Annotated in this window: 55 protein-coding genes (1 of these 55 cut by a window edge); 29 read left to right on the top strand and 26 right to left on the bottom strand. The window is 61.1% G+C overall.

Translation table 11 applies throughout. The features are described from left to right. Positions 1–168: 168 nt before the first annotated feature. The 4 genes from rpmH to yihA are packed head-to-tail and all read left to right on the top strand — an operon-like array spanning position 169 to position 3,313. Positions 169–306 (top strand): 50S ribosomal protein L34, encoded by a 138-nt coding sequence (gene rpmH, locus CRO46_RS14390; RefSeq protein WP_097108483.1) that lies wholly within the window; start codon positions 169–171, stop codon positions 304–306. A gap of 35 nt (positions 307–341) precedes the next feature. Further along, on the top strand, positions 342–764 hold the full coding sequence (gene rnpA, locus CRO46_RS14385; RefSeq protein ID WP_097108482.1) for a ribonuclease P protein component: 423 nt from the start codon (positions 342–344) through the stop codon (positions 762–764). Positions 765–788: 24 nt separating this feature from the next. Further along, positions 789–2,615, top strand: a complete 1,827-nt coding sequence (yidC, locus tag CRO46_RS14380) for a membrane protein insertase YidC (RefSeq protein ID WP_097108481.1) — start codon at positions 789–791, stop codon at positions 2,613–2,615. 20 nt (positions 2,616–2,635) lie between these two features. Then, on the top strand, positions 2,636–3,313 hold the full coding sequence (gene yihA, locus CRO46_RS14375; protein WP_179759073.1) for a ribosome biogenesis GTP-binding protein YihA/YsxC: 678 nt from the start codon (positions 2,636–2,638) through the stop codon (positions 3,311–3,313). Between the two features lie 64 nt (positions 3,314–3,377). Here yihA and msrB read toward each other — a convergent pair whose 3' ends face one another. The 4 genes from msrB to CRO46_RS14355 form a co-directional block, all read right to left on the bottom strand. Further along, a complete protein-coding gene (gene msrB, locus CRO46_RS14370) occupies positions 3,378–3,884 on the bottom strand; it encodes a peptide-methionine (R)-S-oxide reductase MsrB (protein WP_425479281.1) in 507 nt (168 codons plus the stop codon). A 195-nt stretch (positions 3,885–4,079) separates the two neighbouring features. Beyond that, positions 4,080–4,646: a fasciclin domain-containing protein gene (locus CRO46_RS14365; protein WP_097108480.1), complete on the bottom strand. Its 567-nt coding sequence runs from the start codon at positions 4,644–4,646 to the stop codon at positions 4,080–4,082. Between the two features lie 124 nt (positions 4,647–4,770). After that, positions 4,771–5,472 (bottom strand): anti-sigma factor, encoded by a 702-nt coding sequence (locus CRO46_RS14360; protein ID WP_097108479.1) that lies wholly within the window; start codon positions 5,470–5,472, stop codon positions 4,771–4,773. Next, on the bottom strand, positions 5,469–6,008 hold the full coding sequence (locus tag CRO46_RS14355; RefSeq protein WP_097108478.1) for a sigma-70 family RNA polymerase sigma factor: 540 nt from the start codon (positions 6,006–6,008) through the stop codon (positions 5,469–5,471). Before CRO46_RS14355 ends, CRO46_RS14360 begins: the two co-directional genes overlap by 4 nt. Before the next feature lie 176 nt (positions 6,009–6,184). Here CRO46_RS14355 and argB point away from each other — a divergent pair, with 176 nt between their 5' ends. Next, positions 6,185–7,081 carry an acetylglutamate kinase gene (gene argB, locus CRO46_RS14350; protein ID WP_097108477.1) on the top strand — a complete coding sequence of 299 codons (897 nt, stop codon included), beginning with the start codon at positions 6,185–6,187 and terminating at the stop codon, positions 7,079–7,081. A gap of 39 nt (positions 7,082–7,120) precedes the next feature. Here argB and CRO46_RS14345 read toward each other — a convergent pair whose 3' ends face one another. Then, positions 7,121–8,443, bottom strand: a complete 1,323-nt coding sequence (locus CRO46_RS14345) for an alpha/beta hydrolase (RefSeq protein ID WP_425479280.1) — start codon at positions 8,441–8,443, stop codon at positions 7,121–7,123. 69 nt (positions 8,444–8,512) lie between these two features. Next, positions 8,513–9,415: a DMT family transporter gene (locus tag CRO46_RS14340; protein WP_097108475.1), complete on the bottom strand. Its 903-nt coding sequence runs from the start codon at positions 9,413–9,415 to the stop codon at positions 8,513–8,515. A 502-nt stretch (positions 9,416–9,917) separates the two neighbouring features. Between CRO46_RS14340 and CRO46_RS14335 the strand changes: the two genes are divergently transcribed. Beyond that, positions 9,918–10,625, top strand: a complete 708-nt coding sequence (locus tag CRO46_RS14335; RefSeq protein WP_097108474.1) for a pyrimidine 5'-nucleotidase — start codon at positions 9,918–9,920, stop codon at positions 10,623–10,625. Between the two features lie 141 nt (positions 10,626–10,766). Further along, a complete protein-coding gene (locus CRO46_RS14330; protein WP_097108473.1) occupies positions 10,767–11,381 on the top strand; it encodes an EF-hand domain-containing protein in 615 nt (204 codons plus the stop codon). Between the two features lie 56 nt (positions 11,382–11,437). Here the strand turns inward: CRO46_RS14330 and CRO46_RS14325 are convergent, their stop codons facing one another. Next, entirely contained in the window at positions 11,438–12,292 is an 855-nt protein-coding gene (locus tag CRO46_RS14325) for an LOG family protein (RefSeq protein ID WP_097108472.1), read from the bottom strand. A 147-nt stretch (positions 12,293–12,439) separates the two neighbouring features. On the opposite strand from CRO46_RS14325, the gene dapD reads away from it, so the two are divergent. The 4 genes from dapD to CRO46_RS14305 all read left to right on the top strand — a co-directional run bounded on the left by dapD (position 12,440) and on the right by CRO46_RS14305 (position 15,556). Beyond that, a complete protein-coding gene (gene dapD, locus CRO46_RS14320; RefSeq protein WP_097108471.1) occupies positions 12,440–13,294 on the top strand; it encodes a 2,3,4,5-tetrahydropyridine-2,6-dicarboxylate N-succinyltransferase in 855 nt (284 codons plus the stop codon). A 6-nt stretch (positions 13,295–13,300) separates the two neighbouring features. Continuing rightward, positions 13,301–13,681, top strand: coding sequence for a DUF805 domain-containing protein (locus CRO46_RS14315; protein WP_097108470.1), 381 nt, complete (start codon positions 13,301–13,303; stop codon positions 13,679–13,681). A 61-nt stretch (positions 13,682–13,742) separates the two neighbouring features. After that, positions 13,743–14,951 (top strand): succinyl-diaminopimelate desuccinylase, encoded by a 1,209-nt coding sequence (gene dapE / locus CRO46_RS14310; RefSeq protein ID WP_097108469.1) that lies wholly within the window; start codon positions 13,743–13,745, stop codon positions 14,949–14,951. Between the two features lie 2 nt (positions 14,952–14,953). Further along, positions 14,954–15,556: a hypothetical protein gene (locus tag CRO46_RS14305; RefSeq protein WP_097108468.1), complete on the top strand. Its 603-nt coding sequence runs from the start codon at positions 14,954–14,956 to the stop codon at positions 15,554–15,556. Positions 15,557–15,671: 115 nt separating this feature from the next. Here the strand turns inward: CRO46_RS14305 and CRO46_RS14300 are convergent, their stop codons facing one another. From CRO46_RS14300 to def, 6 genes are all read right to left on the bottom strand, one after another. Beyond that, positions 15,672–16,145, bottom strand: a complete 474-nt coding sequence (locus CRO46_RS14300; RefSeq protein ID WP_097108467.1) for a chemotaxis protein CheW — start codon at positions 16,143–16,145, stop codon at positions 15,672–15,674. Further along, entirely contained in the window at positions 16,145–18,643 is a 2,499-nt protein-coding gene (locus CRO46_RS14295; RefSeq protein ID WP_244577903.1) for a methyl-accepting chemotaxis protein, read from the bottom strand. Before CRO46_RS14295 ends, CRO46_RS14300 begins: the two co-directional genes overlap by 1 nt. 231 nt (positions 18,644–18,874) lie before the next feature. Then, the gene (locus CRO46_RS14290; RefSeq protein WP_097108466.1) at positions 18,875–22,984 is read right to left on the bottom strand and encodes a PAS domain-containing protein; all 4,110 of its coding nucleotides are present in this window, start codon (positions 22,982–22,984) and stop codon (positions 18,875–18,877) included. A gap of 285 nt (positions 22,985–23,269) precedes the next feature. Further along, positions 23,270–24,034 (bottom strand): tRNA pseudouridine(38-40) synthase TruA, encoded by a 765-nt coding sequence (truA, locus tag CRO46_RS14285; RefSeq protein WP_097108465.1) that lies wholly within the window; start codon positions 24,032–24,034, stop codon positions 23,270–23,272. After that, on the bottom strand, positions 24,034–24,972 hold the full coding sequence (fmt, locus tag CRO46_RS14280; protein ID WP_097108464.1) for a methionyl-tRNA formyltransferase: 939 nt from the start codon (positions 24,970–24,972) through the stop codon (positions 24,034–24,036). Before fmt ends, truA begins: the two co-directional genes overlap by 1 nt. 65 nt (positions 24,973–25,037) lie before the next feature. After that, on the bottom strand, positions 25,038–25,556 hold the full coding sequence (gene def / locus CRO46_RS14275; RefSeq protein WP_097108463.1) for a peptide deformylase: 519 nt from the start codon (positions 25,554–25,556) through the stop codon (positions 25,038–25,040). Between the two features lie 112 nt (positions 25,557–25,668). On the opposite strand from def, the gene CRO46_RS14270 reads away from it, so the two are divergent. Continuing rightward, entirely contained in the window at positions 25,669–26,955 is a 1,287-nt protein-coding gene (locus CRO46_RS14270) for a DNA recombination protein RmuC (RefSeq protein WP_097108462.1), read from the top strand. A gap of 100 nt (positions 26,956–27,055) precedes the next feature. Then, positions 27,056–27,964 (top strand): ribokinase, encoded by a 909-nt coding sequence (locus CRO46_RS14265; RefSeq protein ID WP_097108461.1) that lies wholly within the window; start codon positions 27,056–27,058, stop codon positions 27,962–27,964. On the opposite strand, the gene CRO46_RS14260 is transcribed toward CRO46_RS14265, so the two are convergent. Further along, the gene (locus CRO46_RS14260; RefSeq protein ID WP_097108460.1) at positions 27,961–28,899 is read right to left on the bottom strand and encodes a nucleoside hydrolase; all 939 of its coding nucleotides are present in this window, start codon (positions 28,897–28,899) and stop codon (positions 27,961–27,963) included. The two genes, CRO46_RS14265 and CRO46_RS14260, sit on opposite strands and share 4 nt — an antisense overlap. 162 nt (positions 28,900–29,061) lie before the next feature. On the opposite strand from CRO46_RS14260, the gene CRO46_RS14255 reads away from it, so the two are divergent. Then, entirely contained in the window at positions 29,062–29,496 is a 435-nt protein-coding gene (locus CRO46_RS14255; protein ID WP_097108459.1) for an Hsp20 family protein, read from the top strand. A 55-nt stretch (positions 29,497–29,551) separates the two neighbouring features. Further along, positions 29,552–29,809 carry a BQ00720 family protein gene (locus tag CRO46_RS14250; RefSeq protein ID WP_097108458.1) on the top strand — a complete coding sequence of 86 codons (258 nt, stop codon included), beginning with the start codon at positions 29,552–29,554 and terminating at the stop codon, positions 29,807–29,809. A gap of 172 nt (positions 29,810–29,981) precedes the next feature. On the opposite strand, the gene ptsN is transcribed toward CRO46_RS14250, so the two are convergent. From ptsN to lptC, 6 genes are all read right to left on the bottom strand, one after another. Continuing rightward, positions 29,982–30,449, bottom strand: coding sequence for a PTS IIA-like nitrogen regulatory protein PtsN (ptsN, locus tag CRO46_RS14245; RefSeq protein WP_097108687.1), 468 nt, complete (start codon positions 30,447–30,449; stop codon positions 29,982–29,984). Positions 30,450–30,574: 125 nt separating this feature from the next. Beyond that, positions 30,575–31,147, bottom strand: a complete 573-nt coding sequence (hpf, locus tag CRO46_RS14240; protein ID WP_097108457.1) for a ribosome hibernation-promoting factor, HPF/YfiA family — start codon at positions 31,145–31,147, stop codon at positions 30,575–30,577. A gap of 247 nt (positions 31,148–31,394) precedes the next feature. Next, the gene (gene rpoN / locus CRO46_RS14235) at positions 31,395–32,933 is read right to left on the bottom strand and encodes an RNA polymerase factor sigma-54 (RefSeq protein WP_097108456.1); all 1,539 of its coding nucleotides are present in this window, start codon (positions 32,931–32,933) and stop codon (positions 31,395–31,397) included. Between the two features lie 239 nt (positions 32,934–33,172). Then, positions 33,173–33,955, bottom strand: coding sequence for an LPS export ABC transporter ATP-binding protein (gene lptB, locus CRO46_RS14230; protein WP_244577919.1), 783 nt, complete (start codon positions 33,953–33,955; stop codon positions 33,173–33,175). Positions 33,956–33,975: 20 nt separating this feature from the next. Beyond that, entirely contained in the window at positions 33,976–34,530 is a 555-nt protein-coding gene (locus tag CRO46_RS14225; RefSeq protein WP_097108454.1) for an LptA/OstA family protein, read from the bottom strand. A gap of 1 nt (position 34,531) precedes the next feature. Beyond that, positions 34,532–35,212, bottom strand: coding sequence for an LPS export ABC transporter periplasmic protein LptC (gene lptC, locus CRO46_RS14220; RefSeq protein ID WP_097108453.1), 681 nt, complete (start codon positions 35,210–35,212; stop codon positions 34,532–34,534). Positions 35,213–35,458: 246 nt separating this feature from the next. Here lptC and sppA point away from each other — a divergent pair, with 246 nt between their 5' ends. The 3 genes from sppA (at position 35,459) to CRO46_RS14205 (ending at position 37,303) form a co-directional block, all read left to right on the top strand. Further along, positions 35,459–36,442, top strand: a complete 984-nt coding sequence (gene sppA / locus CRO46_RS14215) for a signal peptide peptidase SppA (RefSeq protein WP_097108452.1) — start codon at positions 35,459–35,461, stop codon at positions 36,440–36,442. Next, positions 36,439–36,729 (top strand): integration host factor subunit beta, encoded by a 291-nt coding sequence (locus CRO46_RS14210; RefSeq protein ID WP_097108451.1) that lies wholly within the window; start codon positions 36,439–36,441, stop codon positions 36,727–36,729. The genes sppA and CRO46_RS14210 overlap by 4 nt, the downstream gene beginning before the upstream one ends. A 223-nt stretch (positions 36,730–36,952) precedes the next feature. After that, positions 36,953–37,303: a LapA family protein gene (locus CRO46_RS14205; protein WP_097108450.1), complete on the top strand. Its 351-nt coding sequence runs from the start codon at positions 36,953–36,955 to the stop codon at positions 37,301–37,303. 108 nt (positions 37,304–37,411) lie between these two features. Here the strand turns inward: CRO46_RS14205 and CRO46_RS14200 are convergent, their stop codons facing one another. Then, a complete protein-coding gene (locus CRO46_RS14200; RefSeq protein ID WP_097108449.1) occupies positions 37,412–38,110 on the bottom strand; it encodes a cation efflux transmembrane domain-containing protein in 699 nt (232 codons plus the stop codon). Between the two features lie 73 nt (positions 38,111–38,183). Between CRO46_RS14200 and CRO46_RS14195 the strand changes: the two genes are divergently transcribed. Then, positions 38,184–38,594 carry a MerR family transcriptional regulator gene (locus CRO46_RS14195; RefSeq protein ID WP_097108448.1) on the top strand — a complete coding sequence of 137 codons (411 nt, stop codon included), beginning with the start codon at positions 38,184–38,186 and terminating at the stop codon, positions 38,592–38,594. A gap of 28 nt (positions 38,595–38,622) precedes the next feature. Here the strand turns inward: CRO46_RS14195 and CRO46_RS14190 are convergent, their stop codons facing one another. Then, positions 38,623–39,078 carry an SRPBCC family protein gene (locus CRO46_RS14190; RefSeq protein ID WP_097108447.1) on the bottom strand — a complete coding sequence of 152 codons (456 nt, stop codon included), beginning with the start codon at positions 39,076–39,078 and terminating at the stop codon, positions 38,623–38,625. A gap of 155 nt (positions 39,079–39,233) precedes the next feature. Between CRO46_RS14190 and CRO46_RS14185 the strand changes: the two genes are divergently transcribed. From CRO46_RS14185 to olsB, 6 genes are all read left to right on the top strand, one after another. Next, a complete protein-coding gene (locus tag CRO46_RS14185) occupies positions 39,234–40,445 on the top strand; it encodes a class I SAM-dependent methyltransferase (RefSeq protein WP_179759072.1) in 1,212 nt (403 codons plus the stop codon). Continuing rightward, a complete protein-coding gene (locus CRO46_RS14180) occupies positions 40,442–41,308 on the top strand; it encodes a TrmH family RNA methyltransferase (RefSeq protein ID WP_097108685.1) in 867 nt (288 codons plus the stop codon). Before CRO46_RS14185 ends, CRO46_RS14180 begins: the two co-directional genes overlap by 4 nt. Continuing rightward, on the top strand, positions 41,305–41,814 hold the full coding sequence (gene lspA / locus CRO46_RS14175; RefSeq protein WP_097108446.1) for a signal peptidase II: 510 nt from the start codon (positions 41,305–41,307) through the stop codon (positions 41,812–41,814). Before CRO46_RS14180 ends, lspA begins: the two co-directional genes overlap by 4 nt. A gap of 72 nt (positions 41,815–41,886) precedes the next feature. Continuing rightward, complete coding sequence (gene acuI, locus CRO46_RS14170; RefSeq protein WP_097108445.1) at positions 41,887–42,891, top strand: acrylyl-CoA reductase (NADPH); 1,005 nt, start codon at positions 41,887–41,889, stop codon at positions 42,889–42,891. 200 nt (positions 42,892–43,091) lie between these two features. Beyond that, the gene (locus tag CRO46_RS14165; protein WP_179759071.1) at positions 43,092–45,278 is read left to right on the top strand and encodes a PAS domain-containing hybrid sensor histidine kinase/response regulator; all 2,187 of its coding nucleotides are present in this window, start codon (positions 43,092–43,094) and stop codon (positions 45,276–45,278) included. Between the two features lie 210 nt (positions 45,279–45,488). Next, a complete protein-coding gene (gene olsB, locus CRO46_RS14160) occupies positions 45,489–46,358 on the top strand; it encodes a l-ornithine N(alpha)-acyltransferase (protein ID WP_097108443.1) in 870 nt (289 codons plus the stop codon). Positions 46,359–46,542: 184 nt separating this feature from the next. On the opposite strand, the gene CRO46_RS14155 is transcribed toward olsB, so the two are convergent. After that, entirely contained in the window at positions 46,543–47,817 is a 1,275-nt protein-coding gene (locus tag CRO46_RS14155; protein WP_097108442.1) for an O-antigen ligase family protein, read from the bottom strand. Positions 47,818–48,218: 401 nt separating this feature from the next. Between CRO46_RS14155 and CRO46_RS14150 the strand changes: the two genes are divergently transcribed. Further along, on the top strand, positions 48,219–48,959 hold the full coding sequence (locus CRO46_RS14150) for a TylF/MycF/NovP-related O-methyltransferase (RefSeq protein ID WP_179759070.1): 741 nt from the start codon (positions 48,219–48,221) through the stop codon (positions 48,957–48,959). 110 nt (positions 48,960–49,069) lie between these two features. Here the strand turns inward: CRO46_RS14150 and CRO46_RS14145 are convergent, their stop codons facing one another. Next, on the bottom strand, positions 49,070–51,355 hold the full coding sequence (locus CRO46_RS14145) for an NADP-dependent malic enzyme (protein WP_097108440.1): 2,286 nt from the start codon (positions 51,353–51,355) through the stop codon (positions 49,070–49,072). 158 nt (positions 51,356–51,513) lie between these two features. Between CRO46_RS14145 and mutS the strand changes: the two genes are divergently transcribed. The 3 genes from mutS (at position 51,514) to CRO46_RS14130 (ending at position 55,950) form a co-directional block, all read left to right on the top strand. Beyond that, entirely contained in the window at positions 51,514–54,264 is a 2,751-nt protein-coding gene (gene mutS / locus CRO46_RS14140; protein ID WP_244577902.1) for a DNA mismatch repair protein MutS, read from the top strand. A 77-nt stretch (positions 54,265–54,341) separates the two neighbouring features. Continuing rightward, positions 54,342–54,917, top strand: a complete 576-nt coding sequence (locus tag CRO46_RS14135) for an AAA family ATPase (protein WP_097108439.1) — start codon at positions 54,342–54,344, stop codon at positions 54,915–54,917. Between the two features lie 40 nt (positions 54,918–54,957). Further along, positions 54,958–55,950 (top strand): adenosine kinase, encoded by a 993-nt coding sequence (locus tag CRO46_RS14130; protein WP_097108438.1) that lies wholly within the window; start codon positions 54,958–54,960, stop codon positions 55,948–55,950. 29 nt (positions 55,951–55,979) lie between these two features. On the opposite strand, the gene CRO46_RS14125 is transcribed toward CRO46_RS14130, so the two are convergent. Both CRO46_RS14125 and grpE read right to left on the bottom strand, forming a co-directional pair. After that, entirely contained in the window at positions 55,980–56,615 is a 636-nt protein-coding gene (locus CRO46_RS14125) for a trimeric intracellular cation channel family protein (protein WP_097108437.1), read from the bottom strand. Between the two features lie 28 nt (positions 56,616–56,643). Then, a protein-coding gene (gene grpE / locus CRO46_RS14120; protein WP_097108436.1) for a nucleotide exchange factor GrpE crosses the window boundary here: on the bottom strand, positions 56,644–56,936 show its 3' end. 361 nt of this gene lie beyond the right edge of the window; the window shows 293 of its 654 coding nt (coding positions 362–654); the start codon falls outside the window, past its right edge; its stop codon occupies positions 56,644–56,646.

Here is a 56,936-nt window from a genome sequence, read left to right as displayed (position 1 = left end):
ATGGTGGGCACAGGCGAAACCGGTGCAGCTCATTGACTTTTGCCCGGGATCGCGCCTATAAGCCGCTCGTCCGTGGAAGCTTCCGGTTTCCGGGAGCGTGTTTCGGCGGACTGAACACCCTAAACCAAGATGTTCCAAGAAGGGCCGCACACCGCGGTATTAAAATAAATGACAAAGCGTACTTACCAACCATCCAAGCTTGTTCGCAAGCGCCGTCACGGCTTCCGTGCACGTATGGCTACCAAGGGCGGCCGCAAGGTCATCCAGGCTCGCCGCGCCCGCGGGCGCAATCGTCTGTCGGCTTAATCGCTGGCGCCGGGCCCGCGAAGGACTACGATCGCGTGGCGCAGGACGATACCATCAGGAAACCCGGGCGGCTTAAAAACCGGCCGGATTTTCTCGCCGTGCAAAAGGGCAAGCGCCTGCGCGGACCATATTTTCTCCTGGAAACCCTCGACCGGGGCGACTCCGACCAAGCCCCGCGCATCGGCTTCACGGTGACCAAGAAGCAGGGCAATTCGGTGGAACGCAACCGGATGCGCCGACGCCTCAGGGAGGCGGTGCGTCACATGGCGGGGGTTCCATTCAAGCCCGGACATGACTATGTGGTGGTCGCGCGCAGGGATACCCTGAGCGCGCCTTTTGACGGACTGGTCACCGCGCTCACCGAGCGGGTAAACGACTCCGCCAGATCGAAACGACCCCAGCACGCGCGCGCCGACAAAGCCGTGCGCTCCGGACAACACCAGAAAACCAGGCCATAGCTGCCTGAACATCAGGATTGATTGATGGAAAACAATCGCAATTATTTCGTCGCAATTCTCCTGTCGGTGCTTGTCCTCGTGGCCTGGCAATTCCTCTATGTTACTCCGAAGATCGAACGTGAGCGCGTGGCCGCCGAAGCACTGCAGGCCGAGCAAGCGGCCCAGGCACCTGCAACTTCAGCCGGAAACACGACAACACCCGGTCTCAGCGCAGAGGCACCCGGCGGCGACGTTGCCATCCCCGGTTCGACAACACAGGCCGCCGGCCTTTCGCGCGAAGAGGCTGTCGCCCAGACCGGCCGCATCGCAATCGACACACCGTCGCTTTCCGGCTCGATCAACCTCTCCGGCGCACGCATTGATGATCTGCTGCTCAAGGAGTACCACCAGACCATCGACCCCACGAGCCCGAACATCACGCTGTTCAGCCCGGCGGCGATGGCTGACGGCTATTTTGCCGAGGTCGGCTTCATCGCCGATGCCCAGTCCGGCCCGGCGCCCGGACCCAACACCGTATGGACCGCTGCGGAGGGACAGACCCTGACCGAATCCTCCCCGGTCACCCTGACTTACGACAATGGCGAAGGCCTCGTCTTCACCCGCGTCATTTCAGTCGATGAGCATTATCTCTTCAGTTTCGAGGACACGATCGCCAACTCCGGCGAGGCCGCCGCTTCTGTTGCCGGCTACGGCCGCGTGACCCGTTTCTTCAAGCCGCAGACCGAGGGCATCTATGTTCTGCATGAGGGCCTGGTCGGCGTCATCGGCGAAGATGGGCTGCAGGAAATCGATTACTCCGATGTCGAGGACACGCCGATCATCGCCCACGGCAAGGCAACTGCCGGCTGGATGGGAATCACCGACAAGTACTGGGCCGCAGCGCTCGTCCCGCCGCAGGGTGCAGGCTTTGAAACCCGCTTTGCCCATTTCACCGACGGCCGCGCGCGCTACCAGTCGGACTTCAAGACCGATACGATGGCGATCGCCCCCGGCGGCAGCGTGACCTCGAAAACGCTGGTGTTTGCCGGCGCCAAGGAAGTCCCGGTGATCGAGGGGTATCAGTCGCAGTTCGATATCCTCAATTTCGACCTGATGATCGACTGGGGCTGGTTCTATTTCATCACCAAGCCGATGTTCTGGCTGATCGACTATCTGTACAAGCTGTTCGGCAATTTCGGCGTTGCAATCCTGGCGACCACCGTTGTGGTGAAGCTGATCTTCTTCCCGCTGGCGAACAAGTCCTATGTTTCCATGGCCAACATGAAGAAGGTGCAGCCGAAGCTCGAAGAGCTCAAGGCCAAGCACGGCGACGACAAGATGGCTCTGCAGCAGGGCATGATGGAGCTGTACAAGAAGGAAAAGATCAATCCGGTGGCCGGCTGCTGGCCGGTGCTGCTTCAGATCCCCGTGTTCTTCGCGCTCTACAAGGTGCTCTACATCACCATCGAAATGCGGCATGCGCCGTTCTTCGGCTGGATCCGCGACCTTTCGGCGCCGGATCCGTCCTCCATCTGGAACCTTTTCGGCCTGTTGCCGTGGGAGCCTGCACTCTACCTGCCGGCAATCATGCTGCTCGGAGTATGGCCGATCATCATGGGGATTACCATGTTCATCCAGATGCGCATGAACCCGACACCTCCGGATCCCACCCAGGCAATGATCTTCACCTGGATGCCGGTCATGTTCACATTCATGCTGTCGACGTTCCCGGCAGGCCTTGTGATCTACTGGGCGTGGAACAACACGCTTTCGGTGCTGCAGCAGGGCGTGATCATGAAGCGCCAGGGTGCCAAGATCGAGCTGTGGGACAATCTCAGGGCAATGTTCAAACCCAAGAACAAGACCACCTGAAGCGCGCGGAGGCCGGAGCGATGACCCAACTGTCCGCAGATCCGGCGATGCAAGCCGCCAAGGAGCTCTCCGCAACGCTGTTCGGCAAGCCGTGGGTGTTTATCCGCGGCGTGCCGTCGCTCAAGTTCCTGCCGCCGGAAGGCCCTCCCGAGATTGCCTTCGCCGGCCGCTCCAATGTCGGCAAGTCCTCGTTGATCAATGCGCTTGTCGGCGTCAACGGCTTGGCCCGGACATCGAACACGCCGGGCCGGACGCAGGAGCTCAACTATTTCGTACCGTCCGGCTACTCCGGCGAAGAAGGCGATTTGCCGCCGATGGCACTGGTCGACATGCCGGGCTACGGCTATGCGAAGGCGCCGAAGGATCAGGTCGACCTCTGGACCAAGCTGGTGTTTGACTACATGCGCGGCCGGTCGACGCTGAAGCGCGTCTACCTGCTGGTCGACAGCCGGCACGGGTTGAAGAAGAATGACGAAGCCGTGATGGATCTGCTCGACAAGGCCGCCATGTCCTACCAGGTGGTGCTGACCAAGACCGACAAGATCAAGGAAGCCGGTGTACCGCGGCTGATGTCGGAAACCGTTGCTGCCTTGAAGCGCCGGCCTGCAGCTTATCCGGAAATCATCGCCACATCGTCCGAAAAAAGCTCCGGCATCGCGGACCTGCGCACCGCGATTGCACTGGCGATCACGCTGTAACAAACAAGCCGCGCGTTTGGTCAAACGCACGGCTCTCATTTACATCAAGGCTGCTGGACGGTCTTCAGGCGGCTTCTGCGGGCTTGAAGCTCAAGGCGAAGCCGTTGATGCAATGGCGCTTGCCGGTGGGCGGTGGGCCGTCATCAAAAATATGGCCGAAATGGCCGCCGCAGCGGCGGCAATGCACTTCCGTCCGGACGGAGAACAGCGAGCGGTCTTCCTTGGTCCGCACAGCGTTCTCCTCGGCCTTCCAGAAACTCGGCCAGCCGGTGCCGCTGTCATATTTGGTTTCCGAGGAATAGACCGGCAGGTCGCAGCCGGCACAATGGAACATCCCCTTGCGCTTTTCATAGTTGAGAGCGCTGGTGAACGCCCGTTCCGTGGCTTCCTCACGCAGGATGGCAAATTGCTCGGGTGTGAGCTTCGCCTTCCACTCCGCCTCGCTGAGCATCACCTCGAATTCGCCTTCGGTGGCCTTTGCGGGGCTCCAGCGGCCGAACAGCGACAGGGCAACCCCGGCAACTCCGGCCGTCAACAGCACGCGGCGTGTCATCTCTGTTCTGGTTGTCATCGTGTTTCTCCTTTTAGTGATGCAAAGCTAGGCCATCAGGTGGCCACGCGCCAAGCACATGTCTTCACTTGCCCGTGAGTAGCCTCCCGCCCATGGAAGGGCGGGAAGCTCCCGGTTGGGAACACCGCATTCCTGATGCAGCGACCGCAACGTGCCCGGGCTTTTGGATCAGCCCCGGAAGGCTTTCAGCCAGCTTCAGCCCTTGGGCAGTAGCACCTTGTCGATGACGTGAATGACGCCATTGGACTGATCGACATCGGCCACGGTGACAGTGGCGACGCCACCGGTTTCGTCCTCGATCATGATCTTGTCGCCCTCATAGGTGACGTTGAGCATGCAGCCGCCCACGGTCTTGACCGGGTGTGTGCCGCCGTCATCATCGACCATCTTCATGATGGCGTCGGACATCGCATCAGCGGCAACCACGTGGCAGGTCAGCACCTTCGTCAGCTGGTCCTTGTTCTCGGGCTTGAGCAGCGTGTCGACGGTGCCGTCCGGCAGGGCGGCAAAGGCGTCATTGGTCGGCGCGAAAACGGTGAACGGGCCTTCACCCATCAGGGTGTCGACGAGATCCGCGGCCTTGACGGCAGCAACCAGCGTGGTGTGATCGGCCGAGTTGACGGCGTTTTCGACAATGTTCTTGTCGGGGAACATTTCGGCGCCACCGACCATCTTGTTGCCACCATGGCTGGCGGCGTGGGACAGGCTTACGCCCGCGAGAAGAACGGCGGTGGCGGCAATGGAGCGAAGAGTATTTTTCATAGTTCAGCCTCTTTATCGTTTGCAGGCCGGAGTATCCGGGCCTTTGCTCAACCTGCCGCATCTCTTGTGCGGCGGTTGAAGAGGAAGACGGAAGCTGCTCGATTATAGTTTCAGGCGGACCACATTATTTTTTCGACAGTGAGCCCGACAGCACCACGGGGCCTGTTGCCGTACCGGTAGGAGAACCACCCAGCGGCTCGACGCTGACAGCCAGAAGCGCGCCATCGGAGATCTGCTGAACCAGGGGCTGATCAAGAACCAGACGGCCACCATCGGAAGGCACAAGCCCGAGCGATACCGGTGCCCCCTCGCCCGGCACCAGCCACAATTCAAGCGATTTTCCGTCATCGGGCGAAAACGCAGCTGGCGTGATGGTAAAGGCACCTTCGGCCGGGTCGAGCGCTGCGATCAGGCCAACAGAACTGCCTGGCGCGCCAAGTTCGGCGACCAGTGCCGGGGCAGAACCGGGGGCTTGCTGCTCGATTAGATTGCCGGAATAAATCCCGACAGCCGCCGCCGCTGCCAGCGATGCAAAGGCCAGCCCGCGCCAGAACACCAGTGAGCCCCAAAGGCCACCGGCTGGTTTCGCCGCCTCGGCAAACAGCCGGGCATCAACCCGCGCCTTGATGCCCTGCGGCGGTGTCTGCGGCTGATAGGCCTCATCGAGATGCGCCAGGTCTGTCTGCCAGGATTGGACGAGCGCCGCGAAACCGCTGTCGCGCGCCATCCGTTCCTCAACCTTGCGACGCTCGGCGATCGGCAGCACACCAAGCACGTATTCACCGGCAAGCGCGTTGTCCTCGGGTCTATGCGTACCGGTACTCATCGGCTCATGCACTCTCTCAGTTTGATCAGGCTGCGGCGCAGCCAGGTTCGCATTGTGTTGAGCGGCACCGCATGTTGCTCGGCCAGCTCCTGGTAACTCAGTCCCTCCACATAGGCAGCCACCACAGCGGTAGCCCTGTCAGGGTCCAGTTCTGACAGACAGCTGTCGATTCGGCGGCTTTCGCCACTCAGAACAGCCCTGGCTTCCGGATCCGGAGCCGCGTCGGCAACTTCGGGCGCCTCATCATACTCCAACGTCGCAGGCTGGCGCGCCCTGATCAGATCAATCGCCTGATTGCGAGCAATGGTAGTCAGCCACGCCATGGCGGATGCCTGTCCGACACGAAAACTGCCTGCGCGCCGCCAGATCCGGACATAGACCTCCTGAAGGGCATCCTCTGCTTGCGCCCTGTCCTTGAGAATACGGAGAGTGACGCCGAAAAGTTTCGCACTGGTTTGCGAATAGAGCGACGAAAACGCCGCCCGGTCGCCCAGGGCGGTGCGCGCGATCAATCCAGAGAGTTCATCTTGGCTCATGTTGGAGTAGGTGCCCCGCTTGTCGGACCCGTCATTATCAGCTTTGCGGCTCCACCGCACCTATTACGGCAAAATGCGGCGATTGGATGCCACAATGATTGAAGCCGCGATCGATTGCGGATACACAGCGGCGGATCTTTTGCTCTTGTGCTCATGCGAACCGGGACGCCACGCCGATGTCTGACACTCCTAATGACGATGCTGCAACCCAGGCTCGCCTTCTCGCGGAAGCGCTGCCATTCATGCAGCGCTACGAACACAAGACCGTGGTGGTCAAGTATGGTGGCCACGCCATGGGCAACGCCGCACTTGGCAAAGCCTTCGCCCAGGACATAGCGCTGCTCAAACAATCCGGCGTCAACCCGATCGTGGTCCATGGCGGCGGCCCCCAGATTGCGGCCATGCTCAGCAAGATGGGCATTGAGTCCCGCTTCGAAGGCGGGCTGCGCGTTACCGATGCCAAGACGGTCGAAATCGTCGAAATGGTACTGGCCGGGTCGATCAACAAGGAAATCGTCGCGCTGATCAACGCCGAAGGAGAGTGGGCCATTGGCCTCTGTGGCAAGGACGGCAACATGGTCTATGCCGAGAAGGCCCACAAGACCGTGACCGACCCAGATTCCAACATCGAGCGGGTTCTCGACCTTGGCTTCGTCGGCGAACCAGTCGAAGTCGACCGCACGCTGCTGGACCTGCTGGCCAAGTCCGAGATGATCCCGGTACTGGCGCCGGTGGCGCCTGGCCGCGACGGCCATACCTACAACATCAACGCCGATACTTTCGCCGGCGCGATTGCCGGAGCCGTCGAAGCCTCACGGCTGCTGTTCCTCACCGACGTGCCGGGAGTCCTGGACAAGAACGGCAAGCTGATCGACGAGCTTACCGTCACCGAGGCCCGCGCACTGATAGCCGACGGTACGATTTCCGGCGGCATGATTCCGAAGGTTGAGACCTGCATCGAGGCCATCGAGCGCGGCGTCAAGGGCGTGGTCATCCTCAACGGCAAGACCGCGCATGCGGTGCTGCTGGAGCTGTTCACGGCGCATGGCGCGGGAACCTTGCTGGTTCCGTAGACCCGTCGACAAGGACACGCGTTCGCGATCAGCAACTGCTCAATCTGGCGCTGCACCGGGTGTCCGGGTGGTGCCGGAAACCTCTTTGGGCAGGTTCGGTTTCAGCCCCGTTGCGGCGATCCCCTGCCCGAAACGTCTGGACTGGGCGGTGAAGGCATCGCGCGAATTCGGGTCAATGATGGCAATCGGCGCGGTGATCGCCATGCCGGCAGCCGAGCCGACCGTGTCGGTCAGGGTCAGCGCCGAGGCGCCCAGTTCGGTGCCCAGGCCAATGTCCTGGTCGGTGACCGACTGCCCGGCGATCAGCCGCTGTCCGAGCAGCCTTACCACCTCCGGACTTTCGGCAAACTTGGAATGGTTGAGCGTGTCGCCGACTTGAAGCGCCGACAGATCCAGCACGGTGATGCCAGCGTTTTCCAGGTCTTCGCGATAGATCGGATTGCTGATGTCGATCTGTCCCAGCCTGTCGACATTGCCCGAAATACGGCGAGAAAGGGTCAGCGCCCGGTCATCCTTTGACACGAAGATCGTGAACTTCGGACGCTCCGGCCCCATGTCGACAATCTGCTGCCGGAAGACATCGACGTCCAGATCAGGTGACGCCAGGATGACATCGGTGATCTTCGGGGCGATTTTCCCGTTGCGGATCGCCATCTGACGCAGAGATTCGACTGTCAGCCAGGTCCCCATCGAGTGGGCAAGGATGGTGATTTCCCTGATCTCCGGCACCGCCACTGCGCCGGTCAGCAATGTCTCAAGCGCGGAGCGGGAGTAGTTGGTGCTTTCCTTGTCGTAGCCATAATCGAACACCGACCCACGGGACGGCCAGGTGAACAACACCGGCGTGGCATCGGTCTTGCTGTCATGGGCGATCTGGGCAAAACGGTAGACCGCGCTTTCGTATCGCGTGTTAAAGCCGTGAACGAAGAGGAGAACACGCCCGGACTGCGACCTGTTCTGATCGTACCAGGCCTCGACCTCGCCCACCGAAGCGAATGGAGTGGCCGAGAGGGTGGCAAAATCCCTGGAAGGATCAGGCGGCATGCGCTTGGGCCACTGCACCTCACCGATCTTGCGGTTTTTGTCAGGCGGGATCGAAACCACCAGCTCGTTGAAGTCGATCTGGGCTCCGCGCTCGCCGGAATAGAGCAGGCCCGGGTTGTCGGATGGTGCGCGCGTGGTGGCGACAAGAATTGAGGTTTCCGTTGCATCCGGCTCTGTCTGCGCCACGGGGATGAGCACACCTTCCGGCGGGCTTGCACAGGAAGCAAGCACAAGACCGAGTGCAAGCATTCCAGCCATCAACCGACCGCGAAAAGCGGGCACTGGCGACGGGATGAAGGGCTCGGGAGACGCGGGCATGAAAGCTCCGATTCGAACTGATTTGGCCTCAGGCGCACCTGTTCGCGCGCCTTTCATTCCTGCTGTCAGTTAGACGAGCAGCAGGACAAGTATACCAGCAACAATGAATATGCAGCCGAATATTTCGACCTTGTTGACATGTTCCCGGAACACCAGCACCGAGGAAGCGAAGGTAAAGATCATCTCCACCTGGGCCAGGGCCTTGACGGCAGCGGCGGTTTGCAGGGTCATGGCCATGAACCAGCCGAAGGACGCGGTCGCACCGACCAGGCCGACCAATGCCGAAATTTTCCACGCCGCACGGACACGGGAAAGCTCCCCCGGCGCCCGCAACCACATCCAGAAAAGCAGGATCAGGGACTGCAGCACGATGGCGGCCAGCAGCGTGACGGCCGCCTGCATCATGAAATTTGGCCCGTCCAGCGACAAAGAGGCGCCGCGATAGCCGACAGCTGCGATACCAAAGAAGGTGCCCGACGCCAGCCCCAGAGCCGAGGTGCGGGAAAACACCGAGCGTAACAGCGCCGGAGCACCGGAGGCCGAACGTGCAACGGAGATCAGCACCACCCCGACAAGCGTGATTGCAATGGCCGCGAGGGTGCCCGCGTTGAGACGGTCGCCCAGGAAGATGAGTCCGAACAGGGCGGCCTGTGCCGGTTCGGTGCGGGAATAGGCGGTGCCGACGGTGAAGTTGCGATGGCTGAACATCTGGATCAGCAAAGCCTGGCCGCCGATCTGTGCCAGGGCGGCGAGCGTGACCCAACCGGCAAAGCCGGAATTGGGCCGAGGCACGGGATAGCCCATTCCGAAGGCCAGCAGGCCGACGAAGACAAGGGCGAAGGGCACACCGAACCCGAAACGGACGAAGGTTGCGCCCGTGGTGCCCATCACTCCCTTGAGGTGTTTTTGCAGAACCGAGCGGATATTCTGCAGAAAAGCAGCGGCAATGGTTATAAGAACCCAGGTTTCCATCTTGGCGTCGTGTATCCTGTCGGATGAAAATGCATTGTCGCCGCCTCCAAAACGTTAAAGGCGGCCCTTCTATTCAAATGGCAGGATCTACCAGCCAGATGCGCGGAGTGACAGTCTCCACCAGAGGATTTATGGTCGAAACCGTTATGGACGCCACGTAGCCGACAGGTTCGCAACCATTCAGATCGCCCATGCATCTCCGTCGTCATGCGGACGATATGACTGCCAGGATGTGGATATGACGCAAGTGCGTGTCCATCAGACAAATGACCTGATTTGTGAACGCGACAGGGTTATCGATTCGGCGCTATCGTACCGGCTGGACTCGGACGCGTTGCTCCACCGCCAATGTGGTCGCCCAGCGCTGTTGTCGGCAGCGACCCTATCGCACGGATATTTTGACAGCGACGATACAGGGCAGGTAAATCAGCGGTTTACAATTGCCGCCGGTGCACCAGATTGAGCCGCAGCGCCAAATACCCGAAAGAGGAACGAGCTTTTCATGTCTCCTAAATCGGCCCTGCCGGATCCCTCAGCCTTCGCCCACGTGACCGAGTGGGTGTTCGACCTCGACAATACGCTCTACCCACGCCACACAGATCTGTTCTCGCAGATCGACAAGAAAATGACGGCTTATGTGCGGGAACTGCTCGATCTTGACCACGACGCTGCCCGTGGCATTCAGAAAAAATATTACCGCGAGCACGGCACCACGCTGCAGGGCCTGATGCTGCATCACGGCATCGATCCGAACGACTTTCTCGAGAAAGTCCACGACATCGACTACTCCTGGGTAAAGCCGGATCCCGCGCTTTCAGACGCGATCAAGGCGCTGCCGGGGCGCAAGTTCATCTTCACCAACGGCGACACGCCTCATGCCGAGCGGACCGCGCGGGCACTTGGAGTTCTCGATCATTTCGACGACATCTTCGATATCGTCGCGGCCGATCTCAAGCCCAAGCCGGCACCTGAGACCTATGACCGTTTTCTGGCCAAGCACGGTGTCCACAAGGAAAAGGCAGCGATGTTCGAGGACCTGCCGCGCAACCTTCTGGCGCCGCATGCGCTGGGCATGCGTACGGTTCTGATCGTTCCCAACAATCTCGACGTGGTGCTCGACGAGGTGTGGGAGCACGAGGGCAAGGACGGCGGCCATATCGATCATGTGACGGACGATCTGGCGGCTTTCCTGACCCGGATCGTTTCCTGACCCTCAAGCTTGCGGCGGGGAGACGTTCAGAACCGGACCTTGCCAAAGTTTAATCTACATTACAGGGGTTTAAGTGGTGACCGGGGGGCGAAGGGTTCACATTTGGGATGCACGACACGCTTCCCACCAAAGGAACACAAGATGAAAAAGACAATTCTTGCTACTCTCGCCGCCGCCCTGATCGCATCCACCGCCGCGCCGGCCTTTTCCGCACAGGACAAAGGTGATGGCCCGCGGCATGGTCCGCGGCATGGCGCCCCCCGCATCGAACGCATGATGGAGCGCTTTGACGCCGACCGCGACGGTGCAGTGCAGCTCGAGGAAATCTCCGCACACCATCTCGCCATTTTCGAAAGCGTTGACACCGACAAGTCCGGCTCGCTCAGCACGGAAGAGCTCGAAGCGTATGGCGACATGCGCAAGCAAGAGCGGAAGGAAATGCGCGAACAGCGCCGCGCCGAACGCAAGGCCATGAAGGACGCCGCCAAGGAAGGCGGCAACATGATGGACAAGCGCGCCGAACGCGATGGCACGAAGGGCGACCGCGACAGGCAGATGGCCGGGAAGCATGACGGCAAGGGCCACCACGGAATGCGCGTCGGGCGCCTTGACGCTGACAGGAACGGCGAGATCAGCCGCGAGGAGTTCACCGCGCTCGATACCAAGATGTTCGCGCGTTTCGACCGCAATGGCGACCAGAAGATCGACATCACCGATTTCTACCGTGACGCCAAGACCAGCGCCGACGCCAACTAATACTTCAGATCAGTTGAATCTAGAGCCTTGGCCGGGACTTTCCCGGCCAGGGTTTTCTATGCCAACGGGGCGATCTCGTAGTGTTTGGCGATGATTGACCAGGCCTCGTCCGCCGTTTCGACGAAGTTGAGAAGGTCAAGATCTCCGGGCGAGATCGTTCCGAAATCGGCCAGGGCCTGAAAATCGACAATCGAATTCCAGAATTCCGACCCGAACAGGATCACCGGCACATGATCCATGCGTTGGGTTTGAATCAGGGTGAGCGTTTCAAACAGCTCGTCCATGGTTCCAAAGCCGCCCGGGAAGATGGTAATCGCCTTGGCGCGCATCAGAAAATGCATCTTGCGAATGGCAAAATAGTGGAAGTTCAAGCTGAACTCCGGCGTGACATACTCATTGGGCGCCTGTTCGTGCGGCAACACCACATTCAACCCGATCGAGGCCGCACCGACATCATGGGCGCCACGGTTGCCGGCTTCCATTACCCCCGGACCGCCACCGGTGCAGACGACATACTCCTGGCCATTGGCCGCCAGCGAGTGGGTTGAACACAGCCGGGCAAAGGAGCGGGCTTCCTCATAATAGCGCGAGGCGGCGGTGAGGTTCCTGGCCTGGGTCTCGGTCTTCGCCGCCCATGGTTCCTTCCCAGGCTCGGGAATGCGGGCGCCGCCGAACATCACCACTGTGGAGCGGATGCCCGCTTCCATCAGGATCATTTCAGGCTTGAGCAGCTCCAGTTGCAGGCGGACCGGCCGCAACTCCTCGCGGCACAGGAAATCCTCGTCCGCATAAGCCAACCTGTAGGCGGGCGACGTGCTCTGCGGGGTCCTGGGCTGACGGTCTGCCCGCAGCTTGTCCTCGCGGCTGTCGGCGAGTGGATCCCAGGCCTCATTGGTTAGTTTGGCATTCATCTGCAAGTTCCCGTTTGGCGTCGCCGAGGAGACCGGAATTGACCACGCGCCCTGCCTCCCTTAGGAGAGTGGCAACGGCGCTGGCGGTCCGGCTTGATACGGCCATAGCCACCCACACTAGACGTTGAACCTTAAGGAATCGCCACGATGAAACATGATTTGGCCGCTCTCGCCAGCACGATCGAAACTGCCTTTGACAACCGCGACACCGTCTCGACGTCAACCCGCGGAGAGGTACGTGAGGCGGTGGAAACCGCGCTCAATCTGCTGGATCTGGGACAGGCCCGGGTTGCCGAGCGGGGCGATGACGGCCAGTGGACCGTCAATCAGTGGCTCAAGAAAGCGGTGCTGCTGTCGTTCCGCCTCAACCCGATGGAAGTCATCAAGGGTGGCCCCGGCGATGCGGTCTGGTGGGACAAGGTGCCATCGAAGTTCGAAGGCTGGAGCGCCAATGAATTCGAACGCGCCGGTTTCCGCGCGGTTCCCGGCTCCATCGTCCGGCGCGGCTCGTTTATCGGCAAGAATGTTGTGCTGATGCCATCCTTCATCAATCTCGGCGCCTACGTGGACGAAGGCACGATGGTTGACGGCTGGGCCACGGTCGGCTCTTGCGCCCAGATCGGCAAGAACGTGCATCTTTCAGGCGGCGTCGGCATTGGCGGCGTGCTCGAGCCACTGCAGGCAGGCCCCACCATCATTGAGGACAACTGTTTCATCGGCGCGCGCTCCGAAGTGGTCGAAGGCTGCATCATCCGCGAAGGTTCGGTGCTCGGTATGGGCGTCTATATCGGCAAGTCGACAAAGATCGTCAATCGCATGACCGGCGAGATCAGCTATGGCGAAGTTCCACCCTATTCGGTGGTTGTCGCAGGCTCGATGCCGGGCTCGGGCACCATGGGCAACGGCGCAGCTGCGCCAAACCTCTATTGCGCCGTCATCGTCAAGACCGTCGATGCGCAGACCCGGTCGAAGACCGGCATCAACGAACTTCTCAGGGACTGATACCCGATGGCGCGGCGGCCCGGTTCCGGCATGCGCTGGCTTCTGTTCAGCGTCTCGGGCCGGCTGTCGCGCCGCACCTACGCGTGGGCCCTGCTGTTCTGGTCTGTGGTGATGGCGATCCCGGTTTCCGCCGCCGTAAGCGCGGAACCTGACAGCAGTGAGATCGCAATGGCAGGCCTCGGCTTTATTCTGTGTTTCATTCCCGCAGCCTGGTCGACAGCGGTGATGAGCATAAAGCGACTGCATGATGCCGGCCTACCCGGCATTCTGGTTGCCGTTCTGGTGATCCCCGCCGCGTCCTTTTTCATGCTGCTTCTGATCCTGCTTTGGCCGTCGGTCAAAGGCCCCAACCGGCACGGCCCGGCACCGGATCATCCCGGCTACTGATTGGCTTTTTCAGCCGCCGTACCCAGTCGACAGTGCCGGGGCAATGTTCTAATCACGAAGCATGAAACTTACCGATCCGACACAGACCCTCGCTGCCCTGATCCGATGCCCTTCCGTCACGCCCGCGGAAGGCGGCGCGCTGACCACGCTGGCTTCCATGCTCAGCGAACTCGGTTTTACGAATGACCGGGTGACGTTTTCCGACACCGACACGCCAGATGTGGAAAATCTCTACTCCCGGCTGGGGAACAGCGGACCACACCTGATGTTTGCCGGTCATACCGACGTGGTGCCGGTCGGCGACGAGGGTGCCTGGACGCGAGATCCGTTTGGCGCAGACGTCGTCAATGGCGAGATGTATGGCCGCGGAGCTGTCGACATGAAGGGCGGCATTGCCTGCTTCGTCTCTGCGCTGGCACGGGTGATCGAACGCTCCGGCGCGCCGAAAGGCTCTGTGTCGCTGCTGATCACCGGCGACGAGGAAGGCCCTTCGATCAACGGCACCGAGAAGCTGCTCGCCTATCAGAAAGCCAAGGGCGAGACCTGGGATGCGGCCGTGGTAGGCGAACCGACCAATCCCGACCAAATGGGGGACATGATCAAGATCGGCCGGCGTGGTTCGCTTTCTGGCACACTGAGAGTGGATGGCGTGCAGGGCCATGTCGCCTATCCGCATCTTGCCGATAACCCGCTGCGCGGCATGGTCAAGCTGGTGGAACCACTGCTTGACCCACCACTCGATGTCGGCAATGAGCGCTTTCCGCCCTCCAATCTGGAAGTCACCAGTATCGATACCGGAAACACGGCAACCAATGTGATTCCGGCGCGGGCAACGGCCCGGTTCAACATTCGTTTCAACGACCAGTGGACTGCCGAAAGCCTTGCCGAGGAACTGCGGGCGCGGCTTGAACGGGCGTCGAGAGACCTGGGAATGCGGCCTGGACGCGAGCCAGTGCGCTACAGCGTCGAATTTGATGCGCGCTCTTCACCCTCATTCCTGACCCGGGACGATGCCCTGATCGAGGCACTGTCGGTAGCGGTCAAACAGGCGACCGGCCGGATACCGGCGCTGTCGACAACCGGCGGCACCTCCGATGCACGCTTCATCAAGAATTACTGCCCGGTGGTCGAGTTCGGGCTGGTCGGCAAGACCATGCACATGGTCGACGAGCGCGTTGCGCTCAGCGACCTGGAAAGCCTGACCTTGGTGTATGAGACGTTCATTGAAGGCTGGTTCGAACGCCAGTCTGCCAGCGCCGGGACTCGTTGAGATTGGCCGCCGACTTCATCCCGACCCGCGTTGAGGCCGGCCGTTCGCTCGCCGGACTGTTATACATGATCCTGGGAAACCGGGACGGTCTGCGCCTGCTCGACAGTTCGCCCGACGGTTTCTGGCGCTCGTTTGGCGCGTTTGCCTGGGCCTGGCCGGTGCAATGCTTCCTGTGGACCGGGATCTGGCGCGCCTCACCCGAACTCAGGCCTGAAACGGCTGCCGAGGTATTCAGATTCTTTGCCGTTTCCAGCGTCTTCGACGTCGTTGCCTGGGTGTTGCCCGCGCTGCTGTTGTTGCCCGTGTGCCAGGTGTTCGGCCTCCCCGGCAAGTTCACGCGGCTGGTGGTCGCCAACAACTGGTTCGGCCTGCTCTCGGCCTATATCGGATTTTTCCCAGCATCATTGCGCTATCTGACCCCGGTATCAGATGCTGCCAGCGCCTTCATTTCACTTGCCGTCTATGCAGCGGTGATCTGGCTCTATTTCCGGGTGGTCCGCATCTGCCTGGAAGGCGATGTGATGGTCAGCGTCTTTATCACGCTGCTGATGGTAATCAGCGGGCTCACAGTATCAGAACTGGCCTACGGTTCGCTGAGCAACTGAGTTCGACCGCTCTCAAATCGCGTTTTCGGCGTGCCTAATGAATGCTGTAAGCCACCCCTCGCCGCTCCCATGAGTGGGCGGGGGATGGCTCGAAGTGCCGCGATTGCCGAGAGTATCAGGCTGCCATTTCATCGGCAGTCGAAAACAGCGCATCGAGGTCGAGGTAGCAAATCATCTGCTCGTCGACCGGGATGATGGCCTTGGTCAGGGCGCGTTCGGCCGCGGGGAGCACATCCGGCGCCGGCTGCAGATCAGCGTTCTTGACGGTGATCATGTCTGAGACATTTTCCACCAGCAGACCGACCAGCTTGCCAGCAATGTTGGTAACGATGATTGCCGAACGTTCGGTCGGCTTGATCGCCGGCAGTCCGAGACGGATTGCCATGTCGATGACCGGGATCACCGATCCGCGCAGGTTGATCACGCCCAGAACGTGGCGCGGCGAGTGCGGCAGGGTGGTCGATGGCGCCCAGCCGCGGATTTCGCGAACCGACATGATATTGACGCAGAAGACCTGCTTGCCAAGATGGAACGAAATAATCTCAAGATAGCCGCTGGTGGCAACATTGTTGTTCGCGGTTTCCTGCATCAGAATTCCTCCCAGTCGTCCTGAGACGCTGCAGTTGGGTTGTTGGACTTGCCGCCGCCGAATGCGCGGGCAACAGTGTTTAACATGTTCCTTGCCGGAGACTGGACCGGCCGGGAATTGGTTGTGGATTCGCTGATGGCGTTTGCCACTGGCCTTGAGCGGACAGCCGGTTTCGGCGCGGCGGATGCTGGGGTGTGCTTGGCCGGGCCGGGCATCGCTGCCTGGGTCGACACAGCGACCGGTCGGCTGCCGCCGGTCAGGGTGAACTGGCGCACCAGCCCCTCAAGCGACGCAGCGCCACTGGTAAGCCTGTGCGTGACGGCCGTGGTTTCCTCGACCATCGCCGCGTTCTGCTGTGTCACCTGGTCCATCTGATTGACCGCAGAGTTGATCTCGGTGAGGCCGTTGGCCTGTTCCCGGGCGGCGGTCGCAATCGAGTTGATCTGATCGTTGATGGCAGTGACGTGCTCGGCGATCATGCTGAGTGCTTCGCCAGTTTCGCGCACCAATGTGACGCCGGACTTAACCTCTTCACCAGACTTGTTGATCAGGCCCTTGATGTCCTTGGCCGCAGTTGCAGAGCGCTGCGCCAGTTCCCGGACCTCCTGCGCCACGACGGCAAAGCCTTTCCCGGCTTCTCCCGCACGGGCGGCCTCGACGCCGGCGTTGAGCGCCAACAGATTGGTCTGGAAGGCAATCTCATCGATCACATTGATGATCTTCGAGATCTCGCCGGAGGCTTCCTCGATCCGGCCCATGGCATTGATGGCCTGGCTGACCACCTTGCTTGATGTGTCCGTCGACTGCTTGGCTTCAGCCACCTTGCTGGTAGCTTCGTCAGCACGCTCGGACGAGTTCTTCACGGTGGCGGTGATCTGGTCAAGTGCAGCGGATGTCTGCTCGAGCGAAGCCGCCTGCTGCTCGGTGCGGCGCGACAGGTCATCGGCAGCTGCGCGCAACTCCCCGGTATCGCCGTTGATGCCGTGTATGTTTTCGGTGACATCGCTGAGCGTTTCGTTGAGCTTTTCAACCGAGGCATTGAAGTCGAGACGAAGCCGGTCAAGACTGTCGATGAATGGTGTTTCGAGCCTGATGGTGAGATCACCTTCGGAAAGCTTGTGCAAACCGCCAGCCAGCGAATCCACGGCCTCTTGCATCAACCGGGTTTGCTCGGCCTCGGCCGTTTCGCGTTCCTGGCGCCTCTTTTCTGTCTGGGACCGATTTTCGTCGGCCGCGCGCTCGAGCTCCACCTTCTCAATGGCAGCATTGCGGAAGACCGCGACCGAGCGGACCATTTCGCCAATCTCGTCCTTGCGGTTTTCGCCGGCGAGTTCGATCGACGTGTCGCCCTCGGCAAGGCGACGCATGTTGGCCACCAGCGCTTCGATTGGCTTGGTCAGTGAACGCGAGAACCAGATGCTGACCGCAAGGGCACCGAGCAGCAACAGCAGGGCGACGCCGAGAATGGCATTGCGCATCATCACCATGCTGGCGCCTGCTTCACTCTTGTCGATCAATGCGGCAACGGTCCAGTCGGCGCCGTCGAACTTGACCCCGGTCATGGCGACGCTGGAGTCCATGTTGCGGTAACCCTCAAGACTGCCGACGACGACGGCGCTGCCCTGTGCATTGCGCTGAACATCGCTATCGACCTGGACGGCCAGCATGTCGTTTTCCGGCGTGCGGATCGAATCGCTGATCAGGTAACCGTTCGAGTTGAGCAGTACGGTCTCACCGGTTTGGCCCAGACCGGCGGTGTTGGACATGATCTCGGCGATCTTGCCGCTGGGAACGCGGATGATGATGACGCCGACCATGCCCATCTGCGAGTTCAGGGCGTGACCCATGAAGGCCGCAGGCTGCCCATTGATAGGGGCATAGGGCTCGTAATCGGCAAACACGGTGCGGTCGGTGATATTGTCCCCGACAATGCCTTGAAACACCTTCCCAAGACCCGTCCCCTTCATGGCATCGGATCTGAGATTGCTGGCGTAGTCGTCATACTTGTTGACCGAGTACATGACATTGCCGGACATATCGACCAGGTAGAAATCCTCCCAGCCGCGGCTGCTTGCCATCTCGCGCAGCTGGCCGTGATAGCGTTCATGGCTCTGGTCGTAGGAGCTGATCTTGGCCGCATCTGGCTTCTGCGCGGTGTCGTATTTCTGGCGCTCGCCAGCGGGGAACGGATTTTCCGAGATGTAACGCCGCTTCAGTTCCTCACTGACATCGGCGCCGAGGAAACCCCAATCGTACTTGAAGCCTTCCAGCGCGATGCGCATCAGGTTGTTCTGCGACGTGGCGGTAAGATCCTGCTGCAGGTTGGCGAGAAAGGTCTCAAGCTGATTGCGCCGTCCGTCGACAACGGCTTCAAGCTTCTCAACAATCTTTTCGTTTACCGCGCTGGATCCGATCTGCAGGCTGACAATGCTCGAAGCACCGATGGACATGATCGTCAACAAGGCAGCCGCCATGGGCAATTTGCGAGAAATGAGCATCGAGAATCCCGAATGTTAGCTTGTAGAAAGACATGTCTCGCTTGGTACGAGACCTCCAGAGCGGCATCATGCGGTCCGCGCGAACGCGGATACTGGCCATTCAAGCTTTCGGCGGTTTGCGTTACCTTTCTGTTAAAAATCGACAGCTAACAAGTAATAAATCCCGAAACAGCCGGTCCTGCGACCCACCAGAAGCCCTGCAAAGAGCTGCAGCACCATGGCCAAGTGCCGCTACGCCGCCTGGTTGCGCAACGGTTCAGGTTTGTGGAGATGAAATCCCTGGCCAAAATCCACGCCTATCTCCTTCAGCTTTGCCATCACCTCGTCGTCACCGACATATTCAGCAATGGTCTGGATGCCAAGAACCCTCGCCACCTCGACGAAGCAGCGCACCGTGGCATCGTTGAGCGGGTCATCGATCAGATCGCGGATAAACTGGCCGTCGATCTTTAGATAGTCGACCGGGAAGCGCTTGAGATACCCGAACGAGGAGGCTCCTGCGCCGAAATCGTCGAGGGCGACCCGAACACTCTTTTCCCGCACCTTTTCAATGAACGAGCTGGCGTCAGCCAGATTGGTGATCGCTGCCGTTTCGGTGATCTCGAAGCACAATCTCGTGCAGATGTCCTCTCCTGCCTGTTCGAGCACTTCCAGGGCATGAAGGTGGAACGAGCGGTCCCCGACTGACTGGCCAGAGAGGTTCAGGCTGATGGTGGCTATATCGCTGTCGCGGGTGCTTTCGGCAATCCATTCGACGGCGCGGGAGAGCACCCATCGGTCAATGCGCGAGGCAAGATTGAAGCGTTCGGCTGATGGCAGGAACGCCGACGGGGAAATCAGGCTTCCGTCCTCATGCTTCATACGGATCAGGAGTTCGGCATGACGGCCGCTGGCCGCACCGTCGAAAGGCCGGATGTCCTGAACAAAAAGCACGAACCGGTCCTCGTCGAGCGCCTGTTCGATCCTGGATGCCCAGCGCATTTCACCTGACCTGGTGGCCAAGGCCTCGTCGCTGTCGACCCAGACCTGAACCCGGTTGCGGCCCGCTTCCTTGGCCACGTAACAGGAGCTGTCGGCAGCCTGCAGGATGGAGGCCACACTCGGCATGCTGCCATCGACCGGGACAAGCCCGATGCTGGTGCCAACGCGAAACCGCTTGTCACCATGGACAAAGCGGAAATCGCTCATCCGGTCGCACATGTTCTGTGCGATCCTTGTCGCGTTCTCGATTGAACAGCGCTGCAGAATGACGGCGAACTCATCGCCACCGAGACGGGCGAGCGTGTCGCCCGAGCGGATCGTCTCGCAGAGCAGTTTGCTGACCTGTTTGAGCAGAACGTCGCCCACGGCGTGGCCGCAGGAATCGTTGACGATCTTGAACTGGTCGAGATCGATGTAGAGCAAAGCATTGGGCGTCTCTTCCACCACCGACTTTTCAAACACCGAAGCCAGGCGCCGATCAAACTCGACCCGATTGATCAAGCCTGTCAGCGGATCATGAGTAGCCCGGTGACGCATCTCGCGCGACAGACGGCGCTGCTCGCTGACGTCGTGGAAGACGAGGACGGCGCCAAGCGTTTCGCCATCGGAACTGCGGATCGGCGCAGCCGAATCCTCGATGCTGAACTCACGGCCATCGCGGGAAAGCAGCATGGTGTCATGATCGAGACCAACAACCTCGACCTTGTCGAGACAGGCCGCGATGGGATCGGGCGCTGTCTGCCGGGTTTCCTCATGCACGATGTTAAAGACGGCGTGGCTCGGCTTGCCTTCAGCCTCACTGATGCTCCAGCCCGTCATTCGTTCTGCAACAGGGTTGAGCCATTGCACAATTCCACGGGCGTCCGTGGTCATCACCGCATCGCCGATGGAGTGCAGCGTGACGCGCAGCAACTCGTGCTGCTCCTCGAGTTCCAGTGCCATTGTGCGGACCCTTGTGACGTCCCATGCTGCGCCGACGATCTTCAATGCCCGGCCGGGCTCGTTGGACGTTACATTGGCTGAAACACGGATATAATGGATCGAGTTGTCAGGATGGATGATCCTGTATTCCTCTTCCAGCGGCGCCACACCGACAATGGCCCGTTTGACCGCCTGCTCCATGCGGTCAAGGTCTTCTGGATGGACATGCCGGCGCCAGATCTCGGCGACCGGCTCGGTATGGCTCTCGTTCACACCGAACAGCCGGTACATCCAGGAGTCCCAGACTGCTTCGTTCCTGACCAGATCGACTTCCCAGATACCGATGCCACCGCTGTCGGTGGCCAGCGTGATCCTTTCGGCCAACTCGAGTTGTTTCTCCTCGGCCTGCTTCTGGCTGGTGATGTCGATGTGGGTCCCGATCATCCGCGTTGGCTTGCCTTCCGCATCCCGCGCGATCACCCTGCCGCGGTCAAGTATCCAGACCCAGCTGCCGTTCTTGTGGCGCATCCGGATCTGCTCTTCGAAAAACGGAGTTTTGCCGGCGATGTGGGCAAGGTCCGCGCCTTTCACGCGCTCCCTGTCGTCCGGATGCAATAGATCCAGCCAGCGCTCCAGGCCATCGCCCATTTCTGTTCGGGTATACCCCAGAAGCTGGCACCACATTTCGGAATAGTGCGTCGTTCGGTTGACAAGGTCCGCATCCCAGATGCCGATACGACCATTTTCGGTCGCTACGGCCTGCCGTTCGCTCAGAACCTCCAGCGCGAGGCGTTGTTCCACCTGTTCAGTAATGTCCTGAAAGGCTCCGGCGAGGCGCACGGGAACACCGTTGTCAAACTCCGTGGAGCCTGTCGTGCGAACCCAGATACGGATCCCGTCGGCCCTGTTGAATGGCACTTCGATATCCCAGCCCTCGCCGGTTTCGATGCTCTTCTCAACAGCGGCCTGAACGACGGATCTCGCCTCCGGCGCATAGAAATTCAACGCCTCCTCGAGGACAGGCGTATAGCCGGGCTCGAGTCCGTGGATGCGGCAGGTTTCATCTGACCAGATGATCTCGCCGGTCACGAGATCCATCTCCCATCCACCAATGCCGGCCAAACGCCCTGTCTTGTCGAGAAAGATCTGGCTCTTGCGCAGATCATCCTGCTGCAGCTTCCGCTCGTTGATGTCCTGACGGGTCCCGAACATCCATTCGGGCTTGCCGTCCGGAGTCCTGGTGATCACCTTGCCCCGATCGAGCACCCAGACCCAATGGCCGGACTTGTGGCGCATCCGCGCCTCGAACCGGTAGGTCTCGGTCTCGCCATCAAAATGGCGCTTCAGGGCTTTTCTGGAGCCTTCAAGGTCATCCGGCTCGGTGTGTTTCAACCATGTCTCGATCGAGATAGGTTTCAACTCATCGAGCGTATAGCCGATTATTTCCGCCCAGCGTTCATTGTATCGGGTTTCGCCAGTCTGGACATTCCACTCCCAGGTGCCAGCTCCGGTGCCTTCCAGGATATTTTGAAGCCGCTGACGTTCTTCGTTCAGGCCCTGCTTGGCAGCCACGCTTTCGCTGATGTCACGAATGATATCCGTGCGGGCAATCACCTCGCCATCCTTCGAGTAGACCGGACCAGTGGAGATCGAGACGGGAATGACTCTGCCATCCCGCGTCCGCCTGAACGTCTCGCGAAAGTCGGCTTCTCGTCCTTCGGGAAACGTTCCTGCAAAGGATTCAGTCTGTTCTGAATCCAGCGGCAGGATCATGCTGACGGGTCTGCCCACCGCTTCTTCTGCGGTGTAACCGAACATTTCTTCCGCTGCAGCATTCCAGAGTTCGATGATGCCGTCAGTCCCCACGGTGACAATCGCATCAAGGCTGTTTTCGACGATCGATGCCGCTCGCGACTGGGTCAGGCGCAGTTGCTGTTCCTCGTCAAGCGCGAGCCTGGCCTCAAGCGCACGGGTCGCCGCGTAACCGAGGTGACCGAGAATTTCGCGCTGCTCCGGTGTCAGCTTGTGGGGTGCATGACCAATAACGCACAACGTGCCAACATTCTCCCCGCAGGAAAGAGTAAGCGGAACGCCGGCGTAAAACCGGAAATCCGGCTTGCCGGTCACCAGCGGATTGTCCGCAAAGCGTGGATCGGCGGTTGCGTCTTCGACTTCCATGATGCCTTCGCCGTAGATGGCATGCGCGCAGAACGAAATATCGCGCGGCGTTTCAGTCGCGCCAGGCAAACCAAAATTGGCCTTGAACCATTGCCGGTCCTGCTCAACAAGCGTGATCAGCGAAACCGGGGTCCCGCAGACAAGCGCCGCTGCGTTGACCAGGGCCTCAAACTCGCGCTCGGGTGCAGTGTCGAGAACATGAAGGTCACGCAACGCCTTGAGCCGGGTGGCCTCCCCAAGAGGCAGGTCCTGTTTGTTCACTGTCTCTGCCCCTGAATCGGTTGCGTGTTAGGGAAGCGGATCTAACCGGCTTATGCCTATTCCCGTTTGCTTGCCCGAGACTTCACAGCGACAGCGTCGTCGATTCAACCCGGCATGTTGCAAACTTGGCTACATAGCTTGACAAATCTCTAATGCAGCAGCTGAATTGTTGAGTTTCATCGGAGAAACACCGTAATTTGCCCGGTTTCAGGCACGGTTTCGGCCAGGTTGGCACACGCTCCGGAGCGGCAAGGCCTGCCCAAGACAAGGCAGGCATCCGCCCCTTCAACCCACGGTCTCGGGATAATCAACTGCCCGGAAGTAGAGCCCTTCAGGAGCGGCCACCGGGCCACAGGCCTTGCGGTTTCTGGCAGCCAGGGCTGCCGCAACGTCCGCGGCCGTCCACTTGCCCTCACCGACCAGCCGCAGGGTGCCTGCGAATGAGCGTATCTGGTTGTGCAGGAAACTGCGTGCAGAAGCGTGGATTTCGATCAGTCCGGCTTGGGCGCCGGCCACGACGTCGAGCCGGTCGAGACTGCGCACAGGTGATTTGGCCTGACACTGGACCGAGCGGAAGGTGGTGAAATCATGGCGCCCGACGAGCACCTGCGCCGCCTCGTGCATGGCAGCGATGTCGAGCGGCTTGACCGACCACATCGCCCGGTTCTTTTCGATCACCAGCGGCGCACGGCGGCAGATGATCCGGTAGACATAGTGGCGCTTGATTGCCGAGAAACGGGCATCGAATTCATCGTCAACCTGGCGCGCGGCGATGATCGCCACCCGCTCGCCCGCAATCTGCAAGTGGGCGTTGACCGCGTTCCGCACGGTCTCGTCAGGCCAGGCCTTCTCAAGATCGACATGGGCGACCTGCCCCCAGGCATGGACACCCGCATCCGTACGCCCGGCGGCTCGGATTCTGACAGTCTCGCCACAAAAACCCCGGATTGCGGTTTCGATGGCCTGCTGGATCGACGGATGGTCATCCTGGTGCTGCCAGCCGGCATAGCCGGTGCCGTCATACTCGATGTCGAGACGATAGCGCGGCATCAACCGATCACCGTGCCTGCGGCGACAGTGGTTCCACGCAGGAAATCCTCGGCCTTGAGGGGCTTGCTGCCGGCCTTCTGCAACGTCAGCAACCTGATCGCCCCCTCGCCCGTGGCAATGGTCAGCCGATCATCCAGCACAGTCCCCGGCGCCTGTGTCGCCGCGTCAATCTCTGCCACCTCGGTCGCCAGCAGCTTGACGCGCTCCGCACGGCCGCCAGTGTCAAGCTCGAACCAGGCACCAGGTGACGGCGCAAGACCGCGGACATGGTCGTGCACCTGCTGCGCGGGCCAGGTGAAATCCACCCGGGTTTCGGCCTTGCTGATCTTGGCCGCGTAGGTCACGCCTTCATCCGATTGCGCCGTTACCGGGAGCCGCCCATCTTCGAGGCGCGCCATGGCTTCGACCATCAGCTTTGCGGTGACATCCGCAAGCTCGTCGTGCAATTCGCCGGTGGTCATGGCAGGTGTGATCTCGACGGTTTCGGTCATCGCCACCGGGCCGGTGTCGAGGCCTTCGTCCATCTGCATGATCATGACGCCGGTCCTGGTGTCGCCTGACATGATGGCGCGCTGAATGGGTGCTGCGCCACGCCAGCGCGGCAGCAGCGATGCGTGACCGTTCCAGGCACCGAGCCGCGGCGCGTCGAGAATGGCTCTGGGCAGGATCAGCCCATAGGCGACAACAACCGCGGCGTCGGCATGCAGCGCACCGAAAGCCGTCTGCTCGTCTTCACTCTTCAGGCTTTTGGGAGTGAACACGGGAATGCCGAGCGCGTCGGCCGAGCGGTGAACCGGTGAGGGCAAGACTTCCAAGCCGCGACGACCGGCCGGACGCGGCGGCTGCGAGTAGACTGCAACAATCTCATGCCCCGCCGCATGCAGCGCTTCCAGCGTCGGCGCCGCGTAAGCGGGTGTTCCCATAAAGATGATGCGCATAGTCGATCCTCATACGGGTTGGCGGCAGCCTGTCAGCCGGGTGGCGGCAATGGTGATGTGTCAGATCAGGCGGTCACGCGGGCCTTTGCCAGCTTTGTGAACTTGCGCACCACCATGTCGCGCTTGAGCTTGGAGATATGGTCGATGAACAGCACGCCATTGAGATGGTCGATCTCGTGCTGCAGGCAGGTGGCGAGCAGGCCGTCGGCCTCTGTCACCTGCTCCTTGCCCTCGCGATCCAGGTGCTTGACGGTGATCGTCGCCGGCCGCTCGACCTGGGCGTAATAGTCCGGGATCGAGAGACATCCTTCTTCGTAGAGACTGGTCTCGTCACCGGTCGCCACCAGTTCCGGGTTGATGAACACCTGCGGAGTTGGCTCTTCGTCCTTGCCGGCGACGTCGATGACCAAAAGTCGCCGCGGCACGCCGACCTGAATCGCGGCCAGGCCGATACCGGGCGCGTCATACATGGTTTCGAGCATATCATCGATAAAGCTCTGGATTTCCGAATCGACGCGCTCCACCGCAACACTTTGCTGGCGGAGAACGGGGTCGGGCAGATAGATAATCGGCTTGATGGTCATAGCGGTGAAATAGTCACTGATCCGCGTGCCGTCAATCAGCGCTGTTAACCAGCCGGCGGCTATGTTCCCGTTTTGATCTGACAAAAGCCGCAGAATCAGTTAGGCCTTGGCAATGCAAACCGGTACAGCCCTGTTTTCCTCTCCCTTGTTCGAGCTCAACGGCCACATAATCACAGTGGGGCAAAGCCTGTTGGCTTTGTTTGCGGTGCTGGTGCTGTGCACCCTCTGGCTGGCGTTCAGCCTGATGCGCCTGACACGTATACGGGCGCAGGCGGATACCGACGCCATGACCAGGGCGGCCCAGGCCGAGAAACGGCTTGCCGAGATTCTCAAGACGCAAGCGGAAATGCAGGGCCGCATGGGCGCGATGGCAGAGCTGTTCGGTGCACGCCAGGCCGAACTCAACCAGGCGATCGGCCAGCGCATCGACGGGATGACCCAGCGTCTCGGCACCTCGATCACCGAGCAGACCAAATCGACCCACGAGAACCTGTCGAAACTGCAGGAACGGCTAGCGGCGATCGACACGGCGCAAAACAACATCCAGTCGCTTGCGCGCGACGTGGTCGGTCTGCAGGCGATCCTGTCGAACAAGCAGACTCGTGGGGCTTTCGGACAGTCGCGGATGGAAACCATCATCCAGGACGGCCTGCCGTTTGGCGCCTTCAGCTTCCAGCCGACGCTGACCAACGGCATGCGGCCAGATTGCACCATCGCCATGCCCAACGGCGCACCGGATCTGGTGGTCGACGCAAAGTTCCCGCTTGAAGCCTGGAACGCGATGCGCGCCGCAGAGGCAGAGGAAAGCGGTGAGCAGTCTGCGTTGCAGGCACAGCAGCGCTTCCGCCGGGATATCGAAGTCCATATCCGCGATATCTCGGACAAGTACCTGATCCCGGGCGAGACCCAGGATACGGCGTTCCTGTTCGTGCCGTCGGAATCGATCTTTGCCGAGATCCACGAAAATTTTGAAGCCATCGTCCAAAAGGCGCAGCGCTCACGCGTGGTCATCGTCTCGCCATCGCTGCTGATGCTGTCGATCCAGGTGATCCAGGCGCTGCTCAAGGACGCCCGCATGCGCGAACAGGCGCATCTGATCCAGGGCGAGGTCATCCGGCTGATGGAGGACCTTTCCCGGCTCGATGACCGGACGCGCAAGCTGCAGGCGCATTTTTCGATGGCGCAGAAGGATGTCGACCTTATCCTGACCTCCTCGGACAAGCTGACCAAGCGCGGCGCCAAGATCGAGGCCCTGGAATTCGCTCAGCTGGCTGATGATGCCAAGACAGCTGACAAGAAGGGGCAGTCGGCGGAACCCGCCCCTGGGTACGATCAACCAGGGACATTCGAACCGCGGTCCTCCACGCTCAAGCTGAGCGTCGTCGACGACGGCAACTGACCCCTTTTCTAAGCCCCGATAACCTGACAAAAAGCTGCCCATACGAAAAAGCGCAGCCCGGTAACCGAACGGCCTGATGCGAGCAGCAAGGGAGAAAACCATGATCACCGTCATCGGATCCGTCAACATGGACCTGATTGCCACAACGCCGCGGCTGCCCGAACCGGGCGAGACCGTCAGCGGGACGGATTTCACCACGGCGCAGGGCGGCAAGGGCGCCAACCAGGCACTGGCAGCACAGCGCGCGGGCGCAGCGGTGACGATGTGCGGCGCGGTGGGCGACGATGCTTTTGCGGCCGACGCCCTGGCGCTGCTCGATGGCGCAGGCGCCAGCCTTGCAACCGTGCGCCATGTCGATGGCCCGACCGGGATCGCCGTGATTCTCGTGGGCGGCGACGGCGAGAACATGATCGTGGTGGTCCCCGGCGCCAACGGGAAGGTGACTGCAGCTGACGCTGAACAGGCGGTCGCTGCGATGGCAGAGGGCGATACGCTGCTCCTGCAGATGGAAATTCCGGAGACCGCGACCGAAGCCGCTCTCACGGCCGCGCGGGCCAATGGTGTGCGCAGTGTACTCAACATCGCGCCACTCACAGATGCGGTCGAACGGCTTGCGCCTCTGGCTGACATCGTCATCGCCAACGAGACGGAGTTTGCGCGGCTCTCGGGCCAGCCGGCCGAGACGCTTGAGGCTGCGAGGGCAGAGCTGGAGAGGCTGCATAACAAAACCCGACAGTGCATGATCGTCACGCTTGGCGGCGACGGCGTGCTATGGGCCAGGGATGGCGAGATCTCGCACGTGGCCTCCCTCAAGATCACACCGGTCGACACCGTCGGCGCCGGCGACACGTTCTGCGGCTATCTTGCCCAGGGCCTTGATGCGGGGCTGGAGTTTTCCACCGCCGTTCGCCGGGCTGCCGTGGCTGGCGCACTGGCCTGCCTCAAGCCCGGTGCCCAGCCATCGATCCCGCTGTCAGCCGATGTCGACGCACGACTCCGAGACACTTAAAGGCGCCCAAGACGCTCGATGAGCAGATCAAAGAAACGATCCGCATCGACGTCATTTACAACAAGGGCGTTCTCGGGGCGCCCGCTGACCTTCCACCAGTCAACCACGGTGGCACCCAGGGTCAGGTCGGAACCGGTCTCGATCTCGACATTGCAGTTGCGGCCTGAAAACATGCCTGGATCGAGCAGCCAGGCGATGACCGTCGGGTCATGCAGCGGACCGCCATCGGTGCCGTATTTCTCCTCGTCGAAGCGCTCGAAGAACTCCAGCATGTCGGCCATCGCAACGGAGGCGCGGTTGCCGTTCGCGCGCAGGCGTTCGACGCGGGCCCTGGTGGTCAGCACCTTGTGGGTCACATCGAGGGGCATCATGGTCAGCGGTACTCCGGCCCCGAACACGATTTTTGCGGCCTCGGGATCGACGTAAATGTTGAACTCTGCTGACGGTGTGATGTTGCCACCTTCGAAGAAGCCGCCGCCCATCAGCACGATCTGCTTGATCCGGTTTACCACATCCGGAGCACGCTCAAGGACCGTGGCGATGTTGGTCAGAGGTCCGAGCGGGCACAGCGTCACACTGCCGGCGGGCTCGGTGCGGAGCTTCTCGATGATGAAATCGACGGCGTGTTCCGGTTCCAGCGGGCGTGCGGGTTCAAACAGGTCGATGCCGTCAAGGCCGGTCTTGCCATGGACGTGTTCAGCGGTGACCAGCTTCCGGGCAAGCGGCCGGTCAGCGCCGGCGTAGACAGGAATATCGGCCCTGCCGCAGATTTCAGTGACCATGCGGACGTTGCGCCCGGTCAAAGCCAGAGGCACGTTGCCTGCCACCGCCGTGATCCCGAGAACCTCGAGTTCCGGGCTGGCAAGTGCCAGCATGATCGCGGCGGCATCGTCCTGGCCGGGGTCCGTATCAATGATGATCTTGCGCAGGGCCATGGTCCGTCCTTGTTGAAAAAGCGATTCGATTGTCCGGACATTAGGAGCGGCAACGGGCGCGGGGCAAGGTTCTTGCGAAGCTATCAGTAAGTTCCCATATTACGATCATGCCGGATGCCAAATGAGGGTTCGGCGCCTGTCGCTTGAGAACGAGGACAAGCCATGTCGCGTATGACACCCTTTTCAAGTCCGCTGCTGCTGGGCTTTGACACGATGGAAAAGACCCTGGAGCGGATTGCCAAGGGGTCTGAAGGTTATCCACCCTACAATATTGAACGCATTCGCGCTTCTGCGGATGGAAGCAAGGCCGAACGGCTCCGGATCACGCTGGCGGTTGCCGGTTTTTGCGACGAGGATCTCGAGGTCACGACGGAAGAAAACCAGCTTGTGATCCGCGGACGCCAGTCCGACGAGAGCGACGGGCGGGAGTACCTGCACCGCGGCATTGCCGCACGGCAGTTCCAGCGCATGTTCGTGCTTGCCGACGGCATGCAGGTTGTCAGCGCCGTACTGAAAAACGGTTTGCTGTCCGTTGATCTAATTCGCCCGGAACCGGAGCGCATGGTGCGAAAAATTAACATTTCGGTTCGAGACTAGGAACAGAAGTTCGAGCCCACAGGATGTTTCCTGCCACCTTTAGGAGGAAATCGACATGATTGCCAAATCGGGAAAAACCCAACTCTCCGCCAATGACCTGGCCCTTCTCGGCTCGGGCAAGGTCGGCTATATCCGCAAGATGCGCTCCGAAGACGTCAAGGCGCGCTTTCCGGAAGCACCGGTGCTTGATCCGGGGCTGGAACTCTGGGCGCTGTTTGGCGCTGACGGCACGCCAATCCTGCTCACCGACAATCGCTCGAGCACGTTTTACCGCGCTGCAGAAGACGAACTCAAGACCGTCGCCCTGCACTGACAAGATCCCATGGCATGATTGCAGGCGGGCGCAGTGAGGTTGCCCGAACAGGCATAGCCTGGCACTCCGAAAACGACACGAAGCCCGGAACCCACCCTGGATTCCGGGCTTTGTCACATCTGCAGACCCAGACTTTCCAGCAGTCCGCTCAGGGCTCGTTAGCCAGCCGGCTTCACGCGGCGTTGGAGGAGGCTGAATCTTCTGTCAGGAAGGCATGCAGCGAGGCTGCGTTGTCGGTGGCGCGCAGCTTGCTGACCATGTCGCTGTCGCGCATGACGCGGGCGATGCGTGAGAGTGCCTTGAGATGGTCGGCGCCGGCGCCTTCGGGCGCGAGCAACAGAAACACCAGATCGACCGGCTGGTCGTCCAGAGCTTCGAAATCCACAGGCTGATCGAGCCGCGCGAACACACCGACGATCTTGTCGAGCGAGGCCAGCTTGCCGTGCGGAATGGCAATGCCGTTGCCGACACCGGTAGACCCAAGCCGTTCGCGCTGGAGAATGACGTCGAATACCTCGCGCTCGGCAAGTCCGGTGACTTCCGAGGCCTTGGCCGCCAGTTCCTGCAACAGCTGTTTCTTGGAGTTTGCCTTGAGCGCAGGCAGAACAGAGTTCTGCGCAATCAGATCAGCAAGCGCCATGTCAAATTCCTTGTTCTGGGTCCGCGTACCGGACCTCATTGTTCGCTTCATGGGAAAGGCCGAAAGCCTCCAGCGGCTGTCGCCGCCGGGGGCCTGCCTGCCTTACTTCATATCAGCCAACGCCGTCAGGACTTTATCCCGCCGGCGTCAATCCAGCCGATGTTTCCATCATCGCGACGATAGACGACATTGAGCGCGTCATTGCCTGCGTTGCGGAACATCAAGATCCGTTCATCCGTCATATCAAGCGCCATAACCGCATTGGCGACGCTCATGGTCACCAGTTGCTTGGAGCTTTCGGCGATAATCGCCGGGGCATAATCCTCGGGCACTTCAGCCGCATCATCGCCAGCTGAATCCACCACCGCATAGGCCAGCTCTGCCTGAGCCTGCTGGCTGTTGGCATGGTGATCCTTGAGCCGGCGCTTGTAGCGGCGCAGGCGTTTTTCAACACGTTCAGCCGCAGCATCGAACGCAGGCTGCGGATCCTGGGCTTCACCAGTTGCGTGCAACACGACGCCGGTATCGAGATGGACCTTACAGTCGGCCTTGAAGCGCGACCCGGACTTTTCCACAATCACATGGCTCGAGAAACCGCCATCGTAATATTTACGAACCGCTCCTGTCACATGGTCCTCAATACGGGTCGTGAATGACTCGCCGATTTCCATATGCTTACCAGACACTCGCACGCTCATGGGTCATCCCTTCTTGTTATGGTTCGGGAATTTAGTCTAGGCCATGCGCCGCGCTCATCCAAGCGCCTGACGTCAGTCAAATGGCCCGGTCCTTGCAATTTTTTGCTTGACAGAAACCGGCCTGGGTCCGCGATCCAACCGCGCCACCCAATGCGGGGCGGCTTCTACGCCGATGCGCCGTATCTGTCAAGTTTGGCATATGTTTTGCTTGATTGCAGAGCGATTTCAATCAATTGAAACCCGAGACTCACAGCGCCGCCGCACGCGCACGGGCCCGTTTTTCACGCCGCCGCTGTACAGACGACGGAATGGCCATGGCTTCGCGATACTTGGCAACCGTACGGCGAGCTATTTCGACACCGGACTTCTTGAGCAATTCCACCAGGTCATCGTCGGAAAGCACTGCTTCGGGCGCCTCCTGGTCAACCAGGACCCGGATACGGTGGCGCACTGATTCGGCAGAATGGGCATCGCCGCCAGCCTTCGCGGAGGCGATGGACACGGTGAAGAAGTACTTCAGTTCGAATACACCGCGCGGGGTGATCATGTACTTGTTCGACGTTACCCGGCTGACGGTAGATTCATGCATGCCAATAGCCTCGGCTACGGCCTTGAGATTGAGCGGCCGCAGATGATCAACGCCATGCAGCAGGAAAGCGTCCTGCTGCCGGACAATCTCGGTCGCCACCTTCATGATCGTCCTGGCACGCTGATCCAACGTGCGGACCAGCCAATTGGCGGTCTGCAGGCATTCGTTCAGGAATTCCTGGCCGGCGGCGTTCTTTTCCATCTTTCCCGAAACGGTAGCGAAATAGGTCTGGTTGACCAGCACCCGCGGCATGGTGTCGGGGTTGAGCTCGACCGCCCATCCGCCATCGGATGCCGGACGCACCGAGACATCAGGTACGATCAACTCGCTGGAGCCGGTTTCAAACCGGGTGCCCGGCTTGGGATCGAGCGCTCGTATCTCGGCCATCATCTCGAGCAGATCTTCTTCATCGACGCCACAGATCCGCGTCAGCGTGCCGAAATCGCGCCGGGCCAGCAACTCGAGATTCTCGACCAGAACCGCCATCGCCGGATCAAGCCGGTCCTTGCGGGACAATTGCAAGCCGAGGCACTCGGACAGCGTGCGGGCGAAGATTCCGGCGGGCTCGAACTGCTGAAGACGGAGAAGGACAGATTCGACCTGTTCCGGGTCGGCACCAAGCCGCTCGACTGTCTCCGTCATGTCGCCCACCATGTAACCGGCAGTATCCAGCTGATCGGCGAGCTCCGTGGCAATCAGCCTTTCGGTCGGCTTGGAGAAAGCGAACGCGATCTGCTCGGCCACATGGTCGCGCAAGGTCGGAGCGCGGGCAGCGAAGTCGTCAAGATCATACCCCTCTCCGGCATGGCCGCCCTCGCTGCCCGGCATTGACTTCCAGTTATCGATAAACGCCGGCTGGTCGACACGCTCGGTGCCGTGGTCGTCGGGAAAGACATTCTCATAGCGCGAATCGATTTCGGAGGCCATGCGCTCGGCCTGGAGCTCCGAGGTTCCGGCCCAGTTGGCTTCCTCGCCGGCATCACCCGCGGTCTGTTCCTGTGAGCTTTCCCGCGCAGTTTCAGCGTGCGCGCCTTCGGCATTGACCAGATCCAGCAGCGGATTTCGTTCCACTTCCTGCTCGATAAACCGGGTCAGCTCTACATGGCTGAATTGCAGCAGACGGATCGACTGCATGAGTTGTGGCGTCATGACCAGTGACTGGCTCTGGCGCAATTGAAGACCGGCTGACAAGGCCATGGCGACGCACTACTCCCCGCTTGGGCTGCCGCAAGCTTGGATCGCAGACCTCCTGCTTCCGTGCTGTACGGGTTCGAAACGCCTCCAACGACGCCCTACCTACCCATCTGGCCCGAAAATTGCTTTTTTCTTCCTTCGGGTCAAGTCTGACCAAGGCTACAGGGTAAATTTGCCCCAGGCCCGTCACCAGATGTCTCCCGAGTGGACAGCCGCCCTGAACGCAGGCCGCTGGAACCGGGCTACAGCGAGAACTGCTCGCCCAAATAGAGGCGGCGCACATCGGGATTTGCGACGATGTCGGCGGGCCGGCCATGGGTCAGAAGCACGCCGGCATTCATGATGTAGGCGCGATCGATCAGACCCAGTGTTTCGCGCACATTGTGATCGGTGATCAAGACTCCGATGCCGCGGCGGGTAAGGTGGCGCACGAGATCCTGGATATCGGAGACCGCGATCGGGTCGACGCCGGCGAAAGGCTCATCAAGCAGCATGAAAGTCGGATCGGATGCGAGCGCCCGGGCGATCTCGAGCCGTCGGCGCTCACCGCCCGACAGGGCGATGGAGGGAGACTTGCGCAGATGCGAGATATGGAATTCCTCGAGCAGGCTGTCGAGCTTTTCCTCGCGCTTGGCCCGGTTTTTCTCCACCACCTCGAGAACGGCGCGGATATTGGCCTCGACGCTGAGGCCGCGGAAAATCGAGGCCTCCTGCGGCAAGTAGCCGACGCCGAGCCGGGCGCGGCGGTACATCGGCAGGCTCGAAACATCATGCCCATCGATCTCGATTGTGCCGGCATCGACGGGCACCAGACCGGTGATCATGTAAAAACAGGTGGTTTTACCGGCCCCGTTCGGCCCCAGGAGCCCCACCGCCTCACCACGGCGAACGCCAAGAGAGACACCATCCACAACCCGTCGCGACTTGTAGGCCTTTGTCAGATTGCGGGCAATCAGCGTTCCGTCATAACGCGTCGGACCCTCGGGAGCCTGGGCAACATCGCCGTCCCCGCCGTTGTTGCCCAGTGATGAAAAGAGCGCCCGGATCACTTCTTGGGTCGCGACTTGGGATCGAGCTGGATCATGACACGGCGCCCGCAACTGTCGAGCTTGGCCTGGCCGTTCTTCATCTGCACGGTCAGCTTGCAGCCGATGAAGACATTGTCGGCATCGGTGAGCACGACCTTCTCTCCTGTCAGCACGAGGATCTCGTCGGCCATGTTGAAATTTCCGGCGTCCGCCGTGGCGGTCTGGGTGCCAGACTGGATGAACACCTTCTTGTAGAGTTCGATCTCCCGGATGTCGGCCGAACCGGAGGACACCGATCCTCCACCCTTGGTGTAATTGACAATCATTTCGCCGGCCTGCAGGAGGGTATCGCCCTGCACCACCTTGACGTTTCCCGTGAAGGTGGCCTGGCTGGTTTCCTCGTTGATCTTGAGCAGGTCGCTCTCGATCTGGATCGGCTCGTCACCCGATAGCGCCAGACCCGACATCCGGCTCTCGGTGTCTTGGGCGAAGGCGCCAGATACGGGGGCCAGCGATCCGGCCGCGATCGCGGCCACAGCAAAAATGGTCAGATGGAACGGCGTTCTTGCCATGTCAGTTCGGTGCTCCGTCCTTCGGCTTCAGCGCCGAGGGGTTGATCGTCATGCGGACCTGATCCTGAAAGATGATGACGCGGCCCTTATCTGTCATCTGCATGGATTGCGCAACCACAGAGGCGTCGCCGCTGCTGATCGAAACCGGGGCATTGGATACCAGCCCGCCATTGGCCATATCGACATCGGCGTTTTGCAGATTTACCGTCATGCCGTCGTCCGTCGACACGGAAAGCGGCTTGTCGAACAGGATGGTCTGCGCCCTCCTGTCAAAGGTCCCGCTGGCGGCATTGAGAACTGCGGTGCTGTCATTGGGGGCGGGCAGGTCAGCAACGATGTCCTCAAGCACGATGACATGGGCGGCGGACAGGTCCTGGATCGCGCGCACTGCCCGGACAGTGTAGGGCCGCGCGTCCGAGCTCTGGCCGCTCATGACAGGGTTCTGCATAACCAGCTTTCCATCACGGACGACAACTGAATCGATGCCGACACCCTCCGGCACCAGATTGTCGAGCAGAGACACCACGACAAAGGCCACGACGACCAGCGCGGCCGAAAGCGGCAGCAAGACCTTGAGCACCCTTACGAGCCGGGAGTGCGACAGGGCACGCTTGTACTCGGCGTGCGACCGGCCAGCATACCGGCCGCTATCGGGAACCTCTGAGACTGTCGATGTGGTCATTCGGCGCTGTATTCCTGGTGGTGGTCCGGACTTGAGGGGCCGGTTTGCGGCACCGTCCGGTTGTTTGGCCTGGATGCAGTTGCGGTCGGCTTCGCATGCCAATATGGTGATTTTGCGAAGCAGTGGACGCAGATTGCCATGCCGCGGCGGCAATGGCAAAAGCAAAGCCGCGCCAAGGCCGCCTGAAGCCATCATAGCTGCAAGCCGCATCCTGTAAGTAGCCATTGCACCATCGGAGGACTACGCGTGACCGACCCGGACATTCTTGCCGATCGCCGCCGGATCCGGCGCAAACTCAGCTTCTGGCGCATCACGGCCATCGTCATTGCCATTGCCCTCGTGGCCGGGCTGTTCATGCGGTTTCAGGGCGTGGGCCGGAGCGGCAGTCACATAGCCCGTATCGACATCAGCGGCGTGATCACCGACGACCAGCCCCTGCTCGACCTGATTGAGGATGCCTCCGAAAGCGAGGCGGCCAAAGCGCTGGTTGTCACGATCTCATCACCCGGCGGCACCACTTATGGCGGCGAGCGCATCCACAGGGCGCTGGTCGAGGCCGGCAAGCTAAAACCGGTGGTCGCCGACGTACACACCCTGGCCGCCTCAGCCGGCTACATGATTGCCGCCTCGACGGACCATATCGTGGCCGGCGAAAGCTCGATAGTCGGCTCGATCGGCGTCATTTTCCAATATGCGCAGGCTCAGGATTTGCTCGACAAGATCGGCGTGCGGCTGGAGGAAATCAAATCCTCGCCTCTCAAGGCCGAGCCCTCGCCCTTCCACGAGGCCAGCGAAGAAGCCAAGGCGATGATCCGCTCGATGGTACTCGACAGCTATGATTGGTTCGTCGACCTGGTCGCCGAGCGCCGCGATATGGACCGCACCGAGGTGCTGGAGCTTGCGGACGGCTCGATCTTCACCGGCCGGCAGGCGCTAAAGAACGGCCTCGTTGATGCGCTTGGCGGTGAAGCGGAGATCCGCGCCTATCTGAAGAGCCGCGATGTCGACGACAGCCTCGAATTCGTCGACTGGAAACCCGCAGACGACACTGCGAACCTGCTCTTTGGCGCCGGTGCAGCAAGTCTGATCCAGCGTTTTCTCGGCATGCCGACATCGCTTGCAACCGAAATCGACAGGTTGTCGGGCGGCAAGTTGTTCCTTGACGGCCTTGTGTCTGTTTGGCAGGTTGGCGAGCAGTCGGAGAGTGTCGAGTTGGGGCGAGGGATATGATCAAATCGGAATTGGTTCAAGCAGTTGCGGCGCGCAACCCGCATCTCTATCACCGGGACGTCGAGAACATCGTCAATGCCGTGCTGGACGAGATCACGGAAGCGCTGTCAGAGGGAAACCGGGTTGAACTGCGCGGATTTGGTGCATTTTCGGTCAAGAACCGTCCGCCGCGCTCCGGCCGCAATCCGCGCACCGGCGAACCGGTATTCGTGGAAGAAAAATGGGTGCCGTTCTTCAAGACCGGCAAGGAGCTGCGCGAGCGGCTCAATCCCGAAGACAAGGATTAGGTCCTCGCAAAGGGCCACAAGGGAACGCCGACTTGGCCTGGAAGGCAGGCTCCGCCTATGCGGCGCGAGGTTGCCTCTGGCATATGAGGCCCTATCTGATGCTGACAGGGCGACGGGTTTCGTGATCACCGTGACATCACGATTGCCCCGTGGCTTGCATGAATGACGACGAGGCCCGGGCAGTACGCGGGATCCCGGGCCTGTAAGGAAACTGGATCGAACCATGATCAAGCGCATTATCGCACTGGCAATTCTCGTGCCCCTGGGCATTGTTCTCATCATGCTGTCCGTAGCCAACCGCACGGCCGTGACACTGTCGTTCAATCCGTTCGATCCGGCGGACGAAGTGCTGTCGGTGACGCTGCCTTTTTTTGTCTTCCTGTTTGCTGCGCTGATCATCGGTATGATCATCGGCTCACTGGCCACCTGGTTCAAGCAGGGCAAGCACCGCAAGCGGGCGCGCGTCAATGCCAATGAGGCGGTGAAATGGCACACCGAAGCTGACCGCGAAAAGGCCAGGGCGCAACAAATCGCCGCCTCCCTTCCCGCCCCCGACAAGCGCTCGGCCGCCTGAACCGGCCAGCCAGCCAATCTAAAAGCGTCGGAATTCTTGAGGAAGGTGCAACGGAGTTCCGCCCTTGCAAGCGTCGTCGTCCCCCGTCTGCTCGGGAGCGCCGAGCGCTCAATGCTGGTGGCCGTGGCTCTGCAGCGCGCCCAGATCCGCTCCGGAGCGGTACTCCCTGAAGGCCTGAACCAGTATCAGCTGGGCCGAGCGCAGAAACAGGCCCGCCATCAGCAGGGCGACGATGAGATCGGGCCAGGCCGAGGCGGTGAGCCAGACGGCGGCACTTGCGGTCATGACGGCGACATTGCCGATGGCGTCATTGCGCGAACAGAGCCAGACCGAGCGAACATTGGCATCGCCATCCTTGTAGCGCATCAGCAGAAACACGCTGGCCAGATTGGCCGCCAGCGCCAACAAGCCGATCGAACCCATGATCCCGGCGCTGGGGACACCCAGGATCAACACCTGGTAAGCAGTCGAGCCAAACACCCAGAGACCCATGGCCAGGAGGCTGAAGCCCTTCAACACAGCTGCCGTTGAGCGGACCCTGATGCTCATGCCGATGACGGCGAGACTCAGGCCGTAGGTCAGCGCATCGCCAAGGAAATCAAGCGCATCGGCCTGCAGCGCTTGGGAGCCCGCGAGCTGGCCCGCCGACATCTCGACGAGGAACATGGCAGCGTTGATCGAGATCACCGCCCACAGGACACGCTTGTAGGAAGCGTCCATGCCGTCAAAACGCGGGTTCCCGGAACAGCCGCAAGCCTGGCTTTCGGCGCTGCAGGATGGCGTGTGCGGAGTGAGGTTGTTCGCCATTTTATGGTCCTTGTCCTATCAATGGCGCAATATATAATCCCTCTAGCGACTATAGGTTCAAGAGGATGTTTCGATGTTTTCCATCGGCGAGCTTTCCAAACGCACCGGGGTGAAAATTCCGACCATCCGGTATTATGAGCAGATGGGCCTGATCGCGGCACCGGAACGCTCGGAAGGTAATCAGCGCCGCTATTCAAAGGACGTGATGCAGCGCCTGTCCTTCATCCGGCATTCGCGCGAACTGGGGTTTTCTATCGAGGACATCAAGGGTTTGCTGGAGCTGAGCCAGCACCCGGAAAAACCATGTCATGACGCCCACAATCTGGCAGCGCAGCGGCTTGAGGATGTCCAGGCAAGGATTGCAAAACTGCAGCGGCTGGAACATGAGTTGAAACGGATTTCCGAGTGTGACGCGAACACCGTCGCCCATTGCGCGGTGATCGAGACACTGGCCGACCACAGCCTGTGCGAGACGGTACATTAAGCGCTGGCCGGCGAAAGGCCCGGCGCTCCTATGTCCCGGCGGCCCTGGCGCTCACCAACTCATTGAATCTGTTGAAGAACTGGCCTGCGAGTTTCTTCGAGGTCGAATCGATCAGGCGGGAGCCGAGCTGGGCGATCTTTCCGCCAACCTGCGCGTTGACCGCATAGGTGAGAACTGTTTCCGCCCCCTCCTCGACCAGATTCACATCCGCGCCCCCCTTGGCGAAACCGGCGATGCCACCCTTGCCCTCGCCCGAAATCGTGTAGCTTTCAGGTGCATTGATGTTTTCCAGCGTTACGTCGCCGGTGAACTTGGCTGCGACGGGCCCGATCTTGATCTTGACGGTGGCCGACATCTCGGTGTCGGAGGTCTTCTCCAGCGTCTGACAACCCGGGATACACTCGCGCAGAACATCGGGATCGTTGAGAGCTTCCCAGACCAATTGACGCGGGGCGGCAATACGTTCTTCGCCGTTCATTTCCATTGGACAAGATCCTCCCTGACTGTGAGCCTATCTATGCAAAGCGAAAACGGCTTTGCCAAGTGCATATCGGATTGCTATGTCCAATCTCTCATGTAATCGCGGGGTCAGGGCACTGCCCAGGGCCCGGCCACGCAGACAACCGGACATTTCAGACCTTGGCCGACAAGCGCACCCAAAAGCCACGACGTGGCGGCCCCGCTCAGCCGGAAGACTCCAGGCCAAAGGCAAACCGGGCCAAGGGCGGCGGCGGCAAGCCGCGGAATGCCAAGTTTCGCGACGACAGATCGAGAAGCGACAAGCCGGCACGCGCCGAAGCGGCGGCAAGCTCCCCGGGCAAGGGCGCAAGGCCGGACCGAACGCCAGCAGACCGGAAGAGCGGCGGGAAACCGGAGATCCAGCCACAGGCGCCACTGAGGCCGCTGACCAAACGCGAAGGCGCGCTGCCGAAGCAAACCGTGCCGCTGATCCTGGAGACCGGAAACGAGGACGGCTACCAGCTTCTCGACATGGGGCTGAATGAAGCCGGCCAGGGCGAAAAGCTCGAACAATATGGCAGCCTGCGCATCATGCGTCCGGAGGCGCAGGCGCTCTGGGGCCGTGGGCTGCCGGAGTCGGAATGGACCAGGGCGGACGCGGTTTTTACCGGCGACACCGACGAGGACGGCATCGGTCGCTGGGCATTCCCCCGCATGCCGCTGGGCGAAACCTGGCCGATGAAGCTGCTCGGAGTCGACTTCTACGGCCGGCTGACCTCGTTCCGCCATGTAGGCGTGTTTCCCGAACAGATCGCGCACTGGCGCTGGATGACAGACCGCATCACCGAGGCCAAACGGCCGCTGAAGGTGCTCAACCTGTTCGGCTATACCGGGGTCGCTTCGCTGGTGGCAGCGAAAGCAGGGGCGGAGGTCACCCATGTCGACGCATCGAAAAAAGCGATCGGATGGGGGCGGGAAAACCAGGCGCTGGCGCGGCTTGACGACAAACCGATCCGCTGGATCTGCGAAGACGCCATGAAGTTCATCGCCCGCGAGGAGCGCCGCGGCAACCGCTACGACATCATCCTCACCGACCCGCCCAAATTCGGCCGCGGGCCGAATGGCGAAGTCTGGCACCTTTTCGAGCACCTTCCGTCGATGCTCGACATCTGCCGCGAGCTGTTGAGCGACAAGCCGGTGGGGCTGGTGCTGACCGCCTACTCGATCCGTGCCTCGTTCTTTGCCACGCACGAACTGATGCGCGAGACCATGCGCGGCGCCGGCGGCCGGGTGGAATCGGGCGAACTGATCATACGCGAGAGCGGCAAGCCCGAGGCGGAGGAATGCCGCGCGCTGTCGACCTCGCTTTTTTCAAGGTGGCTGCCGCAATGAGTGATCACGACAAACCAGTCCATCGCGCGGCCAGAGTGGGGCAGGTGAAGGAAATCACCAGCCTGTCCAATCCGGTGATCAAGGACATCCGCGCGCTGTCGATGAAGAAACACCGCGACGAAACCGGCACCTTCCTTGCCGAAGGCCTGAAGCTGGTGATCGATGCGATCGAACTGGGCTGGGCTATCCGCACGCTGATTTATGCCAAGAACCAGCGCGGCAAGGGACAGGTCGAGAAGATCGCGGCGCTGACGGTCGCGCGCGGCGGGCTGGTGCTGGAAGTCAGCGAGAAGGTTCTGACCGCGATCACGCGGCGCGACAATCCACAGGCGGTGATCGCTGTCTTTGAGCAGAAGCTGGCACCACTCGGCGGCATCAAGCCTGCGAAGGACGAAACCTGGATAGCGCTCGACCGGGTTCGGGATCCGGGAAACCTGGGAACCATCATCCGCACAGCGGACGCGGCCGGGGCATCGGGTGTCATGCTTATCGGCGAGACGGTCGATCCGTTTTCGATGGAAACGGTCCGCGCCACAATGGGATCGGTGTTTGCGGTGCCGCTGGTGCGGGCGACGGAATCCGAATTCCTCAACTGGTCGCAGAAATCCTCTACGCTGGTTGTCGGCAGCCATCTCAAGGGCAGCGTCGACTACCGCACGATCGATTACGCCGGCCAGCCTGTGGTGTTGTTGATGGGCAATGAACAGCAGGGCCTGCCCGACACTCTGACCAAGGCCTGCGGCAAGCTTGCCCGTATTCCGCAGACCGGTCGGGCGGATTCGCTCAATCTGGCGATTGCCACCGGGGTGATGCTGTTTGAAGCGCGGCGTCACCTGCTTTTACTTGATGAGCCCAGCGCATGAGCTCTGCCCGTTCCGAAACAGCGGCGCTGAGCCGCCTCATGCCGATGTTGCTGCTTGTTTCAGCCAGCGTCGCAATCGACCAGGTGATCAAATGGCTGGTCGAGACGCGGCTGCCGTTTCACGAGCTGGTGCCGGTTATCCCGATGCTTGCGCTCTACCGCACATGGAACGAGGGCATCGCGTTCTCCATGCTTGGCGGATTGCCGGATACGGCGCTGCTCATGCTGACCGGGCTCGTGATTGTCTTCGTGCTTTTCTTGTGGTGGCGCACGCCGCCCGAGCGCAGGATCGCGCATCTGGGCTATGCGCTGATCATCGGCGGTGCACTCGGCAATCTCATCGACCGGGCCGTTTACGGTCACGTGGTCGACTACATCCTGTTTCACACCGCGACGTGGTCATTTGCGGTCTTCAACCTGGCCGATGCCTTCATCAGCATCGGCGCCGGGCTGATCGTGCTCGACGAGGTATTCGCCATGCTGCACGAACGCAAGAACCGAACCTGACCCGTGACCGGGCGCCGCCCTTGATCTTGAGGACTGGAGGGGCCAGTCTGGATCAACACAAGAGGAGCTTCCATGCAAGACCGTTTCAAGGGCATCCTGCTCACCCGCGACGAGAACAAGGTTATGTCGGTCAATGTGACCGAGCTTGGCCTCGATGATCTGATGGAAGGCGACGTGGTCGTCGAGGTGGAATGGACCACCATCAACTACAAGGACGGCCTGGCCATTACCGGCAAGAGTCCGGTGGTTCGGCGCTGGCCGATGGTGCCGGGTATCGACTTTGCCGGCACCGTGGTCAGCTCGGAAAACGAGCGTTTCAAGGCCGGCGACAAGGTGATCCTCAACGGCTTTGGCGTCGGCGAGGTGCATACCGGCGCCTATGCCACCTACGCACGGCTGAAGGGCGACTGGCTGATCCCGATGCCGGAAGGCATGAACGGGCGATCGGCGATGGCCATCGGCACTGCCGGATACACAGCCATGCTGTCGGTGATGGCGCTCGAACGTCACGGCATTACGCCGGGCCGTGGCCCTGTGGTCGTGACCGGCGCCAATGGCGGAGTCGGCACCGTGGCGATCGCCGTGCTCGGCAAGCTCGGCTACGAAGTCATCGCCTCGACCGGACGCACCGAGGAAACCGACTTCCTCAAGAGCCTCGGCGCGTCGGAAATCATCCACCGCGATGAGCTCTCGGGCCCGGCCAAACCGCTTGCCAAGGAGCGCTGGGCAGGTGCGGTCGACGCGGTTGGCAGCCACACGCTGGCCAATGTACTGTCGATGACCTCCTACGGCGGTGCGGTGACGGCGTGCGGCCTGGCGCAGGGCATGGACCTGCCGGCCTCGGTGGCTCCGTTCATCCTGCGTGGCGTGTCGCTTCTCGGCATCGATTCAGTAATGGCGCCGCTGGCGCTCAGACAGGAAGCCTGGTCGCGGCTGGTGACCGATCTGGACCATGACAAGCTCGAAGCGCTGTCGAGCGAGATCGGCTTCGACGGCATCGTCGATGCGGCGCATCAGATCATCGACGGTAAGATCCGCGGACGCGTGGTTGTCGACATGAAGAAGACAAATGCGTGATCGCTAAAATTTGACGGTTTCGCTGAAGTCTTTGCTCACGGGGCCCGTGTTATCACGGGCTCATGATGACAGAACCTTTGCGACTGCAAGAGACTCTTCAGCGAGCCCTGAGCGAACAGGCGGTTACGCATTCAAGCTTTCCGCCGGCCGCCCCAGAGCCTGAACATGCGGTTCCTGAAGTCGCGTCTGACACCGAGCGCATGCAGGCTGCCGACGCGCCTAGATCAGCATCCCGTCCGCTCTTCGCAGTCTCTGCCGCGCTGGCGGCCACGGCCGTTTCCGTTGCGTTCAATGCGCCTGCGGTTTTGCTTGCCTCCGTTGCAGGAATTGCCATCTATGCGGCTGTTCCACTGCTGCGGCGCTCGCGTAGCGGCTCTACCCCAGATGTTTCCGGCGGTCAGTCCCGGCCGGGACACTTTGACGCTGAGCAGGAGTTCGACCGCAAGTGGGAGCTTGGCGAGTTTTCAAGCCAGCTGGCTAGCGTGTTCGATTCGCTTGGCGACATGGTCGTGGTCTGCCGCAACAACGGCCAGATCACCTTCGCCAACGAAACATTCAAGTCCGCAACAGGTTTTGACAACCCGGTCGGCCTCACCCTTGCGATGACCGGCATCGAGCCGGTTGACACGACCAACACCGGCGCGCTTGAACTGGTGCTTGGCGAGGGCGACGGGCAATCCATCTGGACCTGGCATGAGACAGTGACCCGTGACCCGGCTACCGGCGAACTGGTTCTGCAATGCATCGGACGCAACATCACCTCGGCACGCCTTACCGAGGCCGAGCTGGTCGACGCACGGCAAAGGGCGGAGGCCGCCAACCACGCCAAGTCGCGTTTCCTGGCAACCGTGAGTCACGAGATCAGAACGCCGCTGAACGGCATTCTGGGCATGACACATCTGCTTGAACAGACCCAGACGACACCGGAGCAGGCGAGCTATCTCAAGACCGCCAGCGATTCCGGCATGGCGCTTTTGTCGCTGATCGAGGATCTTCTGGATGTGACTTCGATCGAAGCCGGCCGCCTGCATCTCAGACATGAAGAGGGTAACCTGGAAGATCTGGTCAACGGCGTCTCCGAGCTGATGGCCTCACGCGCTCACGAAAAGGGTATCGAGATCGCGGTCCACATTGCCCCGGAAGCACCACGCCTGATCACATCCGACATCGGCAGGTTACGGCAGGTCTTGTTCAACCTGGTCGGCAACGCCATCAAATTCACGGAAACCGGCGGTGTGCTTATCGAGGTGGTCCGCGAGGACATGCAGCTGGCTTTTATTGTCTCCGACACCGGACCGGGGCTGAAGCAGGCCGATCAGGCCCGGATCTTCGAGGAATTCGAGCGCGCCAGCAACGGCCCGACCCGTATCCATGGCGGCGCCGGGCTGGGGCTTTCCATCTCGGCACGCATTGTCGAGGCGCTGGGTGGTGACATCGGTGTGACGTCAACCCTCGGCAAGGGCAGCAGCTTTCGCTTCACGGTTCCGGTCAGGGAACTGGCCGTGCCGGAAACCATCGCGCCCGTCCGGGGCCCGCTTGCAGACCGTGCCGTGCTGGTGATTGCACCGAGCGGGCCGGTCTCGACTGCCCTGCTTTGGACCATCCGCGACCTGGGCGGCATTGCCGAAGCCGCGCACGACCCCGACAGCATGATTGCGGCCTTGACGCGGCTTTGTCGCTCCGGCGCGCAATTGAGCGACATCGTCGTCGACCGCAGACTGGCGGACATTGCGGACAACCTTCTCGCAGCGGCACCGACAGAATTGCCGCCAGGCATTGAACGCACCTTGATTATTGCGCCCGAAGACAGCCGCGATCTCGAGAGCCATGCCGGTCATGGCGCCAATGCCTGGCTCGTGCGCCCGGTTCGGCGGGTGTCGCTGATCAATGTGCTGACCCGGCGCGATGATCGCGAGGATCGCGACCGTTTGTGCGGCAAACCGCGTCCGGTCATGCTCGAGCGCTCATCCGACAACCCCACACTGGACATTCTTCTGGCCGAGGACGATCCGGTCAATGCGCTGGTGGTAAGGACCAATCTGGCGCGCCAGGGCCATCGTGTCACGGTTGTCGGCAATGGCCGCGAGCTCGTCAACCAGGCGATGGAGCGTCCCGGTGGCACGGCGAGCTACGACCTGATCATCACCGACATTTCGATGCCGGAACTCGACGGGCGCAGCGCAATCGAGCAGATCCGGGCCGAAGAAGCCGCGGGCAAGCTTGCACGGCTGCCGATCATCGTTCTGACTGCTGACGGTCAGGCTTCAACACGCGATGACCTGCTGGCTGCCGGTGCCGATGGGCACGCGGAAAAGCCGGTCGATCCGGAGTGGCTGCTGCAGCTTGCAACAATGAGCGCGGGCAAGAAATCACGCGCCGCCGGGTGACCAAATGGAGGTCAGGCTCGGCCGACGCCAACCGGGCACGCGCATACAGGCGCGCTGGCGTAGTCGCCGACTGTAGCACCCGTCTGACAGCCTTTCAGAAGGGTTGAAACACAATATAACCTCGAAAACACCGCATCCGGGATGGCAAATGTCATTCGGATGTCGCAGAATCATGGTTGAACCCCGCCACCACCAAGCGGGAGATTACCCATGGAAACGCACGTGCCCCGGCCTTCATCCACACCATTCCTCGCTCCGCTCACCGGCTACAACCCGGCAAGCGAGGTGCTTGGCCGCATCGGTTCACTGGAAGTGCGGCTGGCCCAAAGACAGAGCGAAATCGAGGCAGCACAGGCGCTTCGCTATCGCGTCTTTGTCGAGGAAATGGGGGCGCGGCTATCTGAAGAGGCGATGCTGCAGAAGCGCGATTTCGACAGCATCGACCGTTACTGCGACCACCTTCTGGTGCTTGACACCGCACTGACGGGCGACATCGAGGAGCAGATTGTCGGCACCTACCGGCTCTTGCGGCAGGAGGTGGCAGCGCGTCATGACGGCTTCTACTCGCAAAGCGAATTTGATGTTGCGGATCTTGTCGGCCGCAACTCCGGCAAGCGGTTTCTCGAGCTCGGCCGCTCCTGTGTGCTGCCTGGATACCGCACCCGCCGTACGCTTGAAGCGTTGTGGCAAGGCAACTGGGCCTACGCGCTCACCCACGGCATCGACGTGATGTTCGGCTGCGCCTCCTTTCCAGGCGACAAGCCCCATGCACATGCCCTCGCACTGTCGTTCCTGAACAACGCCGCAGCCGCGGATGCAGGCTGGAAGGTCAGGGCCATCGCCGGTCGTGGGCTGTCGCTCGACATGATGCCGGCCGAGGCGATCAATCCGCGCGCGGCACTCGCGGCAATGCCACCACTGATCAAGGGCTATCTGCGGCTTGGCGCCGTGGTCTCGGAAGAAGCCGTGGTGGACCCGGCGTTCGGCACCACGGATGTACTGGTGATCCTGCCAGTCGGCCAAATTAACGGCCGTTACATCAATCACTATGGTGCCGACGCTTCACGTTTTGCCGCTTAAACATTGCCAGCTCATTGCCCTGGGCAATCTGATCGGAGCCACTGTCTGGCTTAGCAGGGGAGCGCTCTCCTCGCGCAAGGGATTGCGCAGGAGAAGCGGGCCGACGACCGTCAAGGCCGTGGCGGAGTATGCACAAGCTGCACCTGAATGGACGCCTGCCGGCCGCGCAACATCCGTCCGCAAGCTATGCAGATTTGTTGCGTTCCAGAAGCAGCAGCGCTGCCATTGTCATGACGAGAAAAACAAAGATCTGCCGGTTCACGTTCCAAATCAGGTAGGTATCTGACAGGCCGAAGACGAATGAGCCGATCAGAGTGAAGAGACCGGCCTGTCCCAGCACTTTCCGGACTTGACCGGGTCCCGAGTAAGCGCGCCAGAACACCAGAGCCGGTGCAACATACATCAGTACCCAGCTCAGCAGCCCGAAAAGGCCCTTCTCCGCCAACAGCTGTATCGGTTCACTGTGCAGAGCACCCAGGCTGCTCAACTGGGGGGATTTCTGGTCGTGGGCAAACACTTCCTCGATTCTTTCGGAGACCCCCTCCCGGGTGTGTCCCAGCCATGGTTTTTCCGGCCATATCGTCAATCCCAGCTTCCAGAGCTCGAGACGCGGCGCTACAGAGCCTTCAACCATTTCGCCTGTGTGGAACCATTCCAAAGCGCCGGTCGCGGCACTGTTGATCCGGTCCAAGTACCTGTCGACCGGCATGAGCGGCAGAAGCGCGGCAATCGCTACCACCACGAGCACTATCGATAGTTTTTCACGCTTCGTAGCGTGCCAGAAATCTTCGACGACAACCCAGACCAAAACGAGTGGAGCAAAAGGCCAACCTGCTTTTGACAAGGTCGTCAAACTGGCAGCAAACCCAAGGAAAAAGCCGGCATATGACAAAGCAAGCCAGACGGACCGTGGCAGCTTGAACGGCGGGTCATGTCTGCCGGCAAGCGCAACAGATCCCAGCAGAAGCGAATTGTTGCCAAAGAAAATCGGGCTGGTGAGGAACCCGCTGGGACGTTCTTGCCCAAGATAGACCGATTGATGAAGTGCAACGGCGCAGGCAAGCGCGGCACCAATCAGACACCCCAACCATACGAAGCGGCGATCGATCCGGCTGTCCAGCACGGCCAGGAAGATCAGTGGCGCCCACAGAAACGGAATGTACATTTCGTAGTGGCCGGCCGGCGCCCGCTGCCAGAGGCTAATCGCCGCGCCGACAAGCGCGAAAGCCATGAAGACCAGAGGCAATTTTCCAGCCAGGGTGGGCTGTATCAGACGAGCGCGGGTAACAAGGCGCCGCGCCAGAAAGACCAGACCCGCGACGGCGATCATAGCGGTGCCGATTGAATACCCACCCGGCACAGACAGGCTTGCAGCGAGAAATACCATCAGGCCAAGGCTTGCCAGCAACGACACCATGCCGGATTTGAGGCCATGTGCTTCAGCTGATAAGGCGCTCATCTAAGATTGAAATCTCCGTTTTCGATCCAGCTCCGAAAGGCCGCCAACACTGAACAAAGCTCGGACCAAAGTCCACAGGGGTGACGGGCCTTGCCAGTCATTATTTCATCCCGTCATGGAATGGTCGTCCTTTGTGCGCCTTGATCTCCGGGCATATGTGGCCGCATCGTATTCATGGGCGACATCCGTCAGACAAGTACCGCTTTCGAAAAGCCGCGATTAAGCCAAAATTAACCATGAATGCGGCAGTCTGGATTCTCATGCTGCATGCAAGCCGGAGCAGACGAAGTCCTCCCGGTCTGCGGCAAGCCGGGTAACTCACCGTGAAGGTTCAAGTCAGTGCCGCAATCGGAAAAGGTCGCTCAATTGACAGACCGGTGCCTGCGAATGGCGGTTCGGCGATGAAGCGGGTTGACCGGCTCCGGATCAGTCACGACGACGAGATCGCAACGCTGATGGAAACAGAAGCCGGCCAGGTGGAATACTGGCACCGGCTGGATAACGAGTGCACTCAGAGCCCGCTGATCCGGCTTCTGCAGGAAAGCCTCAAGCATGAGGGTGACGTCATCGAATGTGGCGTCTACCGTGGCAGCAGCACCCGCCTGATGGGCCGCAGGATGCGCGATCTCGCTCCCGGCAAGCGGCTTTTTGCCTGTGACAGTTTCGAGGGTTTTCCCCAGGACCGGATCCTGGATACAGATCTTGGCCCATTTCGTTTCCGCTTCAAGATTCGCCGCAAGTTCCGTCATGCAACGGACGTACCGGGGCGTCTCGTGTCATTCTTCGACGCCTACCGGGTCAACGGCCACGTGGTGAAAGGGTTCTTCTCCGACACGCTGCCACGGATGCCCAGGCGCAAATACTGCTTCATGTTCATCGATTGCGATATCTACGAATCGCATCTCGACTGCCTCAACGCGCTCTACGACCAATTGGTCCCGGGTGGCATCGTGGTGTTTGACGACTACGCCGAGCCGAAATGGCCAGGCGCGTCGCGGGCTGTGGACGAGTTCTTCGCAGACCAGCCGGCCGAGCTGGAACAACTGACTCTCGGGGGCAGGACGCTCTGGTACGTTCGCAAGCCGCAGGCCGCGGAAGCGCCGCCGCGTGCGGACAAACCGCCGTTGCTCAAGAGCGCGTGAAGAGCGCAAGCGCAGTCAAGCCGCCTCCGCTTGTGATCGAAACATCCCGCTGCCACGCGTCTTGGGCTGTGCTTTTCCGGAGCAGGCTTTTCAAACCGCCGGAATCAGCCTCAGCTCGACGCGTTGTAGGCCGCGATCGCCGCCATGTTGACGATGTCGGAATCCTTGGCGCCCATCGAGACGATCTGGATCGACTTGTCGAGGCCGACCAGCAGAGGGCCGATGACGGTGGAGCCGCCGAGCTCCTGCAGCATCTTGGTCGAGATCGAGGCCGAGTGAAAGGCCGGCATGACCAGCACATTGGCCGTGCCTGAGAGGCGGCAGAAGGGATACTGCTCAAGCACCTTCGAATTGAGCGCCACATCGGCGGCCATCTCGCCGTCATACTCGAAATCAACCCGGCGCTTGTCGAGGATCCTGACCGCATCGCGCACCCGTTCCGAGCGTTCGCCGGTGGGGTGGCCGAAAGTGGAATAGGCCAGCATCGCCACCCGTGGCTCGTAACCCAGCCTGCGGGCCATGCCGGCTGCTTCCTCGGCAATATCGGCCAGCTCTTCCGAATTCGGCATGTCGATAACAGCAGTGTCGGCGACAAACACCGTACGGCCGCGGCACAGTGCCAGCGACACCCCGATCATCCGATGGCCGGGCTTGACGTCGACGCAGCGGCGGATGTCTTCCAGTGCTGTGGAGTAATTTCGCGTGGTGCCGGTCACCATTGCGTCGGCATCGCCAAGCGCCACCATGCAGGCCCCGAAATGATTACGGTCGGTGTTTATCAGCCGCTGGCAGTCGCGATGCAGATAACCTTTGCGCTGCAGCCTCGCGTAGAGATAATCGGTATAGGCCTCGACCCGGCGCGAGACGCGGGCATTGACCAGCTCGATGCCGGTGCGGTCGAGATCGATGCCCGCAAGCTTGGCGGTTTCGCGCATCTGCTCCTCGCGGCCGAGAAGGCAGGCCGTGCCGAGCTTCTGGTTGACGTAGGACACCGCGGCGCGCATGACCTGCTCTTCCTCGCCCTCGGCAAAGACCACACGCTTGGGATGCCGGCGGACCCGCTCGTAAAGCCGTTGCAGCGTCGAGGCGATCGGATCGCGCCGGGCGGAGAGTTCCTGAGCATAGGCCTCCATGTTGAGGATCGGCTTCTGCGCCACACCCGATTCCATCGCCGCCTTGGCAACGGCCACCGGTATGGCCGAGATCAGGCGCGGGTCGAAGGGCACCGGAATGATGTATTGCGGACCGAAGCGGGGCCGCACACCCTGATAGGCCGCGGCGACATCATCGGGCACGTCTTCACGGGCTAGCTCGGCCAGCGCATTGGCAGCCGCAATCTTCATGGCGTCGTTGATCGTCGATGCCCGTACATCGAGCGCGCCGCGAAAGATGTAGGGAAAGCCCAGGACATTGTTGACCTGGTTGGGGTAATCCGAGCGGCCGGTGGCCATGATCGCATCATTGCGGATGCTTGCAACCTCCTCCGGCGTGATCTCCGGATCGGGATTGGCCATGGCGAAGATGATCGGGTTTTTCGCCATCGAGGCGACCATCTCGGGCGTCAGCGCGCCCTTTGCCGAAAGACCGAAAAAGACGTCGGCGCCTTCCATGGCATCCGCCAGCGAGCGCGCCTTGGTCTGCGCAGCATGGCCGGATTTCCACTGGTTCATGCCTTCGGTGCGGTCCTTGTGGATCACGCCCTTGGTGTCGCACAGAATGATGTTTTCCGGCGAGAAGCCCATTGCCTTGACCAGTTCGACACAGGCAATCGCCGCGGCGCCAGCGCCATTGCAGACAAGTTTCGTGGTCTTGAGGTCCCGGTCGGTCAGGTGCAAGGCGTTGATGAGACCCGCAACCGCGATGATGGCGGTGCCGTGCTGGTCGTCATGAAACACCGGAATGTCCATGAGCTCACGCAGCCGCTGCTCGATGATGAAGCAATCGGGTGCCTTGATGTCCTCGAGATTGATGCCGCCGAAACTGGGTCCGAGAAAGCGGACGGAATTGACAAATTCGTCGACATTCTCGGTGTCGACCTCCAGGTCGATGGAGTCGACATCGGCAAAGCGTTTGAACAGCACCGACTTGCCTTCCATCACCGGCTTGGAGGCCAGCGCGCCGAGATTGCCCATCCCCAGGATGGCGGTACCGTTCGAGATCACCGCGACCAGATTGCCCTTGGCGGTGTAATCAAAGGCTCGGGACGGATCTTCGGAGATCGCCTTGACCGGCACCGCGACGCCGGGCGAATAGGCGAGCGAGAGATCACGCTGTGTCGCCATCGGCTTGGTCGGGTTGATCTCGAGCTTGCCGGGCCTGCCGCGGGCATGGAAATCCAGCGCCTCCTGATCGGTGACTTGAGAAATCGAGCGATCTGACTTGTCCGTCCGCGGCATATGTTCCATCCCGTTGTGGGCGACCTTGTGTATGGCGCCTCGTAGCTGTTGTCTTTGATACACCCCCACCGTTAGGGTGGCGGCAGCGGGCTGTAAAGCCGCGCAACCTTTAAAGCTTACATCGCGAATGTTTGAAAAACCAAGACAGGCATCTCATCTTGAACGCCGAATCCCCGCTCAATCCTGCCATATTGACGACAGCCCAGCTTGCCACGGCAGAAAGCCGGGCGACGGCGACGCCGATGATGGAGCAGTTCATCGAGATCAAGGCGAACAATCCGGACTCGCTCTTGTTCTACCGGATGGGAGATTTCTACGAGCTGTTCTTCGAGGATGCGGTCGACGCGTCCCGCGCGCTCGGCATCACGCTGACCAAGCGCGGCCAGCATCTGGGCCAGGACATACCCATGTGCGGCGTGCCGGTGCATGCGGCCGATGATTATCTGCAGAAGTTGATCTCGCTCGGCTTCCGGGTCGCGGTCTGCGAGCAGACCGAGGACCCGGCGGAGGCCAAGAAGCGCGGCTCGAAATCCGTGGTGCGGCGTGACGTGACCCGGCTTGTGACGCCGGGAACGCTGACCGAGGAGAAGCTGCTCGATCCGTCGCAGTCGAACTTCCTGATGGCGCTGGCGCGGGTCAAGGGCTCGGGCGAAGCCCAATACGGCCTGGCCTGGATCGACATCTCCACCGGCTCGTTTCACGTGGCTGAAAGCCGGCTGGCGCGGCTGCTGGCCGATATCGCCCGGATCGAACCGCGGGAGCTGATCCTGGCCGACAACGTGTTTCATGATCCGGAGCTTCGACCGCTTGTCGACCAGCTCGGGCGCGTGGCAGCGCCGCAGCCTGCGGTGCTGTTTGACAGCGCCTCGGCGGAAGGCCGGATCGCCCGGTTCTTCGAGGTCGGCTCACTCGACGGGTTCGGCAGTTTTTGCCGCGCCGAACTGGCCGCGGCGGCAGCTGCAATCGCCTATGTCGAGAAGACCCAGATTTCCGAGCGGCCGCCGCTGGGCCGGCCCGAGCGCGAGAGCGACGGCGCACGGATGTTCATCGATCCGGCGACACGTGCCAGCCTCGAGCTGGTGCGGACGCTGTCAGGAGAACGCCAGGGCAGCCTGATCAAGGCGGTCGACCGCACGGTCACCGGCGGTGGCGGGCGCAAGCTCGCCGAATGGCTGATGGCGCCATTGACCGACCCGGACGCGATCAATGCGCGGCTCGACGGCGTCTCGCATCTGATCGCCAATCCCGGTCTGAGCGAAAAACTGCGCCGCGCGCTCAAGGGCGTAGCGGACATGCCGCGGGCGCTGTCGCGCCTGGCACTCAACCGCGGCGGCCCGCGTGATCTCGGCGCGATCCTGGCCGGACTCACAGCCGCGCGGGATATCGGCGGCCAGTTTGACAGCGAAGACACACCACCGCATATCGGGAAGGCTGTGGCTGCACTGAAGGCGGTTCCCGAAGAGATCGGCACCCGATTGGCGGCAACCCTCGATGACGAACTGCCGCTGATGAAGCGGGACGGCGGTTTCGTGCGCGCGGGCCATTCTCCCGAGCTTGACGAACTGCGGGCTCTCAGGGACCAATCGCGCAGGGTGATTGCCGGACTGCAGCTTTCCTATGCGGAGGAAACCGGGGTCCGTTCGCTCAAGATCAAGCACAATAATGTGCTGGGCTATTTCATCGAGGTGACCGCGCTCAACGCCGGGCCGCTGACCGAGGGGGACGAGGCCAAGGCGCGGTTCATCCATCGGCAGACCATGGCCAACGCCATGCGGTTCACCACCACGGAACTGTCGGATCTGGAAACCCGTATCGCCAATGCGGCAGGCCAGGCGCTGAGCATCGAGCTCGCAACATTTGACGAGCTGGTGCTGATGGCCGTGGCTCATGCCGATGCGATAAAGGCGGCCGCGGATGCGCTGTCGGTGATCGACGTGACGGCGGCACTGGCGGAACTGGCGCAGGAACAGGGTTATTCCCGGCCGAGGGTTGATGGCAGTCTCGCTTTCGAGATCGTGGCCGGCCGGCATCCAGTGGTCGAACAAGCGCTGAGAAAACAGGCAGAGCAGCCCTTTGTGGCCAATGACTGCAACCTCTCGCCACCCGGCGAGAGCTCCGATGGCGGCGCGATCTGGCTGCTCACCGGTCCCAACATGGGCGGTAAATCGACCTTCCTGAGACAGAACGCGCTGATCGCTATCCTGGCACAGATGGGGTCCTTCGTACCCGCAGGCAGTGCCCATATCGGCGTCGTCGACCGCCTGTTTTCGCGCGTCGGCGCATCTGACGATCTGGCGCGCGGGCGCTCGACCTTCATGGTCGAGATGGTGGAGACGGCGGCCATTCTCAATCAGGCAACGTCGCACTCCTTGGTCATTCTGGATGAGATCGGCCGCGGCACGGCGACCTTCGACGGGTTGTCGATTGCCTGGGCGGCGGTCGAGCATCTGCATGCGCAGAACTGTTGCCGCGGACTATTCGCCACGCATTTCCACGAACTCACGGCATTGTCGGAAAAGCTGCCGCGGCTTTCAAACGCGACCATGAAGGTCAAGGAATGGCAGGGCGATGTGGTGTTCCTGCACGAGGTCGGTGCCGGTGCCGCCGACCGTTCCTACGGGATTCAGGTGGCGCGGCTGGCCGGTCTTCCCGATGCCGTAGTGGCGCGGGCACGGGAGGTGCTGCAGCTGCTGGAAACCAGCGAGCGCGAGAACCCGGCGGCACGGCTGGTCGATGATCTGCCGCTGTTTGCTGTGCCTGCAGCCCGCGAACCCACAAAACCGGCCAGAGGGCCGTCTCTGTCCGATGCCTATCTGACAGCACTGAACCCGGACGAGATGACGCCGCGTGAGGCGCTTGAAGCCCTGTACGAACTCAAGCGGCGGCTGACGGAAAGGCAAGCAGGCTGAGGCCAGCCAGGCCGACAACGATTCGAAGTGCCTGTGGAAGGAGTTTTTGTGGCAATCCGGCCAACGGACCACGTGCGATGGCAAACTTCGTAATCACCGGTGCGTCCGGTGCAGGCAAATCCAGCCTGATCGCAGCGCTTTCAGAAAAGGGATACCGCACAGTTCCGGAGGCTGGCAGACAGATTGTCGCTGAACAGTTGGCGGCCCAGGGGGCGGCATTGCCCTGGGAAGACCGTGCTGCGTTCATGCACCTCCTCTTCGCGCGCTCGATTGCTGCTTTCGACCAGGTCCGGATTTCGGATGCCAAGTGGGTTATTCACGACCGCAGTTTTGTCGAGGCAATCGCCTATTGTACGGTAATCTCGCAACCTGTGCCTGAACAGATGCTACAGGCCGCTATCGTGCGCCGGTTCGACCAGCCGGTATTCGTCTGCCCGCCGTGGCGAGAAATCTTTGAGCAAGACGCCGAGCGACAGCACGATTTCCAGTTTGCGCTCCGGGATTACGAAGTCAATACCGCTGCTTATGCCGAGGCAGGGTACGATCTGGTTGAGGTTCCGCGCCTGCCCGTTCCTGACAGGGTAACGTTCGTCGAGCAGGCATTGGCCGAATTGCCAAAGCTCAAGCCTTCCAATCGTGCCCAAAAAGGTTAAGAAAGAGCCGAACCCCTCGCGCAAACAGACAAGAGTCCTCATGAGCCGTTTTGATGTCCTTTGCATCGGCAATGCCATTGTCGATATCATTGCCCGCTGTGACGAGGCCTTCCTCGCCGACAACTCCATCATCAAGGGCGCGATGAACCTTATCGACGCCGAACGGGCCAAGCTGCTCTATTCGCACATGGGACCGGCGATCGAGGCGTCGGGCGGCAGCGCCGGCAACACGGCTGCGGGGATTGCCAGTTTCGGCAGTCGTTCGGCCTATTTCGGCAAGGTCTCCGCCGACCAGCTGGGCGAGATCTTCACGCACGACATCCGCGCGCTTGGCGTTCATTTCGATACCAAGCCGCTCGACGGCACCCCGCCAACGGCGCGATCGATGATCTTCATCACGCCCGATGGCGAGCGCTCGATGAACACCTATCTCGGTGCTTGCGTCGAACTTGGGCCTGAAGACATCGAGGAAGATGTGGTGGCCGATGCAAAGGTGACCTATTTCGAAGGCTATCTGTGGGACCCACCGCGGGCCAAGGATGCGATCCGGCTTTGCGCCGAGATTGCGCACGGCAACGGCCGCGAGACCTCGATCACGCTGTCTGATCCGTTCTGCGTCGCGCGGTACCGCGAAGAGTTTCTGGAGCTGATGCGCTCGGGCACCGTCGACATCGTGTTTGCCAATGCCGATGAGGCCAAATCGCTCTACGAAACCGACGATTTCGAGCATGCCGTCTCGCAGATCCGCAAGGACTGCAAGCTCGCCATCATTACCCGCTCGGAGCACGGCTCGGTGATTGTGCGCGGTGACGAACGTCATGACATCGACGCCATCGACATCGACGAGCTGGTTGACACCACCGGCGCCGGAGATCTCTACGCGGCGGGCTTCCTGCACGGCTATGCAAATGGCAAGCCGCTTGATGTCTGCGGCAGGCTGGGAAGCCTGGCCGCCGGCCTTGTTATCCAGCAGATTGGGCCGCGGCCGCAACTGTCTCTCAAGGATGCCGCAAGCAAGGCCGGACTTGGCTGAGTGCCGGCCAACCGGAGACTGACAAAGAGTTAAATCACGTCTTCGGGCGGCCGTCCGGCGCGGGAGCGGTAGGGGGTGAATGCCCAGCTGTAGCGAATGGCGCCACCGCGGACAGCAAATGCGGCAACAACGCCAACGGCTGAGGCAACTATCAACGGCGCGCCAAGCAGGCTGGCAACAACGAACCCACCGGCGCCGACCAGAGCCGCAGAAACGTAGATTTCAGGCCGCATCAACACTGACGGTTCGCCTGACAACAGATCCCGCAGGATGCCGCCCAGCGTCGCCGTCATCATGCCGGTCACTATGGCCACGATCGGCGAGCCGCTAAGCGCCAGTCCCTTGGCGGCGCCCATGACCGCGTAGGCCGACAAGCCGGCAGCATCGAGCCAGAGCAGCAAGCGGTAGCGCGATTCCACCAGATGAGCGGTGAAATACACAAGCACGGCGACGATGACGCAGACGATCAGGTAGGTGGGATTGTTAACCCAGAACACCGGGGTGGCGCCGAGCACGATGTCGCGGAAAGTACCTCCGCCGATGCCGGTGACAGCGGCCAGAAACACGAAACCGATCATGTCAAGCTGCTTGCGCGACGCCGCCAGTGCGCCGGTGGCGGCAAAGACGGCGACACCGGCATAATCAAGTGCTTCAAGCGGGTTCATAAATCTTCCTTCCCCGCCGAAAATCAGCTCAGACGTCGTAACCCGAGGCCGGGTCCGGTCCATCGGATTCCGGGGCGTCTGCCGTAGGGGCAGCATCTTTCGGCCCACCCTTGGAGACACCGACCATGGCCGGGCGCAGCATGCGGTCGCCGATCACGTAACCGGGCTGGATCACATCAACTACCGTGTTGTTGGCAACCTCGGTGTTGGGAACCTCGTACATCGCCTGGTGGTAGTTCGGGTCGAACTTCTGGCCCATCGGCTCAAGCTTGCGCACCCCGTGACGTTCCAGCGTCGAGATCATCGCGCGCTCGGTCAGTT

Source organism: Parahoeflea halophila (assembly GCF_900220985.1).
Taxonomy (GTDB): Bacteria; Pseudomonadota; Alphaproteobacteria; order Rhizobiales; family Rhizobiaceae; genus Hoeflea; species Hoeflea halophila.
This window is presented reverse-complemented; position numbering and strand designations above follow the sequence as displayed.

Bases quoted from the DNA above. Each gene is read 5' to 3' on its own strand.
- def (WP_097108463.1), bottom strand. From the start codon at position 25,556: ATGACCATCAAGCCGATTATCTATCTGCCCGACCCCGTTCTCCGCCAG.
- lspA (WP_097108446.1), top strand. From the start codon at position 41,305: ATGAGCTCTGCCCGTTCCGAAACAGCGGCGCTGAGCCGCCTCATGCCG.
- CRO46_RS14360 (WP_097108479.1), bottom strand. From the start codon at position 5,472: ATGAGTACCGGTACGCATAGACCCGAGGACAACGCGCTTGCCGGTGAA.
- CRO46_RS14355 (WP_097108478.1), bottom strand. From the start codon at position 6,008: ATGAGCCAAGATGAACTCTCTGGATTGATCGCGCGCACCGCCCTGGGC.
- CRO46_RS14315 (WP_097108470.1), top strand. From the start codon at position 13,301: ATGGCGCGGCGGCCCGGTTCCGGCATGCGCTGGCTTCTGTTCAGCGTC.
- yidC (WP_097108481.1), top strand. From the start codon at position 789: ATGGAAAACAATCGCAATTATTTCGTCGCAATTCTCCTGTCGGTGCTT.
- CRO46_RS14205 (WP_097108450.1), top strand. From the start codon at position 36,953: ATGATCAAGCGCATTATCGCACTGGCAATTCTCGTGCCCCTGGGCATT.
- CRO46_RS14295 (WP_244577903.1), bottom strand. From the start codon at position 18,643: ATGCTCATTTCTCGCAAATTGCCCATGGCGGCTGCCTTGTTGACGATC.
- CRO46_RS14365 (WP_097108480.1), bottom strand. From the start codon at position 4,646: ATGAAAAATACTCTTCGCTCCATTGCCGCCACCGCCGTTCTTCTCGCG.
- argB (WP_097108477.1), top strand. From the start codon at position 6,185: ATGTCTGACACTCCTAATGACGATGCTGCAACCCAGGCTCGCCTTCTC.
- CRO46_RS14125 (WP_097108437.1), bottom strand. From the start codon at position 56,615: ATGAACCCGCTTGAAGCACTTGATTATGCCGGTGTCGCCGTCTTTGCC.
- truA (WP_097108465.1), bottom strand. From the start codon at position 24,034: ATGCCGCGCTATCGTCTCGACATCGAGTATGACGGCACCGGCTATGCC.
- CRO46_RS14260 (WP_097108460.1), bottom strand. From the start codon at position 28,899: ATGGCCCTGCGCAAGATCATCATTGATACGGACCCCGGCCAGGACGAT.
- CRO46_RS14265 (WP_097108461.1), top strand. From the start codon at position 27,056: ATGATCACCGTCATCGGATCCGTCAACATGGACCTGATTGCCACAACG.
- hpf (WP_097108457.1), bottom strand. From the start codon at position 31,147: ATGAGCGTGCGAGTGTCTGGTAAGCATATGGAAATCGGCGAGTCATTC.
- fmt (WP_097108464.1), bottom strand. From the start codon at position 24,972: ATGCGCATCATCTTTATGGGAACACCCGCTTACGCGGCGCCGACGCTG.
- rpmH (WP_097108483.1), top strand. From the start codon at position 169: ATGACAAAGCGTACTTACCAACCATCCAAGCTTGTTCGCAAGCGCCGT.
- ptsN (WP_097108687.1), bottom strand. From the start codon at position 30,449: ATGGCGCTTGCTGATCTGATTGCGCAGAACTCTGTTCTGCCTGCGCTC.
- CRO46_RS14345 (WP_425479280.1), bottom strand. From the start codon at position 8,443: ATGCCCGCGTCTCCCGAGCCCTTCATCCCGTCGCCAGTGCCCGCTTTT.
- lptC (WP_097108453.1), bottom strand. From the start codon at position 35,212: ATGACCACATCGACAGTCTCAGAGGTTCCCGATAGCGGCCGGTATGCT.
- CRO46_RS14135 (WP_097108439.1), top strand. From the start codon at position 54,342: ATGGCAAACTTCGTAATCACCGGTGCGTCCGGTGCAGGCAAATCCAGC.
- rpoN (WP_097108456.1), bottom strand. From the start codon at position 32,933: ATGGCCTTGTCAGCCGGTCTTCAATTGCGCCAGAGCCAGTCACTGGTC.
- CRO46_RS14325 (WP_097108472.1), bottom strand. From the start codon at position 12,292: ATGAATGCCAAACTAACCAATGAGGCCTGGGATCCACTCGCCGACAGC.
- yihA (WP_179759073.1), top strand. From the start codon at position 2,636: ATGACCCAACTGTCCGCAGATCCGGCGATGCAAGCCGCCAAGGAGCTC.
- CRO46_RS14150 (WP_179759070.1), top strand. From the start codon at position 48,219: ATGAAGCGGGTTGACCGGCTCCGGATCAGTCACGACGACGAGATCGCA.
- dapE (WP_097108469.1), top strand. From the start codon at position 13,743: ATGAAACTTACCGATCCGACACAGACCCTCGCTGCCCTGATCCGATGC.
- CRO46_RS14130 (WP_097108438.1), top strand. From the start codon at position 54,958: ATGAGCCGTTTTGATGTCCTTTGCATCGGCAATGCCATTGTCGATATC.
- CRO46_RS14300 (WP_097108467.1), bottom strand. From the start codon at position 16,145: ATGCAGGAAACCGCGAACAACAATGTTGCCACCAGCGGCTATCTTGAG.
- CRO46_RS14195 (WP_097108448.1), top strand. From the start codon at position 38,184: ATGTTTTCCATCGGCGAGCTTTCCAAACGCACCGGGGTGAAAATTCCG.
- CRO46_RS14155 (WP_097108442.1), bottom strand. From the start codon at position 47,817: ATGAGCGCCTTATCAGCTGAAGCACATGGCCTCAAATCCGGCATGGTG.
- CRO46_RS14145 (WP_097108440.1), bottom strand. From the start codon at position 51,355: ATGCCGCGGACGGACAAGTCAGATCGCTCGATTTCTCAAGTCACCGAT.
- CRO46_RS14340 (WP_097108475.1), bottom strand. From the start codon at position 9,415: ATGGAAACCTGGGTTCTTATAACCATTGCCGCTGCTTTTCTGCAGAAT.
- CRO46_RS14180 (WP_097108685.1), top strand. From the start codon at position 40,442: ATGAGTGATCACGACAAACCAGTCCATCGCGCGGCCAGAGTGGGGCAG.
- CRO46_RS14270 (WP_097108462.1), top strand. From the start codon at position 25,669: ATGCAAACCGGTACAGCCCTGTTTTCCTCTCCCTTGTTCGAGCTCAAC.
- CRO46_RS14330 (WP_097108473.1), top strand. From the start codon at position 10,767: ATGAAAAAGACAATTCTTGCTACTCTCGCCGCCGCCCTGATCGCATCC.
- msrB (WP_425479281.1), bottom strand. From the start codon at position 3,884: ATGACAACCAGAACAGAGATGACACGCCGCGTGCTGTTGACGGCCGGA.
- CRO46_RS14210 (WP_097108451.1), top strand. From the start codon at position 36,439: ATGATCAAATCGGAATTGGTTCAAGCAGTTGCGGCGCGCAACCCGCAT.
- CRO46_RS14225 (WP_097108454.1), bottom strand. From the start codon at position 34,530: ATGGCAAGAACGCCGTTCCATCTGACCATTTTTGCTGTGGCCGCGATC.
- CRO46_RS14335 (WP_097108474.1), top strand. From the start codon at position 9,918: ATGTCTCCTAAATCGGCCCTGCCGGATCCCTCAGCCTTCGCCCACGTG.
- CRO46_RS14190 (WP_097108447.1), bottom strand. From the start codon at position 39,078: ATGGAAATGAACGGCGAAGAACGTATTGCCGCCCCGCGTCAATTGGTC.
- acuI (WP_097108445.1), top strand. From the start codon at position 41,887: ATGCAAGACCGTTTCAAGGGCATCCTGCTCACCCGCGACGAGAACAAG.
- CRO46_RS14250 (WP_097108458.1), top strand. From the start codon at position 29,552: ATGATTGCCAAATCGGGAAAAACCCAACTCTCCGCCAATGACCTGGCC.
- olsB (WP_097108443.1), top strand. From the start codon at position 45,489: ATGGAAACGCACGTGCCCCGGCCTTCATCCACACCATTCCTCGCTCCG.
- CRO46_RS14255 (WP_097108459.1), top strand. From the start codon at position 29,062: ATGTCGCGTATGACACCCTTTTCAAGTCCGCTGCTGCTGGGCTTTGAC.
- CRO46_RS14200 (WP_097108449.1), bottom strand. From the start codon at position 38,110: ATGGCGAACAACCTCACTCCGCACACGCCATCCTGCAGCGCCGAAAGC.
- dapD (WP_097108471.1), top strand. From the start codon at position 12,440: ATGAAACATGATTTGGCCGCTCTCGCCAGCACGATCGAAACTGCCTTT.
- CRO46_RS14165 (WP_179759071.1), top strand. From the start codon at position 43,092: ATGCAGGCTGCCGACGCGCCTAGATCAGCATCCCGTCCGCTCTTCGCA.